49 protein-coding genes (2 of these 49 only partly in view) are annotated in these 57,153 nt (G+C 70.3%); 28 read left to right on the top strand and 21 right to left on the bottom strand.

Annotation, left to right across the window (positions count from 1 at the left end):
* The 6 genes from CK240_RS04495 to CK240_RS04470 all read right to left on the bottom strand — a co-directional run.
* Positions 1-174 carry the beginning of an ABC transporter permease gene (locus tag CK240_RS04495; protein WP_095639118.1) on the bottom strand. 690 nt of this gene lie to the left of the window's left edge, so the window shows 174 of its 864 coding nt (coding positions 1-174); the start codon lies at positions 172-174; its stop codon lies beyond the left edge, outside the window.
* 10 nt (positions 175-184) lie between these two features.
* A complete protein-coding gene (locus CK240_RS04490; protein ID WP_095639117.1) occupies positions 185-1,111 on the bottom strand; it encodes an ABC transporter permease in 927 nt (308 codons plus the stop codon).
* Positions 1,112-1,118: 7 nt separating this feature from the next.
* Positions 1,119-2,096 (bottom strand): ABC transporter ATP-binding protein, encoded by a 978-nt coding sequence (locus CK240_RS04485; RefSeq protein ID WP_095639116.1) that lies wholly within the window; start codon positions 2,094-2,096, stop codon positions 1,119-1,121.
* On the bottom strand, positions 2,093-3,079 hold the full coding sequence (locus CK240_RS04480) for an ABC transporter ATP-binding protein (RefSeq protein ID WP_205957751.1): 987 nt from the start codon (positions 3,077-3,079) through the stop codon (positions 2,093-2,095). The genes CK240_RS04485 and CK240_RS04480 overlap by 4 nt, the downstream gene beginning before the upstream one ends.
* 68 nt (positions 3,080-3,147) lie before the next feature.
* Entirely contained in the window at positions 3,148-4,779 is a 1,632-nt protein-coding gene (locus CK240_RS04475) for an ABC transporter substrate-binding protein (RefSeq protein WP_095639114.1), read from the bottom strand.
* A 182-nt stretch (positions 4,780-4,961) separates the two neighbouring features.
* Positions 4,962-7,349 carry a family 16 glycosylhydrolase gene (locus tag CK240_RS04470; protein ID WP_135058792.1) on the bottom strand — a complete coding sequence of 796 codons (2,388 nt, stop codon included), beginning with the start codon at positions 7,347-7,349 and terminating at the stop codon, positions 4,962-4,964.
* 99 nt (positions 7,350-7,448) lie between these two features.
* On the opposite strand from CK240_RS04470, the gene CK240_RS04465 reads away from it, so the two are divergent.
* Positions 7,449-7,664, top strand: a complete 216-nt coding sequence (locus CK240_RS04465; protein ID WP_095639112.1) for a hypothetical protein — start codon at positions 7,449-7,451, stop codon at positions 7,662-7,664.
* Between the two features lie 158 nt (positions 7,665-7,822).
* Here the strand turns inward: CK240_RS04465 and CK240_RS04460 are convergent, their stop codons facing one another.
* From CK240_RS04460 to CK240_RS04440, 5 genes are read right to left on the bottom strand one after another with little or no spacing between them, the layout of a single operon-like run.
* Positions 7,823-9,433, bottom strand: coding sequence for an FGGY-family carbohydrate kinase (locus CK240_RS04460; RefSeq protein WP_095639111.1), 1,611 nt, complete (start codon positions 9,431-9,433; stop codon positions 7,823-7,825).
* A gap of 13 nt (positions 9,434-9,446) precedes the next feature.
* Positions 9,447-10,175 carry an SDR family oxidoreductase gene (locus tag CK240_RS04455; RefSeq protein ID WP_095639110.1) on the bottom strand — a complete coding sequence of 243 codons (729 nt, stop codon included), beginning with the start codon at positions 10,173-10,175 and terminating at the stop codon, positions 9,447-9,449.
* A 12-nt stretch (positions 10,176-10,187) separates the two neighbouring features.
* Positions 10,188-11,429 carry a sugar ABC transporter permease gene (locus tag CK240_RS04450; RefSeq protein WP_095639109.1) on the bottom strand — a complete coding sequence of 414 codons (1,242 nt, stop codon included), beginning with the start codon at positions 11,427-11,429 and terminating at the stop codon, positions 10,188-10,190.
* Position 11,430: 1 nt separating this feature from the next.
* Positions 11,431-12,222 carry an ATP-binding cassette domain-containing protein gene (locus CK240_RS04445; RefSeq protein WP_095639108.1) on the bottom strand — a complete coding sequence of 264 codons (792 nt, stop codon included), beginning with the start codon at positions 12,220-12,222 and terminating at the stop codon, positions 11,431-11,433.
* A gap of 57 nt (positions 12,223-12,279) precedes the next feature.
* Positions 12,280-13,329 (bottom strand): ABC transporter substrate-binding protein, encoded by a 1,050-nt coding sequence (locus tag CK240_RS04440; protein ID WP_095639107.1) that lies wholly within the window; start codon positions 13,327-13,329, stop codon positions 12,280-12,282.
* Positions 13,330-13,508: 179 nt separating this feature from the next.
* On the opposite strand from CK240_RS04440, the gene CK240_RS04435 reads away from it, so the two are divergent.
* Both CK240_RS04435 and CK240_RS04430 read left to right on the top strand, forming a co-directional pair.
* Entirely contained in the window at positions 13,509-14,519 is a 1,011-nt protein-coding gene (locus CK240_RS04435; protein ID WP_095639106.1) for a LacI family DNA-binding transcriptional regulator, read from the top strand.
* A gap of 81 nt (positions 14,520-14,600) precedes the next feature.
* Positions 14,601-14,876 (top strand): hypothetical protein, encoded by a 276-nt coding sequence (locus CK240_RS04430; RefSeq protein WP_095639105.1) that lies wholly within the window; start codon positions 14,601-14,603, stop codon positions 14,874-14,876.
* Between the two features lie 17 nt (positions 14,877-14,893).
* On the opposite strand, the gene CK240_RS04425 is transcribed toward CK240_RS04430, so the two are convergent.
* Entirely contained in the window at positions 14,894-15,373 is a 480-nt protein-coding gene (locus CK240_RS04425; protein WP_095639104.1) for an Lrp/AsnC family transcriptional regulator, read from the bottom strand.
* A gap of 125 nt (positions 15,374-15,498) precedes the next feature.
* Here CK240_RS04425 and CK240_RS04420 point away from each other — a divergent pair, with 125 nt between their 5' ends.
* The 5 genes from CK240_RS04420 to CK240_RS04400 all read left to right on the top strand — a co-directional run bounded on the left by CK240_RS04420 (position 15,499) and on the right by CK240_RS04400 (position 19,697).
* Positions 15,499-15,954, top strand: a complete 456-nt coding sequence (locus tag CK240_RS04420; protein ID WP_095639257.1) for an Rrf2 family transcriptional regulator — start codon at positions 15,499-15,501, stop codon at positions 15,952-15,954.
* Positions 15,955-16,216: 262 nt separating this feature from the next.
* Positions 16,217-17,239: a sulfate ABC transporter substrate-binding protein gene (locus tag CK240_RS04415; RefSeq protein ID WP_095639255.1), complete on the top strand. Its 1,023-nt coding sequence runs from the start codon at positions 16,217-16,219 to the stop codon at positions 17,237-17,239.
* The gene (gene cysT, locus CK240_RS04410) at positions 17,239-18,075 is read left to right on the top strand and encodes a sulfate ABC transporter permease subunit CysT (RefSeq protein WP_095639256.1); all 837 of its coding nucleotides are present in this window, start codon (positions 17,239-17,241) and stop codon (positions 18,073-18,075) included. Before CK240_RS04415 ends, cysT begins: the two co-directional genes overlap by 1 nt.
* A complete protein-coding gene (cysW, locus tag CK240_RS04405; protein WP_095639103.1) occupies positions 18,068-18,964 on the top strand; it encodes a sulfate ABC transporter permease subunit CysW in 897 nt (298 codons plus the stop codon). Before cysT ends, cysW begins: the two co-directional genes overlap by 8 nt.
* A gap of 13 nt (positions 18,965-18,977) precedes the next feature.
* Positions 18,978-19,697: a sulfate/molybdate ABC transporter ATP-binding protein gene (locus tag CK240_RS04400; protein ID WP_095639102.1), complete on the top strand. Its 720-nt coding sequence runs from the start codon at positions 18,978-18,980 to the stop codon at positions 19,695-19,697.
* A gap of 21 nt (positions 19,698-19,718) precedes the next feature.
* On the opposite strand, the gene CK240_RS04395 is transcribed toward CK240_RS04400, so the two are convergent.
* The 5 genes from CK240_RS04395 to CK240_RS04375 all read right to left on the bottom strand — a co-directional run bounded on the left by CK240_RS04395 (position 19,719) and on the right by CK240_RS04375 (position 25,658).
* Entirely contained in the window at positions 19,719-20,561 is an 843-nt protein-coding gene (locus tag CK240_RS04395; protein ID WP_095639101.1) for an SDR family oxidoreductase, read from the bottom strand.
* Positions 20,562-20,675: 114 nt separating this feature from the next.
* Positions 20,676-21,665: an iron exporter MbfA gene (gene mbfA, locus CK240_RS04390; protein WP_095639100.1), complete on the bottom strand. Its 990-nt coding sequence runs from the start codon at positions 21,663-21,665 to the stop codon at positions 20,676-20,678.
* A 106-nt stretch (positions 21,666-21,771) separates the two neighbouring features.
* Positions 21,772-23,448 (bottom strand): ABC transporter permease, encoded by a 1,677-nt coding sequence (locus CK240_RS04385; protein WP_095639099.1) that lies wholly within the window; start codon positions 23,446-23,448, stop codon positions 21,772-21,774.
* Between the two features lie 25 nt (positions 23,449-23,473).
* Entirely contained in the window at positions 23,474-24,496 is a 1,023-nt protein-coding gene (locus tag CK240_RS04380) for a Fe(3+) ABC transporter substrate-binding protein (RefSeq protein ID WP_240517276.1), read from the bottom strand.
* 58 nt (positions 24,497-24,554) lie between these two features.
* Positions 24,555-25,658, bottom strand: coding sequence for an ABC transporter ATP-binding protein (locus CK240_RS04375; protein ID WP_095639098.1), 1,104 nt, complete (start codon positions 25,656-25,658; stop codon positions 24,555-24,557).
* A 178-nt stretch (positions 25,659-25,836) separates the two neighbouring features.
* On the opposite strand from CK240_RS04375, the gene CK240_RS04370 reads away from it, so the two are divergent.
* On the top strand, positions 25,837-26,952 hold the full coding sequence (locus CK240_RS04370; protein WP_095639097.1) for a zinc-binding dehydrogenase: 1,116 nt from the start codon (positions 25,837-25,839) through the stop codon (positions 26,950-26,952).
* A gap of 18 nt (positions 26,953-26,970) precedes the next feature.
* On the opposite strand, the gene CK240_RS04365 is transcribed toward CK240_RS04370, so the two are convergent.
* Positions 26,971-27,717, bottom strand: a complete 747-nt coding sequence (locus CK240_RS04365) for a YoaK family protein (RefSeq protein ID WP_167649957.1) — start codon at positions 27,715-27,717, stop codon at positions 26,971-26,973.
* 166 nt (positions 27,718-27,883) lie between these two features.
* On the opposite strand from CK240_RS04365, the gene CK240_RS04360 reads away from it, so the two are divergent.
* The 3 genes from CK240_RS04360 to CK240_RS04350 are packed head-to-tail and all read left to right on the top strand — an operon-like array spanning position 27,884 to position 29,492.
* On the top strand, positions 27,884-28,558 hold the full coding sequence (locus CK240_RS04360) for an SDR family oxidoreductase (RefSeq protein ID WP_095639096.1): 675 nt from the start codon (positions 27,884-27,886) through the stop codon (positions 28,556-28,558).
* 8 nt (positions 28,559-28,566) lie between these two features.
* Positions 28,567-29,001, top strand: a complete 435-nt coding sequence (locus CK240_RS04355; protein WP_095639095.1) for a DUF1810 domain-containing protein — start codon at positions 28,567-28,569, stop codon at positions 28,999-29,001.
* A gap of 41 nt (positions 29,002-29,042) precedes the next feature.
* Positions 29,043-29,492 (top strand): YaiI/YqxD family protein, encoded by a 450-nt coding sequence (locus CK240_RS04350; RefSeq protein ID WP_095639094.1) that lies wholly within the window; start codon positions 29,043-29,045, stop codon positions 29,490-29,492.
* Between the two features lie 73 nt (positions 29,493-29,565).
* On the opposite strand, the gene CK240_RS04345 is transcribed toward CK240_RS04350, so the two are convergent.
* Positions 29,566-30,021 (bottom strand): DUF1236 domain-containing protein, encoded by a 456-nt coding sequence (locus CK240_RS04345; RefSeq protein WP_095639093.1) that lies wholly within the window; start codon positions 30,019-30,021, stop codon positions 29,566-29,568.
* 397 nt (positions 30,022-30,418) lie between these two features.
* Here CK240_RS04345 and CK240_RS04340 point away from each other — a divergent pair, with 397 nt between their 5' ends.
* The 12 genes from CK240_RS04340 (at position 30,419) to CK240_RS04285 (ending at position 45,264) form a co-directional block, all read left to right on the top strand.
* Positions 30,419-30,976: a DNA-3-methyladenine glycosylase gene (locus tag CK240_RS04340; protein ID WP_095639092.1), complete on the top strand. Its 558-nt coding sequence runs from the start codon at positions 30,419-30,421 to the stop codon at positions 30,974-30,976.
* A gap of 273 nt (positions 30,977-31,249) precedes the next feature.
* Positions 31,250-32,413, top strand: a complete 1,164-nt coding sequence (locus CK240_RS04335; RefSeq protein ID WP_205957750.1) for a PP2C family protein-serine/threonine phosphatase — start codon at positions 31,250-31,252, stop codon at positions 32,411-32,413.
* Complete coding sequence (locus CK240_RS04330; protein ID WP_095639090.1) at positions 32,410-32,748, top strand: STAS domain-containing protein; 339 nt, start codon at positions 32,410-32,412, stop codon at positions 32,746-32,748. The genes CK240_RS04335 and CK240_RS04330 overlap by 4 nt, the downstream gene beginning before the upstream one ends.
* Before the next feature lie 2 nt (positions 32,749-32,750).
* Complete coding sequence (locus CK240_RS04325) at positions 32,751-33,170, top strand: ATP-binding protein (RefSeq protein WP_095639089.1); 420 nt, start codon at positions 32,751-32,753, stop codon at positions 33,168-33,170.
* On the top strand, positions 33,167-34,906 hold the full coding sequence (locus tag CK240_RS04320) for a sensor histidine kinase (protein WP_095639088.1): 1,740 nt from the start codon (positions 33,167-33,169) through the stop codon (positions 34,904-34,906). The genes CK240_RS04325 and CK240_RS04320 overlap by 4 nt, the downstream gene beginning before the upstream one ends.
* A 42-nt stretch (positions 34,907-34,948) precedes the next feature.
* A complete protein-coding gene (locus CK240_RS04315) occupies positions 34,949-36,199 on the top strand; it encodes an ATP-binding protein (RefSeq protein ID WP_095639087.1) in 1,251 nt (416 codons plus the stop codon).
* Entirely contained in the window at positions 36,196-38,019 is a 1,824-nt protein-coding gene (locus CK240_RS04310) for a DUF3131 domain-containing protein (protein ID WP_205957749.1), read from the top strand. Before CK240_RS04315 ends, CK240_RS04310 begins: the two co-directional genes overlap by 4 nt.
* Positions 38,016-39,167: an acyltransferase gene (locus tag CK240_RS04305; RefSeq protein ID WP_095639085.1), complete on the top strand. Its 1,152-nt coding sequence runs from the start codon at positions 38,016-38,018 to the stop codon at positions 39,165-39,167. Before CK240_RS04310 ends, CK240_RS04305 begins: the two co-directional genes overlap by 4 nt.
* Entirely contained in the window at positions 39,167-41,008 is a 1,842-nt protein-coding gene (locus CK240_RS04300; RefSeq protein ID WP_095639252.1) for a glycosyltransferase, read from the top strand. Before CK240_RS04305 ends, CK240_RS04300 begins: the two co-directional genes overlap by 1 nt.
* The gene (locus CK240_RS04295; protein WP_095639084.1) at positions 41,005-42,321 is read left to right on the top strand and encodes a DUF3131 domain-containing protein; all 1,317 of its coding nucleotides are present in this window, start codon (positions 41,005-41,007) and stop codon (positions 42,319-42,321) included. Before CK240_RS04300 ends, CK240_RS04295 begins: the two co-directional genes overlap by 4 nt.
* Positions 42,318-44,303, top strand: coding sequence for a hypothetical protein (locus CK240_RS18180; protein WP_135058791.1), 1,986 nt, complete (start codon positions 42,318-42,320; stop codon positions 44,301-44,303). The genes CK240_RS04295 and CK240_RS18180 overlap by 4 nt, the downstream gene beginning before the upstream one ends.
* 22 nt (positions 44,304-44,325) lie before the next feature.
* A complete protein-coding gene (locus CK240_RS04285) occupies positions 44,326-45,264 on the top strand; it encodes an alpha/beta hydrolase (protein ID WP_095639082.1) in 939 nt (312 codons plus the stop codon).
* 55 nt (positions 45,265-45,319) lie between these two features.
* Here the strand turns inward: CK240_RS04285 and CK240_RS04280 are convergent, their stop codons facing one another.
* Both CK240_RS04280 and CK240_RS04275 read right to left on the bottom strand, forming a co-directional pair.
* Positions 45,320-45,889 (bottom strand): cysteine hydrolase family protein, encoded by a 570-nt coding sequence (locus CK240_RS04280; protein ID WP_095639081.1) that lies wholly within the window; start codon positions 45,887-45,889, stop codon positions 45,320-45,322.
* Positions 45,890-46,057: 168 nt separating this feature from the next.
* Positions 46,058-47,998 (bottom strand): DEAD/DEAH box helicase, encoded by a 1,941-nt coding sequence (locus tag CK240_RS04275; protein WP_095639080.1) that lies wholly within the window; start codon positions 47,996-47,998, stop codon positions 46,058-46,060.
* 204 nt (positions 47,999-48,202) lie between these two features.
* Here CK240_RS04275 and CK240_RS04270 point away from each other — a divergent pair, with 204 nt between their 5' ends.
* The 4 genes from CK240_RS04270 to CK240_RS04255 all read left to right on the top strand — a co-directional run.
* Positions 48,203-48,694 carry a GIY-YIG nuclease family protein gene (locus tag CK240_RS04270; RefSeq protein WP_095639079.1) on the top strand — a complete coding sequence of 164 codons (492 nt, stop codon included), beginning with the start codon at positions 48,203-48,205 and terminating at the stop codon, positions 48,692-48,694.
* A gap of 122 nt (positions 48,695-48,816) precedes the next feature.
* The gene (locus CK240_RS04265; protein WP_095639078.1) at positions 48,817-54,318 is read left to right on the top strand and encodes an alpha-2-macroglobulin family protein; all 5,502 of its coding nucleotides are present in this window, start codon (positions 48,817-48,819) and stop codon (positions 54,316-54,318) included.
* Positions 54,293-56,407, top strand: a complete 2,115-nt coding sequence (pbpC, locus tag CK240_RS04260) for a penicillin-binding protein 1C (protein ID WP_420818602.1) — start codon at positions 54,293-54,295, stop codon at positions 56,405-56,407. Before CK240_RS04265 ends, pbpC begins: the two co-directional genes overlap by 26 nt.
* Before the next feature lie 152 nt (positions 56,408-56,559).
* A protein-coding gene (locus tag CK240_RS04255; RefSeq protein ID WP_095639077.1) for a PhoX family protein crosses the window boundary here: on the top strand, positions 56,560-57,153 show its 5' end (the start). It continues 1,392 nt past the right edge of the window; the window shows 594 of its 1,986 coding nt (coding positions 1-594); it begins with the start codon at positions 56,560-56,562; its stop codon lies beyond the right edge, outside the window.

Here is a 57,153-nt window from a genome sequence, read left to right as displayed (position 1 = left end):
CCGCGCCGACAGGTCCATCTTCGTGATCTCGTAGGGCCTCAGCCAATCGGCGAAGATGGCGGTCAGCACCATCAGGACGATCCAGGTCAGGGCCAGGACGACCAGCCAGGGCATTCTCAGCCGGGTGCGGGTCAGCAGGCCCGCTGCGGGGGCGGCGATCGCGGTATCGGCCATCGGTTTTCCCTTACTGGGTGCGCTTCTGGCGCAGGCGGGGGTCGAGCAGGCCATAGGCGAAATCGACGCACAGGTTGGCGACGACCATCGAGGCCGCGATGACCAGCAGCAGGCATTGCACCACCGCCAGGTCGCGGTTCGACACCGACACCACGATCAGCCGCCCGACGCCGGGCCAGGAAAAGATGCTTTCCACCACCACCGCCCCCGCGATCAGCGCGCCCACCATGAAGCCGATCAGCGTCACGATGGGGATGGCGGCGTTCGGCAGCGCGTGCTTCCAGACCACCTCGCGCCAGGGCAGCCCCTTAGCCATGGCGGTGCGGATATAGGGCTGGCCCAGCACCTCGATCATCGCGGACCGCGAGAAGCGCGCAAGGATGCCGATGCCCCCGATGGACAGCGTGGCGATGGGCAGGATCGCGTGCCGCCATGTGTCCTGCCCGCCCGAGGGCAGCCAGTCCAGCGTGACCGCGAAGACCAGCACCAGCACCAGCGCCAGCACGAAGGAGGGGATCGTGAAGCCGAAGATCGACATCATGATCACGCCCCGGTCCGCGATGGAGCTCCGGTGCAGCGCCGCATAGACGCCCGCCGGGATGCCGATGCAGACTTTCAGGATCAGCGCCGGCACGGTGATCGCCAGCGTCGCAGGGATGCGGTCCAGCACCAGGTCGATGGCGGGCGACTGGTCGCGCATCGAGACGCCGAAGTCGAAGCTGAGGATCTGCGCCAGATAGGCCAGATACTGCTGCCACAGCGGGTCGTTCAGGCCCCAGCGGGCGCGGAAGGCGTCCACGGCGTCCTGCGGCGCGTCCGGGCCCAGCAGCACCTGCGCGGGATCGCCCGACAGGCGCAGGACGACGAAGGCGAAGCTCATGACCAGCAGGATGGTCAGGCCTGCGCGGGCGGTCTTGGCGAGGATGAAGCGAAGCATGGGGTCCTCACGCCGCCTGCCGTGCGGGGCAGGGCAGCTTCAGGCAGGCGGCAAGCCGACCGCCGTGGTTTTCAAGCCGGGGCACCTGCGCGGCGCAGCCCGCGTCGGCAAACCGGCAGCGGGGGTGGAAGGCGCAGCCTTGGGGGCGCGCGGCGGGGTTCGGAGGCTCGCCGTGCAGGATGATGCGGCCATCGAGCCCCTGCCCCGCCCTCGGGATCGAGGACACCAGCGCCTGCGTGTAGGGATGGCGCGGGTCCGCGAAGATGCGGTCCGAGGGCGCTTCCTCGACCACGCGGCCCAGATACATGACCGCCACCCGGTCGCAGATGTTGCGGACCACCTTCAGGTCGTGGCTGATGAAGACCATCGTCAGCCCGTCCTGTTCCTGCAGGTCGCGCAACAGATTCACCACCTGCGCCTGAATCGAGACATCCAGCGCGGACACCGGCTCGTCGCAGACCAGAAAGCGCGGGCTGGTGGCGAGCGCGCGGGCGATCACGACGCGCTGGCGCTGACCGCCGGACAGTTCATGCGGATAGCGGTCGGCCTGATCGCGGCGCAGACCGACGCGACCCATCAGGCCCTCGACGCGCTCGGCCAGTTCGGCGCCGCGGGCGAGGCCGTGGATCTCCAGCGGCTCGGCAATCTGGGCGGCGACGGTCATGCGGCGGTCCAGCGCGGCCAGCGGGTCCTGGAAGATCAGCTGCATCTGCGCGCGAAGCCGGCGCCAATGTTCCGTCCGCGGCGCGGGCATGGGCTGGCCGTGATACAGGACCTTGCCCGCGAAGGGGGTTTCCAGCCCCAGGAGCATCCGGCCCAGCGTGGACTTGCCCGACCCGGATTCTCCCACGACGCCGAGGATCTCGCCCTCGGCCACGGAAAGGTCGATGCCGTCCACGGCGCGCACGGCGCCCGGCCTGCCGAACAGCGACTTGCCGGTGGTGTATTGCTGGACGAGGCCGCGTGCTTCCAGAAGGACGCTCATGCAGGCACCGCCTGCGGTTTGCGGGCGCGCGCCGCCGCCGGGTCGGGGTGGAAGCAGGCCACCTGCCCGCCCTCTGGCTGCGGCTTCAGGTCCGGCGCATAGGCCGTGCAGAACGCGGTGGCCCGAACGCAACGGGGTGCGAAGGCGCAGCCCTGCGGCAGGTTCCTCGGGTCCGGCACGGTGCCCTCGATGGGGACCAGCCGGGTGCGGCCCGAGTCCAGTTCGGGAATCGCGTCGAAAAGGCCGCGCGTATAAGGGTGCCTCGGCGCCGCGAACAGCCGCGCGACGTCGTTCGTTTCCACGATCCGTCCCGCATACATCACCGCCGCGCGGTCGCAGACGGCCGAGACGGCGCCGAGGTCGTGGCTGATGAAGACCATCGCCATCCCCGTCTCGCGCCGGATCGCAGAGAGAAGGTCGAGGATCTGCGCCTGGATCGTGGCGTCCAGCGCCGTGGTCGGTTCGTCCGCGATCAGCAGGTCGGGCTGACCCGCCAGCGCCATGGCGATCATCACCCGCTGGCACTGCCCGCCGGAAAACTCATGCGGGTAAAGGTCGATGCGGGTCGCGGCCGCAGGGATGCCCACCATGTCGAGCAGCCGGATCGCCTCGGCCCGCGCTTGCGCCCCGCGCAGGCCCCGGTGCAGCCGCAGGCTTTCGGCGATCTGCCGTCCCACGCGATGCACGGGGTTCAGGGACGAGGACGGGTCCTGGAAGATCATCGCGATGCGGGCGCCCCGGACGGCTTCCATCTCGGAGGCCCGCGCCCCGATCAGTTCGCGCCCCTCGATGCGGACGGACCCCGTGACCCGGGCCTTGCCGGGCAGCAGGCCCAGCGCGGCCAGCCATGTCACCGACTTGCCGCAGCCGCTTTCACCGACAAGGCCCACCGCCTCGCCCCTGCCGACGTCCAGGTCGATGCCGTGCAGCACCCGGACGCCGTCGAACGCGACCCGCAGGTCGCGGATGGAGACAAACGGCATCCGCCGCCCTCCTGTCCTGAAGGAAATCGCGGGGCGCGGCCGCATGGGACCGCGCGTCCCGTCAAAGATCAGACGCTCCAGTTGTTCGCGCGGAAATCCATCGCGAAGGCGGGCGCGGCCTTCCAGTTCAGTTCCGACTTCATGCCCGTGAAGACGGCGTTCTGGTGCAGGACCGTATAGGCCGGGTCCTCGCGCTCGCAGATTTCCAGCAGCCGGGCATGGGCCTTCTGCCGCGCGCTCTTGTCCATCGAGGTTTCCATGACGACGGACAGCTGATTCACCTCGTCGTTCCAGTAGTCGCGCTTCTGCTGCGCCTCGCCGTTCGGGCCGAACTGGACGACCAGGGGCGTGATCGGGTCGTTGATGTTGTTCGAGGCCGACCAGTCACGCACGCCCTTGACCCCTTCGGGATCGTGGATCTGCGCCCAGTTTTCCTTCATCTCGATCTCGACGTTCAGCCCGACCTGCTTCCACATCTCGACCAGCACCTGCGCGGTGGGCGTCTGGTTGGTGTAGTAGTTGTTCAGCAGCCGGTAGGGGATCGGATCGCCCTTGTAGCCTGCCTGCTTCAGCAGATCGCGGGCGAGGTCGGGGTTGTATTCCGGCGCGGTCCAGCCTTCGACGAACATCCCCGAGGTCCTGAAGCTGTCGAACTGCAAGCCCGCCGGAACGACGGTCTGCCCGCCCCACAGCGCCTCGACGATGGCCTGCCGGTCGACCGCATGGGTGAAGGCGCGGCGCACCAGCGGGTCGGCAAGGAACTCGTTCTGCTTGTTGAAGACGGTGATGCGGTGGTTCCAGATGGTCGAGGACTGCACTTCCAGTCCCGGCGCGGCGGCGACCGTCGCGATCTGGTCGGGCGGCAGGTCGCAGGCGAAGTCGTATTCGCCCGACAGCAGCCCGTTCACGCGGCTGGCGACCTCGGGGACCTCGACAAAGCGGATGCGTTCCAGCGGCGGACGGCCGCCCCAGTAGTCGTCAAAGGCCACCAGCGTCAGCGAGACGTCGGGGCGGAACTCCTCGACCCTGTAGGGGCCGGTGGTGACGGGCCTGTTGGCCCATTCCGCGTAGCTTGCCGCCTCGTCCCAGGCGCGCTTGCTGGCGATCTGCGACCCGAAGGCGTAAAGGCGCCCTTCCAGCGTCACGTCCGGCGTCGCGTTGTGGAAGCGGACGGTATACTTGTCCACCGCCTCGACCCCGCGCAGCGCGGGCCACAGGCGGCGGGCGATGCCGGGAATGCCGGCCGGCAGCTCCTTGGCGTTCTGCGGCTTGAAGTTCTCGGCATACAGCGTCCTGCCGCCGGCAGGCTCGGTGCCCGCGAACAGGCGCTCGTCCGAGAAGGAGAAGACCACGTCCTCGGCGGTCAGCTCGTCGCCATTGTGGAAGCGGACGCCCTGGCGCAACTTCAGCTCGATGGTCTTGTCGTCCAGGCGCTTCCATTCGGTCGCCAGGCCGGGGACCGGGCCCTGGTTGCCCATCCAGTCGCGCAGGATCAGCCCTTCCCAAAGGTTGGGGAAGAACACCCGCTCGCCCACGTTCGACTGCTCGTTCCAGATGTCCAGCGTGTTGTTGTTGGTGATCTTCTGCACCGCGACGGTGATGGAACGGCGCGGCGCCTGCGCCATGACGTGGCGCGGCAGGATCAGCGAGCCGGCGGCGGCGCCGAACAGGGCCAAGGTGTGACGGCGGTTGATAAGCATGGGTCTCTCTCATGTGCCGGCGCGCGGCGGTCCGCGCCCCTTCGCGACGCCTTCTGGCGGTGCGATGTGGCAGTCCGGTGACGCGAGAGTGACGCTTCTGTTAAATTCCTTGGCCCGCAGCGGGATGGGCGAGGTTCTTCAAGGAACCTCGCGCCCCGTTCTTTCAAGGCGGCCCGTGCCCGTCAGGCGACGAGCAGGTCCCGGTCCACGTCCGTGAAGCAGAAGTTCTGCGCGCTCAGGTCCTCCAGCGCATAGTCGGCAAGGCACAGGGCCTGGTCCTCGCCCAGGCGGATGATGACATCGTCGCCGTCCTGGACGGACCAGGCGCGGACATCCTCGACATGGCTGAAATGGAAGCCGTCGAGCTGCACCTTGTCGTCCCCCGACAGGTCCAGGATGGTGTCGTTGCCCATCCCCTTGCTGATGACGAAGACATCGACCCCGCCCCTGCCGAGCAGCACGTCGTCCCCGCCCCGCCCGTCCAGTTCGTTGTATTGCGCGTTGCTGCCGCCCAGGTAGTTGTCGGCGTCGTTGCCTGTCAGCCAGCGCGCCCAATCGCCGCCCAGCTTCGCCTTCACCTCGCCTGCCGCCATCGTGTTGGTATAGCCCCACTTGGCCGTGGCGCCCGAGCCATCGATGCGCGCGAAGTCGAAGCTGTCCGATTCCCAGCCCCGGGGCAGGGCCACGACCGCGTGGTCCACGGGACGCTCGTGCACGCGGATATAGTCGATCCGCATGTCGGTATGCTCGGCGTCCGAGAAGCTGTCGCGGTCGATTCCGCCGTACCAGCCGCCGACCGCCACGTTGGCCAGCATGTACATCGGCCGGTGCGCGTCGTCGGGCGTGGCCGCGCGGAAGATCTCGACCCCGTCGAAGTACCAGACCATCTCGTCCGGGCCCCAGTCGAAGCCATAAACGTGCATGCCGTCGGACATGTCGCCGACCAGCGCACTCTGGCCCTCGGCGGTGTGCTGGCCGCTGGCGTTGCTGTGGGCGGTGGTGTGCAGGACGGTGGGGTCGCTGGTCAGCACCTCGAAGATGTCCAGTTCCGGCGGCCAGCTCCCGTCGATGGGCAGCAGCCACCAGGCCGGCCAGAAGCCCCCGCCTTCGGGCATCTCGGCGCGCATCTCGAAATAACCATACTGGACCGAGAAGCTCTGCTCCGAGGTGATGGCGCCGGAAAGGTAGGGCAGGTTCTCCACCTCGGGCAGAAGGTGGTCAGGGGTCTCGCTGACGGTGATGGAGAGCACGCCGTTCCTGATCTCGAAGGGATCGAGGCCGAGGTCGCGATAAGCCGGGTCGACGTAGAACTGCCGCTCGTTGTTGGATTCCAGCGTGCGGTTGCCCCAGTAGTATTCCGGGCGCCACCTGCCGTCAGGATTGTCGGGCGAGCGGAGGTCCAGCCGGTTGAACTCTTCGGCGAACAGCTTTTCCCTGCCCTGGGTGCTTGGCGCGAAGGAGGCCAGGTTTTCGGCCGTCAGGTCCGATAGGCGCGTGTCCTCCAGCGTGACGTCCTGGCCGTTGCCGAGGTCGATCACCACGCTGGTTCCGGATTGGCGGGCGGCATCCATGACATCGGCGAAGCTGCGGAAGCTGAAGCCGTTCAGCCGCAGCATGTCCCCGCCCGCGCCGGCAACGAAGTCGGTGATGGTGTCGTCTCCGTCCCGGGCATCGATGTTGAAGATGTCCCGGCCCGCCCCGCCGGTCAGGGTGTCGTCGCCAGCCTCTCCGTTCAGGCTCTGGCTGCCCGTGCTGCCGCCGGTCAGGTGGTTGTCGCCCGCGTTGCCCCGCGCATAAAGCATCTGCGTGCCTGCGTTGTTGGACACCGTCAGGTTCTCGACGTTCTTCTCGAGCGTCCAGCTGACCCAGGTCATCACGCTGTCCGTGCCCTGACCCGGCAGTTCGACGATGCGCGCGGCGCGGTTATGGGGATAGTAGGTGTCGTCCCCGGCGCCCCCCACCAGCTGCTGCACGGCTTTCGAGGCCTGCGAGATCCAGTCCCGGTCCGATGTGCCATGGACTTGGGCAGGGGCGCCGCCCAGGATGATGTTCGACGCCTTCAGGCTGTCCAGATCGACGCCGCGAAGGGTCAGCTTCTCGCTTCCATGCAGCCAGACCACCGTGTCGCGGCCATCCTGGACCGCGTTGTCCAGAACCTCGTCCGCCGAAAGGAAGCCATAGCTTTCCAGCTTCAGGACATCGCCCGCCGCCGCATTGAAATCGAGGATCGTGTCGGAACCGTTGCCACGGGTGATGACGAACGTGTCGGCTCCCCGGCCCCCGGACAGGGTGTCGTCCCCGGCCAGGCTGGCGAAGGTGTCGTTCCCGCTGCTCCCGGTCAGGCTGTCGTCGCCCGAGGTGCCCTTGACGGAGCGCCCGGCAGGCGCGGCCTGCTGGGACGAGAGCGCCATGGCTGTCAGGCCCACCGACGCATCGGCCTGCGCGAGCCCGGCGTCCCGGTGCGCTTCCGCGCGCCTTTGCAGCGCCGCGGCATCGACAAGGGCGCCCTGCAGGGTTCTGGGGTAGCCATCGGAAAGGGCACGGATCGCTGAAAGAAAAGAGGCTGCCATTGTCTCTTCGCTCCTGGGTTCCTGGAAATCGGCCTTTCGCACCGCTGCGGGTGAGTAATCAAGCGCCGAATACATGCTTAGGTTGCATTCCGCCGATTGATGATTGTTGTTTTCCCCTCGGGCGGGGATCAGGACCGGATCGGCCGGGGCCGCCGTGCGCTGACCATCGCGGCGATCATGTCAGCGATGGTCCTGCCCCGCGTGCCGGACGCAGGGGGCGGGACGATCATCCAGAAGTTGCAACGGCAGGATGACCCGCCCCGGAAGGCAGGTCATCCAGTCGCCATGGTTCACGATGCGACCGGCCGGAGGTGATCACAGCCGGGAGGAATGCCCCCCGCCGGACCAGCGTCCTGCGCGCCAGTCACCGGCGAAGCCGCCTCACCCCACGGCCCCGGCGGGATGCTGCCGGGAGCTTTCGTCCCCCGGCTCATGCCCGCCCGGCGACATGCACCGGGCAAGGCGCGCTTGCGTCAGGCGGCGCGGCTGCCGCGCAGGGCGGATTGCAGGGCGCAGAAGGTGCGATAACGCGCGTCGTGCAGGGCCGCCGCATCGGCATCGGGCTGATACTTGCCCCCTGCCCGCGACATCGCGGCCATGCCTTCCGGCATCGAGGCGAAGCGTCCCGCCGCAACCGCGCCGAGGATCGCCGATCCCAGCAGCACCGGTTCGGGCGCCGTGCTGGACAGCACCGGCTTGCCCGAGCCATCCGCCAGCAGTTGCCGCACGAGGTCGAGCTGCCCCGCCCCGCCCGAGATCACCACCCGGTCCACCGGCGCGCCGGCCTTGTCCTGCGTCTCGATGATCTGGCGCAGGCCATAGGCGATGCCGCAAAGCCCCGCGACGTAAAGCGCGACAAGGCTGTCGATGTCCCGCTCCATCCCCAGGCCGGCGATGATCGCGCGGGCATGGGGGTCGGCGAAGGGCGCGCGGTTGCCCAGGAACTCGGGCACCACATGCAACCCGTCGGCCAGCGTGACGGCAGCGGAAAGGTCGCCTGCCTTGCGCGCGGCCTGCTCGGCCAGCCAGACCGGCAGAGGCTGGCCTGCGGCATTGGCCTCGGCCGCGGCCGCGGAGGCGGCGGGGTGGAAGGACAGAAGCTGCTCGATCGCGGCGCCGGCGGCGGACTGGCCGCCCTCGTTCAGCCACATCCCCGGCACCATCGCCTGATAGTAAGGCCCCCAGACACCCGAGACGAAGACCGGATCGCGCGTCGTCGTCATGGTGCAGGACGATGTGCCGAAGACATAGGCGAGGTTGCTTTCGGGCGAGCCCTGCATCCCCACGGTCCCGATCCCGCCCGCATGGGCGTCGATCAGCCCCGCGCCGACGGGCGTGCCGGGACGCAGGCCCAGGTCGGCCGCCGCCGCCTCGGTCAGCCCCGAACCAAGCGGGGTGCCCGGCGCGACGATCCGCTGCCCGATGCGGGCAAAGCCGTCGGCGGCCAGATCCTCCAGCCCAATGCTGCGGAAGTAGTCCGGGTCCCAGCGGTCCTCGTGGGCGAGATAGGTCCACTTGCAGGTAACGGTGCAACTGGACCGCGCCAGGTCGCCCGTCGCGCGCCAGCCGAGGTAATCGGCCAGGTCGAAGAACTGCCATGCATTGTCGTAGGTCGAGCGCAGGTTCTCGCGCAGCCACAGCAGCTTGGGCGTCTCCATCTCGGGCGAGATGACGTCGCCCACATAGCGCAGGACGGGGTGGCCGAGGGCATTGATCCGCTCGGCCTGTCCCACGGCGCGGTGGTCCATCCAGACGATGATGTTGCGCGCCGGATCGCCCGAGGCGCTGACGGTCAGCGGTTGGCCGCCCTGCCCCAGCACCACCAGCGAGCAGGTCGCGTCGAAGCCGATCCCCGCCACCTCGGCCGGGTCGGTCCCGGCCACAGCCTCGCGGGTCGCGGCGCAGACGGCGGCCCAGATGTCCTCGCTCGACTGCTCGGCGATGTCTGCGCCCTCGCGCCACATGGCGATGTCGCGCTTGGCGGCGGCGACCATGGTGCCGGCCGCGTCGAACAGCCCCGCGCGGGCGCTGCCGGTGCCGACATCGACGCCCAGGAAGAACGGCCCCTGATGGTCGCTGGTCATCGCCCGTCCTCCGTCACAGATCGACGCTGTTGGGCAGGATCACGAGGTCGCGGATCACCACGCCCCGCGGCCGCGTCAGCATGAACAGGACCGCGTCCGCGACCTCCTTCGGCTGCATCAGGCTGCCGTTGGCCAGCGCTTCCTCCATCTTGGCCTTGGGCCAGTCGTCCAGCAGGGCGGTCACGACCGGGCCGGGCAGCACCGCGCCCATGCGGATGCCGTGCTGCGACACCTGACGGCGCGTGGCGTGCAGGAAGGCCTGCACCGCGAACTTCGAGGCGGTGTAGATGGGTTCCCACACGACCGGCACGACGCCCGCGACCGACGAGGTGAAGATCACGTCGCCGGTCTTGCGCTGGATCATCCCCGGCAGGACCGCGCGCACGCTGCGGAAGGCCGCGTTGATGTTGAGGTTCAGCATCCGGTCCCAGGCGTCCGGGTCGCCCTCGGCCGCCGGGCCGCCGATATAGGCGCCGGCATTGGCATGGAAGATGTCCACGGGACCGACCAGTTCCTCGATCCGCGTGGCAATGGCGTCTACCTGCGGGCCGTCCAGCAGGTCCACGACCAGCGGATGCGCCTTGGGACCCAGTTCCCTGCACAAGGCGTCCAGCCGGTCGGCGGCGCAGTCGATCAGCACGACCTCGGCGCCTTCCGCCAGCATCGTGCGGGCGCATTCCAGCCCGATCCCGGACGCGGCGCCGGTGATCGCCGCGACCTTGCCTGACAGTTGCTCAGCCATGATATGTCCTTTTCAAGCGCGGCCGTGGCTCGCGCGCGACTGCCGCGCCAGCGAGTCGACGATCACCGCAATGGCCAGAACCGCGCCGGTGATCATGTAGCGCAGCGACGAGCTGAGGTTCAGCAGCGTCAGCCCGTTCGAGATCGACTGGATCACGATGATCCCCAGCAGGGCCGACCAAGCCGAGCCGCGCCCGCCGAACAGCGACGTCCCCCCGATCACCGCCGCCGCGATGGCGTTGAGGTTCACGTCGCCCGTTCCCGCCTGCTGGCTGGACGAAGCCAGCCGCGAGGCCGCCAGTGTCCCGCCCAGCGCGGCCAGCGTCGAGCACAGCATGAAGGCCGAGATGCGGATGCGGTTCACGTTGATGCCCGACCGGCGCGCGGCCTCGCGGTTGCCGCCCACGGCAAACATGGCGCGGCCCCATTTCGTGCGGGTCAGGGCATAGTTCATGATGACGACCAGCAGCACGAACAGCCCGAACATCCACGGAATGCCGCGCCCCTGGTTGAGGTAGTAGACGGCCCCCAGCAGGATGGCGGTCAGCACCCCCGCCTGCGCGAGCAGGACGGACAAGCCGCCGGGGTTGGACAGGTTGACCGCCCGACGGCGGCGCATCCGGTCGAGGCCCAGCCACAGGATCACCGCGCCCGGCAGCACCGCCAGCAGGTAGCTGAACCAGGCGGGCATGACATAGATCTGGCCGAACTTCACCAGCGGCGAGGCATAGGGCAGGTTGATCGAGCCGGTCGAGCCCAGCAGGTAAAGCTGCAAGCCCAGCATCGCCAGCAGCCCCGACAGGGTGGACACGAAGCTGGGCATCCCGAAGCGGTTGAGCAGCGTCGCATAGACGAAGCCCATGAAGGCGCCCGCGGCGAGCGCCACCAGGATCGCCAGCGCGACCGGCAGCCCCATTTTGACCCAGAACACGCCCAGGATCGCCGAGGCGAGCCCGCTCATGGACCCGACGGACAGGTCGATCTCGCCCAGCATCAGGACGCAGACGATCCCCAGCGAGATGCAGCCCACCGCCGCCGCGTCGAACAGCAGGTTGGCAAGGTTGTTCGGCGCAAGGAAGACCGGGTTCAGCGACCAGAAGACGGTGGCGATCAGGATCAGGCCGACGATGACCGGCAGCATTCCCAAGTCGCCCGAACGGACGCGGTCGATGAAGCCCCGGATGGCGCCGCCGATGCCCTCGTCATGGCGGACCCGGCTGTCCGATCGGTCCAGCGCGCTTTGCGGCTCGGTCATGTCAGGCCCCCGTTTCTTCGAGCTTGCGCGCCTGACGGCGCGAGACGGCGTTCTCGGTCGCGCCGGTGATGGCCGAGACCAGCTCGGCATTCGAGGAATCGGCCGTGAAGACGCCGTTGTTGCGCCCAAGGCGCAGGACGACGATGCGGTCGGCGACGGCGCGCACGTCCTCCATGTTGTGGGAAATCAGGATGACGCCCAGGCCCCGGTCGCGCACGCGCTCGATCAAGTTCAGCACCTCGGCGGTCTGTGCGACGCCCAGGGCGGCGGTGGGCTCGTCCAGCATGATGATCTTGGGGTCCAGCAGCAGCGAGCGCGCGATGGCGACGGTCTGGCGCTGGCCGCCCGACAGCGAGGCCACGGGCTCGCGCACGGACGGGATGCGGGCGGCAAGCTCGCGCAGCAGGGTCCAGGCGCGGACCTCCATCTGCACCTCGTCCAGCCGCCAGGGGGACAGCTCGTGCCCCAGGAACAGGTTGGACACGACGTCCAGGTTCTCGCACAGCGACAGGTCCTGGAAGACGGTGGCAATGCCCATTTCCAGCGCGCGGCCGGGGCTGTCCAGCGTCACGGCCTTGCCCATGAACTCGACGGTTCCGGCCGTCGGCTGGTGGACGCCCGCGAGGACCTTGACCAGCGTGGACTTGCCCGCGCCGTTGTCGCCCACGAGCGCGACGACCTCGCCCGCGTGGATGTCCAGTTCGATGTCCGCCAGCGCCTGCACGGCGCCGAACTGCTTGGACACGCCGCGCAGCTTCAGGATCGGCTCGGCGGATCTTCCGCTTTCGGCCATCGGCTGTTCCTTTTCGTAAAAGGCGCGCGCCGGCGTGACGCGCGCCGCAGTGACATGTTACTTCAGAATGCCGAGTTCACGGCAGGCATCCGCATAGTCGGCGGTGCAGACTTCCTCAACCGTCTGGATGCCCTTGTCGAAGATCTCGGCCTTGATGTTCTCGCGCGTCACGACCGCCGGGACGAACAGTTCGGACGGCGTGTTGTACAGCGTGGTCTTCGCCTCGGGGGTTTCGCCCTTGAGGAAGGCGACCGCGATGTTGGCGGCGGCCTCGGCCACGATCTCGGACGGCTTCGAGATGGTGTTGTACTGGTCGCCCGCGATAATCAGCTGCAGGGCCGCGATGGTCGCGTCATTGCCGGTGACGGGGGGCAGTGGATCGACGCCCGCGGCCTTCAGCGCGGCGATCGCACCGCCCGCAGTGCCGTCGTTGGCCGCCACGATGCCCTTGATCTCGGCCCCGAAGCGGTTGATCTGGCCCGCCGTGAACTCCTGCGCCTTGGGCGGCGCCCATTCGGGCGTGTCGTATTCGGCCAGCGTCTTGTAGGCCGAGGCGTCCAGCGCCGCGTCGATCCCGTCGCGGATCAGCCCGGCCGCCGCGTCCGTGGGCGAGCCGTTGATCTGCAGCACGCCCGCGCCGTCCGGCACGCCCTGCGCCTTCATGTGGTCGACCAGCGACTGCGCGATGGCCTGGCCGATGCCCTTGTTGTCGAAGGACACGTAATAGTCGGCGGGCATGTCCGGGATCGGGCGGTCATAGGCGATGACCTTGACGCCCTGCGACTGCGCGATCTGCACCAGCCCCGCGGCGGCGGCCGAGTCGACCGGGTCCAGCACGACGACCTTGGCGCCCTGCGTGATGACCGAGTTGAACTGCTGCTGCTGCAGCGACACGTCGGCGTTGGCGTTCTGGTAGATCACCGTGCAGTCGGCGCACAGTTCCTTCATCGCCGCCTGGAAGCCGGGGAAGTCCTTTTCCTCGTAGCGGGTGGATGCCTGGTCGGGCATCAGGAAGGCGACGGTCGCGGCTTCCTGCGCGGCGGCCGCGCCGCCCAGCAGGGCCGCCGCGATGGCCGAAGCGGCCGCGAGCGATAGTTTCGACGTCATGGTCTGTCTCCTCCACATGTCACGTAGCGCGGCCTGTCCCGGGGGCAGGTCGGTCATGTTGCGCCATCGATAAAGCTTGGATGCTCAATCGGTGGAGCGTAGATTGCTTCGGCAGAAGTATGCTGTCAAGGTTCCACCCAGGGCAGGATCACTGCGTCATTTTTCCCGGCGGGTGGGACATGGCCGACGACGACGAGATCACCGCGAAGCGACCGACGATCTACGACCTGGCCCAGATCGCCGGCACCAGCGCCAGCGCCGTCAGCTCGGTGCTGAACGGGACTTGGAAAAAGCGCCGCATCAGCGCGCGACTGGCGGAACGGATCAGCCGCATCGCCGAGGAACAGGGCTATGCCGTCAACCTGCCCGCGCGGATGCTGCGGCGGGAACGCTCGCGCGTCATCGGCATGATCATCCCGAAATACGACAATCGCTATTTCGGCGCGATCGCCGAGCGCTTCGAGACGATGGCGCGGGAACGCGGGCTGTTTCCCGTCATCACCTGCACCCAGCGCGAGCCCGCCCTGGAGGTCGAGGCCGCGCGCGAGATGATGTCCTACCAGGTCGAATGCCTGATCGTGACCGGCGCCACCGACCCCGACAGGATCGCCGAGCTGTGCAGCGCCGCGCGGGTGCGGGCGATCAACCTGGACCTGCCGGGCGGCCGCGCGCCGTCCGTCGTGTCGGACAACTTCGCGGGCGCGCTGGAACTGACGCGGGTGATCCTGTCGCGGGTGCGGGCGGATTTCGGGACGCCTGCGCCGCTGTATTTCATCGGTGGCCGCGCGCAGGACAACAACACGCGCGAGCGCCTGCGCGGGTTCACCGCCGCCCACCACGAAGCGGGACTGGCCGTCCCCGAGGGCAACTGCCTGATGCGCGGCTATTCCGCCGCCAAGACCCTTTCCGCCATGGCGGAGCTGGGGATCGCCGACGGCAGTGGCGTTTTTGTCAACTCGACCATCGCGCTGGAAGGGGTGGTCCGCTGGCTGCACGACCAGCCCATCCCCCCGGAACTGCGCTTCGGCTGCTTCGACTGGGACCCCTTCGCGGTCTTCCTGCCGCAGAACGTGGGCATGATGCAGCAGGACGTCGCCGCGATGCTGTCCACGGCCTTCCAGCTGATCGAGTCCCCGCCCGAGGGCGTGCCGACCATCCGGATCCCCTGCCGCTTCCGCCCGCGCCCCTGAGCCAAGGGGGCATCGTCCGCGACCGGCTGTGCGCGCCCGGCCATCAATGCTAGGCTGACGAAAACCTGCGGAGATCCGGACATGCGCCCTGTCCTGTTGCTGCTGCCGCTCGTGCAGCTTGCCGCCTGCGCGGCCGAGCCCACGCCCGCTGCCTCTGACCTGCGGGCGCGGCAGGAAGCCGCCTGCACCGCCACGATCGCCGCCCATATCCGCCGCCCCCCGGCCGAGGTCACCTCGCGCTGGCTGTCGGACGCGGCGGGGGTCGCCACGGTCGAGGCGCGAGACGGCAACCGCCTGCATCTTTGCCAGGTGGACGGCTCGGGCCGGGTGCTGGGCTACACGCACCCCGGGGCCTGACGCCGCAGGCCGCGAACTCAGCGCGTCGTGGTGTCCACCGGATAGCCGGGCGTCGCCTTCAGCCGTTCCAGCACGAACAGGGACGAGCAGGACTTGACCTTCACCAGCGTGGTCAGCCGCTTGTAGAACTCGTCAAAGGCGCCGACGTCGCGCGCCACGATCTGCAGCAGGTAGTCGTAGACGCCCGCCATGCGGTACACCTCGCGCACCTCGGGCATGGCGGCCAGCGCCCGCTCGAAACCCGCGCGCCATTCGGGCGAATGGTCCGGCGCCTCGACCCCGGCGAAGACTGTCAGGCCCAGCCCCAGCTTGGCAGGATCGGCGATGGCCACGCGGCCTGTCAGCACGCCCGCGGCCTCGAGCTTCTGGATGCGCTTCCAGCAGGGCGTCTGGGACAGGCCCACCTGATCGGCGATTCGCCCGATGGGTTGGGTGGCATCGTGCATCAGCGCCGAAACGATCTTGCGGTCAATGAGATCCAGCGTGGTCGCGGTCATGGCGTCCTCTTGTCGCTGCCATATGACTGGCATCCTGAACGAAGAATATCTACAAGCCAAGTCGTCTTTAGAACCTTTCTCTCGCGGCGCTTGCGAAGCGGCAGGCGTCTGCCTACGGCTTGCTGATGATCACGCAGAAGATGAAATACGCGCTCAAGGCGCTGCTGGTGCTGGCCGACGAGGCTGCCTCGGAGTTTCCGCAGGCCCTGTCGATCGAACAGGTCGCCAAGCGGGCCGGCACGCCCAAGCGGTTCCTGGAACACATCCTGCTGGAAATCCGCGACGCGGGCGTGATCTCGTCCAAGCGGGGGCGAGCGGGCGGCTATGTGCTGGTCAAGCGGCCGGGCGAGGTGAAGCTGTCGGAACTGCTGCGGCTGATCGACGGCCCGCTGGCGCCCCTGCCCTGCCTGTCGCGCAGCGCCTATCAGCGCTGCCCCGACTGCACGGACGAGGAAACCTGCCGCATCCGCAAGACCTTCGCGGATGTGTTCTGGACCTACCTGCTGATCATCGACTCGCTGACGCTGGCCGACCTGATGCGCTCGGGCGAGCTGGCAAGCCGGGTCATCGCGGAACCCTGACTTCCGTCCCTTTCGCCTGCCGCCGCCTCACCTTGTTCATGCAGGGCGGAGACGCCGACGCATCGTGCCTTCCGCCTGCGCGCCCGGAGAATGAACTTCTACAATCACGACAAAATTCACCGATATTTTTTCCTTGATATAGACGATCTACTTACTCGATATTTCTGGCATGGCGCACGGCTTCCGGGCCGCCGCGCAGATCAGGAGGATCGACCAGATGACCCGCGAAACCCTTGGCTCCATCGCCCCCCGCCCCGCGCCCATGACGGCGGCCGAGATCGTGGCGCCCCTGCGGCGGGTGAAGCCGCTGCTGACCTGGGGCGCGATCCTGGCCGTCTTCGCGCTGACCATCGGCGAAACCCGTGCCGAGGCGCTGCTGAACGTCAGCTACGACCCGACGCGCGAGCTTTACCGCGAGGTGAACGAGGCCTTCACCGAATACTGGACCGCCCAAGGCAACCCCGCCCCCCAGATCGAGGCCAGCCACGGCGGCTCGGGCGCGCAGGCGCGCTCGGTGGTCGAGGGGCTGAACGCGCAGGTGGTGACGCTGGCCCTGGCCTCGGACATCGACCGGATCGCCGAGGCGGGCAAGCTGCCGAAGGACTGGCAGGGCAGGCTGCCGCACAACTCCTCGCCCTACACTTCGACCATCGTCTTCCTTGTGCGCGAGGGGAACCCCAAGGGCATCAAGGACTGGGGCGACCTCGTGGCCGAGGGCGTGCAGGTGATCACGCCGAACCCCAAGACCTCGGGCGGGGCGCGCTGGAACTATCTCGCCGCCTGGGCCTGGGCGGAACGGAACGGGCAGGACCCCAAGGACTTCGTGGGCAAGCTGTTCAAGAACGTCCCGGTCCTGGACTCGGGCGCACGCGGGGCGACCACGACCTTCTCGCAGCGCGGGATCGGCGACGTGCTGCTGGCCTGGGAGAACGAGGCCTACCTGGCGCTCAAGGAACTGGGCGAGGACCAGTTCGACATCGTCGTGCCCTCGGTCTCGGTGCTGGCCGAGCCGCCGGTCGCCATCGTCGAGGCCAACATCGCCAATGACGAACAGCGCAAGCTGGCCGAGGGCTACCTGAACTTCCTTTACTCGCCGCAGGGCCAGGCGCTGGCCTTCAAGAACTATTATCGCGCCTGGGACAGCTCGGCCGCGGCGCCCGAGGACGTGGCCCGCTTTCCCAAGGTCGAGCTGGTGGACATCTCGCATTTCGGCGGTTGGTCCAGGGTGCAGCCGGAACACTTCGGCGACGGCGGCATCTTCGACCAGATCTACGTGCCGAAATGATGCGCCGCCCCTTTGTGCAGCAATCCCCGATGCCGGGCTTCGGCCTGGCGATGGGGATCACCATGACGATGCTGTCGGTGGTCGTGCTGCTGCCGATCGGCGCCCTGCTTCTCAAGGGCGCCGACTTCGGCCTTGCCAACATCTGGGCGACGGTGAACCGTGAACGGGTCTGGAAGGCGCTGTGGCTGTCCTTCCGGCTGTCCTTCATGGCGGCTCTGTTCAACCTGGTCTTCGGGGTGCTGCTGGCCTGGGTGCTGGCGCGCTATCGCTTTCCGGGGCGCCGGCTGCTGGACGCCGCCGTTGACCTGCCCTTCGCGCTTCCCACCGCCGTCGCGGGCATCGCGCTGACGGCGCTTTACGCGCCGAACGGCGTCTTCGGCTCGGTCCTGGCGGATGCGGGCGTCAAGGTCGCCTATACCCGGTGGGGCATCCTGGTCGCCCTGGTCTTCGTGGGCCTGCCCTTTGTCACCCGCACGGTCCAGCCCGTGATCGAGGAAATCGACCGCGAGGTCGAGGAAGCCTCGGCCACGCTGGGCGCCTCGCGCCTTCACACGCTGCGCCACGTGATCCTGCCCATGCTGACGCCCGCCGCGCTGACGGGCTTCGCGCTGGCGCTGGCGCGGGCGGTGGGCGAATACGGGTCGGTCATCTTCATTGCCGGGAACATCCCGCTGGTGACCGAGATCGCGCCCCTGCTGATCGTGATCCAGCTTGAGGAATACAACTACGACGCCGCCGCCGCGATCGGCATCGCCATGCTGCTGATCTCCTTCGCGATGCTGCTGGCGATCAACCTCATCCAGATCTGGAGCCGCCGGAGGATCGGTTATGTCTGACATCCCCCTGCCCCCTGCAAGCCTGCGTCCCGCCGCAGCCGCCCGCCGCTTCCGCGCCCCCACGGACGAGGCCCCCGCCACGCGGCTGGTCCTGATCCTGCTGGCGGTCCTCGGCCTGGGCGTGCTGGTGCTGGCGCCCCTGGCCACCGTCTTCGCCGAAGCCCTGGCCCAGGGGATCGGCGCCGCCGTCGAAAGCCTGTCGGACCCGCAGGCTTGGTCCGCGATCTGGCTGACGCTGCTGGTCGCGGCCATCGCGGTGCCGCTGAACGCGGTGTTCGGGATCGCCGCCGCATGGGCGATCACCAAGTTCGACTTTCGCGGCAAGGCCTTCCTGATCACGCTGATCGACCTGCCGTTTTCCGTCAGCCCCGTTGTCGCAGGCCTCTGCATCGTGCTGACCTTCGGGGCGAACTCGCTGATCGGCGGCTGGCTGGTGGCGCATGGCTTCCCCATCGTCTTCGCCCTGCCCGGCATCGTGCTGGCCACGATGTTCGTGACCTTCCCCTTTGTCGCGCGCGAGCTGATCCCCGTGATGATCGAGCAGGGCCGCGCCGAGGAGGAGGCCGCCCTGACGCTGGGCGCCTCGGGCTGGCGCGTCTTCCGCACCGTGACCCTGCCCAACATCCGCTGGGCGCTGCTGTATGGCGTGCTGCTGTGCAACGCCCGCGCCATGGGCGAATTCGGCGCCGTGGCCGTGGTGTCGGGCAAGATCCGGGGCCAGACGGCCACCATGCCGATCACCATCGAGATGCTTTACAACGAATACATGAGCGTCGCCGCCTTCTCGATGGCCGCGCTGCTGGCGTTCCTGGGACTGGTGACGCTGATGATCAAGACCACGCTGGAAATCCGCCACGCCGACCAACTGGCCGCACAGCGCCGGCACTGAAAGGACCCCGATCATGGTCATCCAGATCGACGAAATCTCGAAGCTGTTCGGAACGACCGCGGCGCTGCAACCGGTGTCGCTGTCGATCCCCGGCGGCGCGCTGGTCGCGCTGCTGGGGCCGTCGGGCTCGGGCAAGACGACGCTGCTGCGCATCCTGGGCGGGCTGGAATACCCGACCTCGGGCCGGGTGCTGTTCGACGGCCATGACGCGACCGGCATGACCGTGCAGGAACGCCGCGCGGGCTTCGTCTTCCAGTCCTATGCCCTGTTCCGGCACATGACGGTGTTCGACAACATCGCCTACGGCCTGAACGCCCGCCCGCGCGCGAGCCGCCCGTCCCGGGCCGAAATCGCGCGGCGGGTCACCAAGCTCCTGGACCTGATCCAGTTGCCCCAGATCGCCGACCGCTACCCCAGCCAGCTTTCGGGCGGCCAGCGCCAGCGCGTCGCCCTGGCCCGCGCGCTGGCGATCGAGCCGCGCATGCTGCTGCTGGACGAGCCCTTCGGGGCCTTGGACGCCAAGGTCCGCAAGGAACTGCGGCAGGGCCTGCGCGAGATCCATGACGAGACGGGCCTGACCACCGTCTTCGTCACCCATGACCAGGACGAGGCGATGGAACTGGCCGACCTGGTGGTGGTCATGTCCATGGGCCGGATCGAGCAGATCGGCCGCCCCCAGGACATCCGCACCCGTCCCGCCACTCCGTTCGTCCGCGACTTCATCGCGGGCTGAGCGGCGGGGCGCCGGGGCCGGTTACGCCCTGGCGGGGGGCAGGCCGAAGGTCCCGATCACCCTGGCCTCGAAGTCCTTGTCGGACAGGCTGCGGCGCAGGGGGACGAACTGCTCGGCTTCGGCCCCGACCATGACGGCGATGTCGCTGTCGGGGTTCTCGATGATCTCGCGGACGGCGCGGGCGATCGGCTCGGGCGAGGGTCCCTCGTTGATGGCCTGCGCCACGATCGGGACGAAATGCGCGACAAGCTCGCGGTAGGCCGAGTCCTCGGCCGTGGTCGCGGCGTTGGCGACCAGCCCCTTACGCACGAAGTTCGTCCCGAACAGCCCGGCAAGGATCGAATGCACACGGATGCCGAAAGGCCCGACCTCGAGGCGCAGGGAATCGGTCAGCCCTTCGACCGCGTATTTGCTGGCGTTGTAATGCGCCAGCAGCGGCAGGCCCATGCGTCCGAGGAAGGACGAGATGTTGATGATGACGCCCCCGCCCGCCCGGCGCATGTGCGGCAGCACCTCGCGCGTCATGCGGATCAGGCCCAGCACGTTCACGTCGAACTGCTTGAAGATCTCCTCGTCGGTGCCGTCCTCGACCGTGGCGAGAAGGCCGAAGCCCGCGTTGTTGACCAGCACGTCGATGCCGCCCGCCTGATCGACCACCTGCGCCACGGCCGCGTGGATCGAGGCGGTGTCCTGCACGTCCAGCATGACGGGCGTGATGTCCAGCCCGCGCGCCCTGGCGGCGTCAAGCTCGGCGCTGTCGCCCCGCACGCCCGCAAAGACGCGACAGCCGTTTTCGGCCAGCAGCAGGGCGGTCGCCAGGCCCATGCCGGACCGGGCGCCGGTGATGAGAACGCTCTTGGTCATGTCATCCTCCTGTCGGGCGGTGTTTCGCCGGGCGTTTCGCCCGTCTGCCGACCTGCGCAGGAGGTGCCACGTTCCGCGGCCCGGCGCTTTGCGCCGGCGCAATGACGCGCGGTGTCAGGCCCCCCCGATCAGGATGCCCGCCGCCAGCACCAGCGCGCCGCCCAGCACGACCTGGAAGGTGGCGCGCAGGAAGGGCGTCTCCATGAACCTGTTCTGGATCCAGACAATGGCCCAAAGCTCGACGAAGACCACCAGCAGGGCCACGGCCGTGGCGGTCCAGAAGCTGGGGATCAGGTAGGGCAGCGCGTGGCCCAAGCCGCCCAGCGCCGTCATCACCCCCGAGGCCAGCCCCCGCTTCCACGGCGCCCCCCGCCCCGACAGCCTGCCGTCATCATGGGCGGCCTCGGTGAAGCCCATCGAGATGCCCGCCCCGACCGAGGCCGACAGCCCGACGAGGAAGGTGGTCCAGGGGTCCTGCGTGGCGAAGGCCGTGGCGAAGATCGGCGCCAGCGTGGACACCGAGCCGTCCATCAGCCCCGCCAGCCCCGGCTGCACCCAGGTCAGCAGGAACTGCCGCCGCGCGGCCTCGTCCTCGACATCGCCCCTGCCCTCGCCCAGGTGCCGTTCGGCCAACGCCTCGGCGCTCGCCTCGTGCCGTCCCTCGGCGGCGGCGAGGTCGCCCAGCAGCCTGCGCGTCTCGGCATCCGCCGTGTGCGAGGCCGCGCGCGCATAGAAGGCCTGCGCCTCGCGTTCCATCGAGGCGGCTTCCTCGCGGATGCGGTCCAGCGGCAGGTTGCGGACCAGCCAGACCGGGCGGCGGGCGTAGAAGTCGCGCACATGCTCGCGCCGCAGCGGCAGGATCGTCTCGCCGAAGCGCCGGCGGTAAAGCTCGATCAGGCGGCGGCGGTGCTCGTCCTCCTCGTCGGCCATGCCCTGGAAGATGGCGGCGGTGGCGGGATAGGCTTCGCGCAGGTTGGCGGCATAGGTGGCGTAGATGCGGCCGTCCTCCTCCTCGGACGAGATCGCGAGGGCGAGGATTTCCTGCTCGTCAAGGTCCGCGAAGGCGCGGCGGCCGTTGAAACCCGGAATGGAAAGTCGCGGCATCCGTCACCTCGGCGGTTGGGGCGCGGGACGGGCCAGACCCGACCGGGCGCGGTTGCCCCCGGTTTAGCGGGGCCCGCGCGTTCCTTCCAGCCGTCCCGGAGTCGCATCACCCCCGCGAGGCGCCGGGCCCCACCCGTGCCAGCAGGATGACCGGCAGGATGCCGACAAGGACGATGGCCCAGGCGGCGATGGCGGCTTCCTCGTAGGTGCCGCGCGCGGCCTCTCCGTAAAGGTGGGTCGCCAGCGTCTCGAAGTTCAGGGGCCGCAGCAGCAGGGTCGCGGGCAGTTCCTTCATGCAATCGACGAAGACCAGCAGCCCGGCGGCGGCCAGCGCGGGCCTGGACAGCGGCAGGTGGACGTGGCGCAGCATCCCCGTCACGCCCTGCCCCAGCGTCCGCGCGGACTGGTCGTAGCTGCGCGGGATGCGCGTCAGCCCCGCCTCGACCGATCCGATCGAGATCGCAAGGAACCGCGCCAGATAGGCATAGCCCAGCGCCAGCCCCGAGCCGATCAGGACCAGCCCCGGATCGACGCCGAAGAGCGCGCCGGCCGCCTGCCCGATCCAGCGGTCCAGGCCCGCCGAGGCGATCAGGATGCCCAAGGCCAGGATGGTGCCCGGCATGGCATAGCCGATCGAGGCCGCGCGGTGGACAAGCTGCATCCCCCGCTGCGGAAAGACGCGGGCGGCATAGGCGACGACCAGCCCGCAGGCCAGCACCGCGACCGTCGCCAGCGCCGACAGCACGAAGCTGTTGCGCGCCTCGGCCAGCAGGCGGTCCGACAGGCCCGCGAACTGGAAGCGCTGCCATGCCTCGACCGCCAGATACAGCGCGGGCAGCAGGAAGCCGAAGAACACCGGCAGGAAGCCCAAGGCCAGCGCGGCAAGGCCCGCCCCCCGGCCCAGCGGCTCGCGCGCGAAGCTGCGGGCGCGCTGGCCGCTGACCGAATAGCGCTGCCGGCGGCGCGCCCAGCGTTCCAGCGAGACCAGCGCCACGACCAGCAGCAGCATGGCCAGCGAGATCTGCGCCGCGCCCGGCAGGTCGGACCGCGTGACCCAGGTCGTATAGACCGAGATCGTCAGCGACCGCACGCCCAGGAACTCGGACGCGCCGATGTCGTTCAGCGTCTCCATCAGGGCGAGGCTGACGCCCACCGCGATGGCGGGGCGGGCCAGCGGCAGGGCCACGCGGCCGAAGACCTGCCGCCGGCTGGTGCCCAGGGTGCGGGCGACCTCGACCAGGTTCGCGGCCTGCGTCATGAACATCGCCCGCGTGGGCAGGTAGACGTAAGGGTAAAGGACAAGGCTCAGCAGCAGGATCGCCCCCGTCATCGAGCGGATGTCGGGCAGGCGGAACGCGCGCGGGCTGTCATGGCCGAGGGCCGCGCGGACCAGCGTCTGGAACGGCCCCAGCGGGTGCAGCAGGTCCAGATAGGCATAGGCCACGATATAGGTGGGCACCGCCAAGGGCAGCAGCAGCGCCCATTCCAGCACGCGCCGCCCCGGGAAGTCATGGGCCGTCACCAGCCAGGCGGCAGAAGTCCCGATCGCCGCCGTCAGCACCCCGACGCCGCCCATCAGGATCGCCGTCTGCCCCAGCGCATGGGGCAGGACATACCGCGCGAGATGCGACCACAGGCCCTCGGACCCCTGCGCGGCCTGCCACAGCAGGGCCAGCACCGGGACCAGGACCAGCGCCGCGACCAGCAGGCTGGCCGCGATCCAGGCCCATGCCCCGAAGCCGAGCGACCGGGCGGGCCGAATGCGGTCCGTCACCCAGGCCATGCTGACGCCGGACCCCGGCCCGCGGTCAGTTGTCGAAGCCGACGCGGTCGACCAGCTCGCTGACCTGCTTGCGATTCTTCACGATCTCGGTCAGCGGCAGGGGATCGACCTTCAGCTCGCCGAACGAGGCGATGATGGGGTCGATGGCGGCCCCGGCCTTCACCGGATATTCGTAGTTCGCCTCGCCATAGATCTTCTGCGCCTCGTCCGAGACGAGGAACTCCAGCAGCTTGACCGCCTCGTCCCGGTTGGGGGCGTTCTTCGCCACGGCCGCGCCGCTGATGTTCACATGGGTGCCGCCGTCCTCGAAGGTCGGCAGGATCACCTTGATCGCCTCGCCCCAGGCCTTCTGCTCGTCCCCGCCCTTGCCCGAGCGCATCAGCCCCACATAGTAGGAGTTCGCGATGGCGATGTCGCAGATGCCGCCCAGGATGTCCTTGGCGCCGTCGCGGTCGCCGCCGCCCGCCTTGCGGGCAAGGTTCGCCTTGAGGCCGGTCAGCCATTCCTCGGTCGCCGCCGCGTCGTGATGCGTCATGAAGGCCGAGAACAGCGCCGTGTTGTAGGGATGCTGGCCCGAGCGGATGCAGATCCGCCCCTTCCATTCGGGGTCCGCCAGATCCTCGTAGGTGATCGAGTCAAGCTCAAGGTCCTTGGCCGCATAGACGACGCGCGCGCGCATCGACAGGGGGAACCACTGGTTGCCCGGGTCGCGCAGGTTTTCCGGGATGGCGGCGGTCAGGATCTCGGACTCGACCGGCTGGGTCAGGCCCCGTTCCACCAGATCGACGAGGTTGCCGGCGTCCACCGCCATCAGCACGTCGGCGGGCGAGCTTTCGCCTTCCGAGGCGAGACGCTCGACCAGGCCGTCCTTCAGGAAGACCGTATTGACCTTGATGCCGGTGTCCCCGGTGAAGGCCTGCAGAAGCGGCTCGACCAGTCCCGGTTCGCGCGAGGTGTAAAGGTTCAGTTCCTGGGCGGAAGCACCCGCGCCCGCGAGGATGGCGGCGCCTGCCAGCATGGCGCGCATGATGGTCGTGTCGGCTTTCATGATGACCTGAACCCTTGTGGAGAAACCTCGGGCAGGCTCATACCGCAACGCCGGGCCGTTAGTCTATATTTTCCCTCGGGTTTGCTCCGCGGCCATTCGCCCCCAGCCCGTCATCGGCGAAGACATGGATCTCGGCCCCGTTCAGCTGCAGGCTGACCTTCTCGCCCACGGCCATGGGGATGCGGACATGGGAATGCATCCGCAGGGTTTCCGCCAGCGGGTGCACCATGATGTCGATCTGCTCGCTTTCGCCCATGAAGGTCTTGGCCGTGACGCGGGCCGAGATGCCGTGCCCGTCCGGCCCGATCGACAGCGCCTGGGGCCGGATGCAGGCCAGCGCCAGCGAGCCGTCCGGCAGGTCGAGGTCGGCGGGAAAGGTGCCGATGGGCGTTTCGATGCGGCCCTTGCTCCAGATGCCCGTCAGGCGGTTGCAGGGCCCCATGAACTCGGCGGCATAAGGAGAGCGGGGGCGGTCGTAGATCTCGAAGGGGGTGCCGACCTGCTCGACCCGCCCTCCGCGCATCAGGACGATCAGGTCGCCCACGGCCAGGGCCTCCTGCGGGTCGTGCGTGACGATGATGGCCGTGGTGCCGATCCGGCGCAGGGTGGCCAGCGTTTCCCGGCGCACCCTTTCGCGCAGCCCCTGGTCGAGGTTCGAGAAGGGCTCGTCCATCAGCAGGATGGCGGGCTGCGGGGCCAGCGCGCGGGCTAGGGCCACGCGCTGCTGCTCGCCGCCCGAAAGCGAATGGGGATAGCGGTCGATCAGGTGGGCAAGGCCGATCCGCCCGACCACCTCGGCCACGCGGTCGCGCTGCGCCGCCTTGGGCAGGTGGCGCAGGCCGAAGGCGAGGTTCTCGGCGACGCTGAGGTGGGGGAACAGCGCGTAATCCTGGAACATGAAGCCGATGCGGCGGCTTTCCGGCTGGACGAAGCGGCCGGGACCCACGATCTCGGTCCCGCTCATCCGGATGCGGCCGCCGTCGGGGCGGTCCACGCCCGCGATGATCCTGAGCAGCGTCGATTTTCCGCAGCCGGATTCCCCCAGAAGGCAGGTGATCCGCCCCGGCGGGATGGCCAGCGTCACGTCCGACAGCACGACCCGGTCGCCGAAGCGGCGCGACACCCCCTCGAGGTCCAGGGACGCGGTCTGGTTCGCGGACATGGCACGGCATTCCCTGCTGGCGCCCCCGCCGGGGCCATCGGTGGCCGCTATCTATGCTGCGCGGCGGGCATTCTCCAGTGTCGCCCGTTTCACCGGGGATCGGGGCGGGCTGGACATTCGGCCGCGGGCCCGGTCCCATGCGGGCCTGACGACCACGGGTTCGGAATGCGAGGACATCATGCCGCACAGCAGCCTTGAACTGCGATCGACCGTCACGGCGGACGGGACGCTGAGGATCAACCTGGAACGCGTCACGGTCCCCGACCCCGGCCCCGGCGAGTTGCTGGTCCGGGTCGAGGCCGCGCCGATCAACCCCTCGGACCTGGGCCTGCTGTTCGGGCCGGCCGACATGGCGACGCTGCGCGCCGAAGGGACCGAGGACGCCCCCGTCCTGACCGCGCAGGTTCCGCAGCAACTGCTGCCGGCCGTCCGTGCCCGGCTGGACCAGTCCATGCCGGTCGGCAACGAGGGCGCGGGCACCGTGATCGGCGCCGGTCCCGACCTGCAGGACCTGGTGGGCCGGCGCGTCGCCATGATCGGCGGCGCCATGTACGCCGAGCTGCGGCTGATCCGCCCCGAGGCCTGCATCGTCCTGCCCGAAGGCGCGGGCGCCGCCGAGGGCGCGGCGCTGTTCGTCAACCCGCTGACCGCGCTCGGCTTTGTCGAAACGATGCGCGCCGAGGGGCACAAGGCGATCGTCCATGTGCCCGCCGCCTCGAACCTCGGCCAGATGCTGGTCAGGATCTGCAAGGCCGACGGGATCGGGCTGGTCAACATCGTCCGCAGCCCCGCGCAGGCCCAGCTTCTGCGCGACCTGGGCGCGACGCATGTCCTCGACAGCAGCGAGCCCGACTTCCGCGGCAGGCTCGAGGAGGCCATCGCCGAGACCGGCGCGACGCTGGCCTTCGACGCCATCGGGGGCGGCGAGATGACCAGCATCATCCTGAACGCGATGGAGGCCGTCGCCGCGCGCAGCCTGGACAGCTACAACCGCTACGGCTCCTCGACGATGAAGCAGGTCTATATCTACGGCGCGCTGGACACCGGCCCCACGATCCTCAAGCGCGGCTTCGGCTTCACCTGGGGCGTCGGCGGCTGGCTTCTGTTCAACGCGCTGGGGCGGCTGGACCCGGCCGTCGTGCAGCGGATGCGCGAGCGGGTGGCGGCCGAGATGACCACCACCTTCGCCAGCCACTACACCGCGACGATCAGCCTGGCCGAGGCGCTGAAGCCGGAAATCGCGGCGGCCTACCAGAAGAAGGCCACGGGCGAGAAATACCTGCTCGTCCCCTGATCGCGTGAAGCGTTGAACCTAGCGCCTGCCCTGCGGTCCCAGCAGGGCAGGCAGCGACAGGGCCAGCAGGACGGCGGACAGGGGAAGCGCGAAGGCGAACCCCAGCCGGGAAAAGCCCAGCGCGCCGACCAGCCCCCCGCCGAGGAAGGCCCCGACCAGCCGCAGGTGGATGCCGAGCTTTCTGCGGTCGGCGGCAACCGGCCGGCCGGGAAAGGCGCGGCCGGAAACCTCGCGTCCCAGTTCGATGCCGATGTCGGTGATCATGCCGGTCGCATGGGTCGTGCGGATGCGCGCGCCCGAGATCTTGGTGATCGTCGCGTTCTGCATCCCCATGATGAAGCACAGGCAGGCCAGCGAGAAGACGCGCCCCGGCTCGGACGAAAAGACGCCGCCGCTCGCGAAGCAGGCGAGGAACGCGCCCTGCACGGCAATGGGCAGGGCATACTGCCGGCGCGCGCGGCGCAGCCGGGCCCAGTTGATCAGGACGGTGCTGAAAGCCGCGCCCGCGACAAAGGCGCCGATGGCCAGCATCGCGACCACCGCGATCCGGAACTGCCCCGCCACGAGGTTGTCCGCCAGCTGCGACAGGTATCCCGTCATGTGCGAGGTATAGGCGCCCAGCGCGAAGAAGCCGCCCGCGTTCGACGCGCCCGCGATCGCGGCCAGCACCGTCGCCAGCGCAAGGTCCGTCCCGCGCGACCGGCGGTGCCCCGTCAGCAGGCGGGCCGAGGCGAGCGGTCGCAGGATGCGTCTTCGGGCGCTCACGGCGGCAGGCACGTCCCCCTGGAAAACAGGCCGCAGACTAGGGCCATGCCGGTCCGGGCGGCAAGCGGCGTTGCCTGCCGGGACGGACCTGCATAGGATCGGCCCATGGCAGCGCGCCGCGGAACGGCCGCGCGCCGAACCCTGCCCCGGCCCGAAGGACGCCCCCATGATCGGCAAGACCCTGTTCATCACCGGCGCTTCCAGCGGCATCGGTGCGGCCACCGCCCGCATGGCTGTCGCGCGCGGCTGGCGCGTGGGCCTGTTCGCCCGGCGCGAGGACCGGCTGCGCGCGCTGGTCGGGGAACTGGGGGCCGACCACGCGCTTTCCCTGCCCGGCGATGTCACGCAGCTTGCCGACCAGCAGGCGGCGCTGAAGCGGATGACGGATGCCTTCGGACCCCTTCACGCGGCATTCGCGAACGCGGGGCGCGGCCTTGACGCGGCAGGGACCGAGGGCGGCGACGTCGACGAATGGCAGGACATGATCCGCATCAACATCCTGGGCCTGCTGTTCACCGCCAAGGCCGCCCTGCCCTTTCTGAAGGAAACCCAGGGGCACCTGCTGATGACCGGCTCGGCGGCGGGGCGCATCCACCTCAAGGGCTCGGTCTATGGCGCGTCCAAGTGGTTCGTCCACGGCTATGGCGGCAACCTGGCCGAGGAGATGCGCGAATGGGGCGGGCGCTGCACCGTCATCGCGCCCGGCATGGTGGACACCGAGTTCTTCGACGAGGCCAAGCCCAAGGCCATCCGCCCCGACGAGGTCGCCCATGCCGCGCTTTACGCGCTGGAAGCGGGGGACCACGCGGCGGTGCGCGAAGTCTTCCTGATGCCGCGCTGAGGACGCTCATGGCCCGCCTTCCCGACGCTGCCCTGACGCTGGACCGCTTCGTCGCGGCGCAGGAGGAGACATACCCCGTCGCGCTGTCCGAACTGCGGCAGGGACGCAAGCAGAGCCACTGGATGTGGTTCATCTTCCCCCAACTGCGCGGGCTGGGACGGTCCGAGATGTCCCATTTCTACGGGATCGAGGATCTCGACGAAGCCCGGCGCTATCTGGCGCACCTGGTGCTGGGGCCGCGGCTGGTGGACTGCGCGCAGGCGGTCCTGGCACACCGGGGGACGCCTGCCGAGGCGATCATGGGTGCGGTGGACGCGGGCAAGCTGCGATCCTCGGCCACGCTGTTCTCGACCGTGGAAGGCGCGCCCGACGTGTTCCGGAACCTTCTGGCCGCGTTCTTCGATGCCCGCCCCTGCCGCCGCACGGCGGAGCGGCTGGGCTGAGCCTACGGCCCCGCACCACGCGCGCGAAAGGAGCCTGTTCCATGACGATCTACGTGGATGCCGATGCCTGCCCCGTGAAGGCCGAGGTCGAGCGCGTCGCCACGCGGCACCGGCTGCGCGTCCTTGTCGTGTCGAACGGCGGGATCAGGCCATCGGCCAATCCGCTGGTCGAAACGGTGATCGTGCCGGAAGGGCCGGACGAGGCCGACAAGTGGATCGCCGATCGCGCGGGGCCGGGGGACGTGGTGATCACCGGGGACATTCCGCTGGCCGCGAAATGCGTGGCCGCCGGAGCGCAGGTGCTCAAGCACAATGGCGAGGCGCTGACGGCCGAGAATATCGGCAATGTTCTTGCGATCCGCGACCTGATGGCGGACCTGCGTTCCGCCGATCCGTTCCGGCAGGGCGGAGGGCGGGGATTCACCAAGGCGGACCGGACGCGTTTCCTGGATGCACTTGAAAAGGCCGCACGGCGCATTTCCGCCCGATAGCCGCCCGCTGTCCTGACAAATCGGAAACAGGCCGGCACGATGGCCGGCCTGTCCGAATTTCCAGAGAAACGGATTACTCGTAGATATGGATGATCTGGCGGTTCTGCGGGTCCACCAGAACCGGGCGGTCCTGGACATAGACATAGCCGTACTGGCCATCCGGGATGGTCTGGATCTGCACCGTTTCCGGGATCGCCGTTCCGACCGCGACATTGCCGTCGAGAACCACGGACTCGGTCTTGTGCTCCAGCACGTAGGTCTGCGTCTCGGGCGTCAGCGCATCCTCGCTGACATCGCCGATGACGGCACCCGCGACCGCGCCAACCGCCGCGCCGACCGGCCCGCCCACGGCCGCGCCCGCAATCGCGCCCGAAGCCGCGCCGCCCGTGGCGCCGCCGCCGGTCGTGGGGGCGTCAGTCTGCACCTGGGTCACCGTGGGGGTGGTTTCGGTGACAACGGCCGTCTGGGCGAAAGCCGTGCCCGCAATCAGCGTGGCGCCAATGGATGCGGCGGTCAGGATCGATTTCATTTCGGATCTCCGTATTGATCATCTGCCAGACAATTCCGAGCCGCATCCTTCGGTTCCGCCCACCCTTTCCCCTCGGCAGTTTCCCGCAAAGCCGAATGGAGCGGTGCGCAACACCCTGCCCATGGCAATCCGTTTCGCGCGTGGGTCGATTTCAGCGACACGCACAACACGCGCGCAATGCAGTCGCAGGCCGTTTGTGCGAACAGGCTTTGCCGCTGCGGCAAAGGCCCTTCTGTTTCAACTTAAGCCCCGGTCCGACCCTGAGCGGATAGCCCCGGAGATGCGGGCACCGCATCCCGGCACGGCCATGTCGTTACCGGGCCGGCGCGGGCATCCGGCCGGTTGCGCCCGCAGCGCCATGGTGCTGTGTGGTCGCGCGAACTTCAGGAAGCCGTCCATGCCCGACCTCCCCTTTTCCGAACGGATCGCCGGACTCGATGCGGTCGCACTGGCGCGCCGCCTGATCGGCGCGACGCTGCTTGTCCGGGGCGCGGGCGGGACCATCATCGAGACGGAAGCCTATGGGCGGGACGACCCGGCCTCGCACAGCTTCCGCGGACCGACCCGCCGCAACGCCTCGATGTTCGGCCCGGCGGGACATGCCTATGTCTACCGCTCCTACGGCATCCACCTCTGCCTCAACGTGGTCGCCGGGCCGGGCGAGGCGGTGCTGATCCGGGCCCTGGCCCCGCAGACCGGCATCGAGCTGATGCAGAGCCGGCGGCGGGGAAGCCCGCTGCTTTGCAGCGGCCCCGGGCGGCTGGCCGAGGCGCTTGGCATCCGCATCGAAGATGACGGCGCGCCCTTCGACGGGACCGACTTCTCGATCGCGCTGCCCGGCACCCCGCCCGACCTGCTGGTCGGTCCCCGCATCGGCATCAGCAAGGCGCAGGATCTGCCGTGGCGCTTCGGCCTTGCCGGGGTCACGGGCCTCAGCCGGCCGTTTCCGGGCTAGACGCCGCGTCCTGTCCCCGGCCCCTGCCGGTGCCCCGTCCGTGGCGGCCCCTCGGCACCGCGAAAGGCTGGAAAAAGTCCAGCATCGCCCCTGATTGCCGCAGGAAGCGGCATCTGGAAGGAACCAATCCGTCGTGGCAGAAATACAACTTTAAGTAAACCGGTGGCCATGCGATCAACTTCCAAGTGAGGTCGGCCGGTCCGATGCGGCCTCTGGACGATGTTGACCAGCATGTATAGCGCGCCACGGGATTTCAGCACGGAACTGTTGGTGGTGATCGCCGACGATGACGCCACGCAGCGCACGCTGGCGGCAGCGGTGGTGCGCCGGCTGGGTTGCAGGCCGCTGGTCGCCGGCGACGGGCTGAGCGCCCTGCAGCTGATCCGCGAAAGCGGCGCCTCGATCCTGGTCTGCGACCTCGACATGCCCGGCCTGGACGGACACCAGCTGACCAGCGAAGTCCGGCGGATGGATCTCGGCCGTTATATCCACATCATCATGCTGACCGGCCACGACCAGGTCGAGGAACGCCACCGCGCACTGGAAGCGGGCGTGGACGACTTCATGACCAAGCCGCTGGACACGGCGCTGATGACGGTCCGCCTGCGCGCGGCCGCCCGCCTGATCCGGCACGAGCAGGTCCTGTCCGAACGCAACCGCGCGCTGGAGGAAGCCAAGTCGCGCATCGAATCCGACCTGCACGCGGCGGCCACGGCGCAGCGCCGCCTGCTGCCGGGCGGGGACGGGAACCTGTGCGGCTTCCGCTTCGCCTCGGCTTTCCAGCCCTCGGCCTATGTGTCGGGGGACATGTTCGGCTGGTTCGCCCTGAACGATTGCCAACTTGGCTTCTACGCCGTGGACGTGGCCGGTCACGGCGTCCATGCGGCACTGATGTCGGTGGCCATCGGCCATATGGTGACGCCCGAGTATTTCTCGGGACTGGCCCTGTCCTCGGGCGACCGGCCCGACCCCGCCCTGCTGGTGCAGGACCTCAACCGCCATTTCTTCCGCGAGGACAGCAGCGACTATTTCGCCATGATCTGCGGCATCGTGGATGCCCGCCGCGGAAGCGTGCGCTTCTGCCAGGCCGGCTATCCCCATCCCGTGCTGGCCGACGGCGAGGGCCGGCCGGGGCTGATCGGCGACGGCGGGCTGCCGGTCGGGCTGCTGGCCGGCGCCAGCTTCGAGAACCAGGAGGTCAGCGTCCGGCCCGGCGACCGGCTGGTCATCTGCTCGGACGGCGTGACCGAGGCCGAAAGCTCTGCAGGCGTGCATTTCGGGTCCGAGCGGCTCTGCGCCCTGATCCGCGACCGCAGTCCCCGGGAAGCGGCGGATCTTCCCGGCGCGATTGTCGCCTCGCTGGACGACTGGCGCGGGGGACTGCCGCTGGAGGACGACCTGACGGTTCTTGTTCTGGAAAGGAGTGATCGCCCATGATCCGAACCGATTTCCACGAAAGCGGCGTGTGCGTGATCGCCCCGGAAAGCGCGCGCCTGACGGCGGCGGTGGCCGGGACCTTCCGCGACGAGGCGACGCGGATCATCGAAAGCGGCCACAGCCGGCTGGTCATCGACCTGTCGGATGTCAGCTTTGTCGATTCCTCGGGTCTGGGCGCGCTGGTGGCGCTGCTCAAGCGCGTGGGCAACCGCGGAGAGATCGTGGTCTGCGGCGTGGGCGAGGCGGTGGGGCAGATGTTCCGCATCACCCGGATGGAACGCGTGTTCCAGTCGTTCCCCGGTCCGCGAGAGGCGGTGCTGCACCTCGCGCAATAGCCATGAGCCGGTCCGAGTTCATCATCCACGCCACGCTGGAGGAGGTCGACGGGCTGACGCGCAGCCTGGCCGACCTTGCCCGCACCTGCCTGCCTGCCGAAAAGCTGGTCGGGCTCGAGATCGCCGTGGCCGAGGCGCTGAACAACGTCGTGCTGCACGGCTATGACGGACGCGAGGGCACCATCTCGGCCGCACTGACCGTCCGGGACGGCGCGGTGACGGTCGAGATCCGCGACGGGGGCCGGCCGGTTCCCGCGGGCGCCTTCGAGGCGGCGGGAAGCCTGGATGACATGGACCCGCTGGTGGAAAGCGGGCGCGGGCTGGGACTGATGGTCGGGCTGTCCGACCGGCTCGACTATGCTTCTGCCCCTGACGGCAACTGCCTGACCTTGGAATTCGACCGGCAGGACCCGGCGGGATGAGCTCTCCGACCATCCCGCGCTGGCAGACCCGGATGCTGCAGATCAGCCTCACGGCGATCGTCCTTGCGGTGCTCGCGGCGCTGGTGATCGCGCCCTCCGTACTGCGGCGGAACATGGAAACGGTGGACACCTCGGCCCTGCGCAGCGAGCTGTTCGACCTGCATCTGGGGATCGACGCCTTCAGCGTGGCCGTGGACGAATGGCAGGATGCCCTCCGGCAGGGCAACTCGGAAGACCACGCGGCGCTGCAGCTTGAGGAACGGAGCCAGCTTCTGCTGCACCGGCTGGGCGTCCTTCTGGCCCACCCCGCCCTGGAAACGCTGATCCCCGAAAGCGCCAAGACGATCCGCCGCACGCGCGAGCGCATGGGGGCCGCCATGGCGCGCCTGCCGGGGCCGGATCACGAGGCCGCGGCCGCCCTGACGCAGCTGGCGCAGATGCGGACCACCGACATCCTGGACCTCGACCGCGACGTGATCGACGGCTTCACCCGCCTCGGGCGCATCCTGTCCAACGAACGCTGGCGGGTGACGCAGGCCGGGATGATCGGCCAGCGCCTGTCGGCCTTTCTCATCGTGATCAGCATGCTAACGCTGCTGACGCTGTGGATGCAGCGGCGGGTGCTGCGGCAGGCGTCATCCTCGCTGCAGACGGCGATGGAGGACCTGGCCGAGGCGCAGCGCATCGCCCATATCGGCAACCTGCGCCGGAACCATGCCCGCGACGAGATCACCTGGTCGGACGAATTCGCGCGCATCTTCGGCCTCGCCCCGGGCGGACGCATGACGGGTGCGCAGTTCGGGGCGCTGATCCATCCCGCCGACCGGGACAAGGTGGCCGCCGCCGAAACCGCGGCGGCAGCCCGTTCGGCCGAAAGCGGGCGGCCCGAGCCGATGGACATGACCTTCAGCGCCTATCGAAGCGACGGCGCGGTGATCGAGCTGGAAGCGCATTCCGAGATCGTGGCCGATGCCGAGGGAAAGCCCGTCTCGGCCGTGGCCACGCTGAGAGACATCACCGAGGAGGCGCGCGCCCGTCGGGCGCTGCGCGACAGCCAGCGCAACCTCGCGGCCGCGCAGCGGATCGCCCGGCTGGGAAGCTTCCGGCGCAACTACAAGACCGAGCGGGTCGTCTGGTCGCATGAGCTTTATTTCCTGCTGGGGCGCGAACCCGCGAGTGGCCCGGTGTCGCTGAAGCGCATCGTCCACCCCGAGGACCACACGCGTGTCGAGGAGCTGTTCGCGGACCTGCTGGACAACGGCGTCAAGGCCGGGCAGCGCCAGCTGAACTATGAATGCCGCGTGCTGCGCAAGGATGGCACCCAGCGCTGGGTCCGGGGCACGGCCGAGATGTCCTATGACGACCAAGGCCAGCCTGAGGTGCTGACAGGCTCGCTGCAGGACGTCACAAAGGAGATCGCACATCAGCGCGCCCTGCGCGACGCGCTGGACCGGGCCGAGCGCGCCAACAGCGCCAAGTCCGAGTTCCTGGCGATCATGAGCCACGAGCTGCGTACGCCCATGAACGGCATCCTCGGGATGCTGGCGGCGATCGAGGCGCAGCTCGAGGACGGCACCCGGCGCGAACAGATCCGCATCGCCCAGTCCAGCGCCAAGGCGCTGCTCGTCATCCTCAACGACGTGCTCGACATGTCGAAGATCGAGGCAGGGCGGCTGGAACTCGAGCCCGCCCCCTTCGACCTGGACGCGCTGGTCAAGGGCACCATCGACCTTTAGGCGGAAACGGCCCGCAGCAAGGGCATCACCCTTGCAGCCCGCATGGACGAGGGCCTGCCGGGCTGGCTTCACGGCGACGCCGTCCGGATCCGCCAGATCCTTGCCAACATCGTCAGCAACGCGGTGAAGTTCACGCAGGAGGGCCGGGTCGAGCTTTCGGTCACCCGGCGCGAGGGCGAGGCCGCGCCCGAAGGCATGGCCGCCCTGCGCTTCTGCGTGACCGACGAGGGGATCGGCATCCCCCTGGACAAGCAGAACCAGCTTTTCGGCCGCTTCAACCAGCTCGACGCAAGCTACAGCCGCAGGTTCGGCGGCACGGGGCTCGGCCTTGCGATCTCGCGCAGCCTGGCCGAACTGATGGGAGGTCGCGTGGCCTTCAGCAGCCAGCCGGGGATCGGGTCGTCCTTCTGGCTGGATGTGGTGCTGCCCGTGGCCGAGCCCGTCGCGGGTGCCGACCGGATCGGCCCCGAGGCGCCCCTGCCCTCGATGCGCATCCTCGTGGCCGAGGACAACGCAACCAACCGGGTCGTGGCCCGCGTCCTTCTGGAACAGCTCGGCCAGCGCCTCGCCTTTGCCGCCAACGGGGCCGAGGCGGTCCGCGCGGCCCAGGCAGAGCCGTTCGACCTGATCCTGATGGACATCTCGATGCCCGTCATGGACGGGCTGGAAGCCACGCGGCAGATCCGGGCGCTGCCGGGCGCGGCAGGCCGCCTGCCGATCCTCGCCCTGACGGCGCATGCGGGCCGGGCCGAACAGGACGCCTGCCTGGCGGCCGGCTGCGACGACGTGCTGACAAAGCCCCTGGACCCCGCCGCCCTGCGGGCCGCGCTTGGCCGCTGGTCGGCGCACCTGCCGCCCGATCCGCCTGCCCTGCCGGCCGCCGCGCCGCGCGGCACCGATGCGCCTGCGGCAAAGGACGCGGATGGCGGCATCGACATGCGCCTGGCCGAGCTTGCCAGCCAGATCGGAGAGGAGGCGCTGCCCGATCTGATCGCGGCGAGCCTCGAGGATCTCACGCGGCACCGGGGCGTGCTGGACGCCCTCGCGCGTGGCGAGGCCGTGCCGCCAGAGGTCGCCCGGCGCACCTTCCATTCGCTGGCGGGCATCGCCGCGACCTTCGGCGCGACGGGGCTGACCGGCCTCGCGCGCACCCTCGAGCGCGAGGCGCGGGCCGATCCCTGCGCGGACCCGTTCCGGGGGCTGCACGACGCCACCCGGTCCTTCGAGCAGGCGCTGCGCCAGCGGTCCGCGATCTCGTCCGCCACCACGTCCCCTGTGCAGGAGGCTTCATGACGCGCCGTCTCACGTCCGCAGCCATTCTGGCGCTTGCCGGCTCGGCCTCGCTCGCGGTGGTCCTGACGATCACCGGGGCCGTCCCGGCCGTCTCGCAACCCGCATTGCCGCAGCCGGCGGCCCCTGCGGCCCCTGCGGCGCAACCGGCAGCCGCAGCACCCGCCCCGTCCACGGCAACCCTGGCGCCGGCCGCGACCGCTCCGGCGCCTCCGGCCGTGGCGGCGCCGGCCGCCGCACCGGTCCCTGCCGCACCCGCCGGGGCCACGGCACCCACCCCGGCGCAGCCTCAGCCCGCGGCCGCACCCGGCGACCTGAACGCGGCCATGGCCCGGCCCTTCGGTCGGCACGGTCCCCTGACCGAACGGGAACGCGCCATGGCCGAAACGGCCTGGCAGTATTTCGTGAAAAGCTACCAGCCCGACACGGGACTGGTGAACGCGGTCGGCAGCTATCCCTCGACCACGCTGTGGGACACGGGGTCCTATATCAGCGCGCTGGTCGCCGCGCGCGAGTTGCGCCTCATCGACAAGCGCGAGTTCGACCTGCGGGCGAACCTGCTGATCAAGACGCTGCGCAACCTCGACCTGTTCCGGGGCGAGATGCCGAACAAGGTGTACAACACCAAGACCGGGCAGAAGGTGGACTATGCCAACAAGCCCGGCGAGGTCGGCCATTCCGTGCTGGACATCGGCCGGATGCTGGTCTGGCTGAAGATCCTGAAGGAACGCTATCCCTACCTGGCGCCGGGGATCGACGCGACGGTGCTGCGCTGGAACTTCTGCAACACGGTCAAGCCCGACGGCAGCCTGTTCGGCTCGGTTCTCAGCAAGGGCGAGACGCGCTACGTCCAGGAAGGCCGGCTGGGGTATGAACAATACGCCGCCAAGGGCTTCGAGCTGTGGGGCTTCGGCTCTGCCGCCGCGCTGTCGCCCGACCCGCTGGAATACACCGAGATCTTCGGCGTGCGGGTGCCGATCGACGGCCGCGACCCGCGCATCTTCGGAAACATGAACTACGTCCTGACGGAAAGCTACCTGCTGGACGGGCTGGAACTGGGCTGGAAGCTGCCGGGCGACATGTCGAACGACACCCCCGGACTGGCGACGCAGGGCTGGCGGGCCGAATTCGCCAACCGCATCTACCTGGTCCAGCAGCGCCGCTTCGAGGAAACCGGCATCATGACCGCCCGGTCCGAGCACCAGGTCGATGGCGCGCCGTTCTTCGTCTACGACTCGATCTGGGCCAATGGCTTCGCCTGGAGCACGCTGGACCCCAGCGACGTCTATCGCCCCGAGCGCGCGGCCATCGCCGCCAAGGCCGCGATCGGCATGTGGGCGCTGTGGGAAACCCCCTACACCGACCTGCTGATGGAGGCCGTGGGCGACCTGTCCACCGAGGACGGCGGTTTCTACGAGGGGCTGTACGAGAACGGCAACGGCTACATCCCCCTGCAGACCGCCAACAACAACGGCATCATCCTGGCCGCGCTGCTCTACAAGGAGCAGGGGCCCATCCTGCAGCACCTGAACACCAACACGCAGGTCTGGGACACGGCCTTCACCCACCAGGACACCCGCGCCAATCGCTGCCTGCCGCAGCCGAAGCCCGTGCAGGCGTGCTGCAACTGCCAGGCCGCGGCACCCGAGCCCGGCGTGCCGGCGGCCGACTTCCTGTACTGCCGCCCCGTCGTGCAGGCGGACGGCAGCATCGCCGCGACCGCCTGCGGGCTGGAACCGCACGGCCTTCCCGCGCCCGTGACCGTCGCCGCCGCCGCCACCACCGCCCAGATGTGCCCCCTGCCACCGCGAGTGCAGCCATGACCCCCAAGAAGAACCGTCTCGTCTGGTTCGACGCCAACCGCGTCTGCGCGGCCCTGGTCGTCGTCCTGATCCATTCCACTACCGACTTCTCGGGCGGCGTCTTTCCCAAGGCCACGCCCGAGGAACGGATCGTGCCCGTGCTGCTGCGCTCGGTGGCCGAGTTCTCGGGCTCCGAGATGTTCTTCTTCTTCTCGCTGTTCCTGATGGCGATGCGGGTGGACCGGCGCGACCCCTCCTACGGGGCGGCGATCTCGGAACAGGCGCGCCGCCTTCTGGTGCCCTTCGCGGTCTGGACGCTGTTCTACGCCTTCTTCCGGCTGATGAAGGCCGACGCGCTGAACTATGCCCCCCAGATCTGGGAGCAGCTGCGCGACCCCGGCGTGTGGCTGGGCTATTTCATCCTCGGCAAGTCGCAGTATCACATGCACTTCCTGCCGACGCTGTTCCTGATCTTCATGTTCTACCCAGTCATGAAGCTGGCGATGCGCTATCCGGTGCTGGGCATCGCGCTGTTCGCCACGCTGGGCGCGATGCAGCACATCCAGGGCTATATCTGGGGCCTCGGGCTCGACCCTTCCCTGCGCGACTATCTGGTCCGCGCCACCAAGGTGCTGGGCTACGTGGGCTACGGCCTTGCCGCCTTCGCGCTTTACGGGCTGTGGAAGGACGGCATCCCGCGCGGGGAATCGCGGCTGATCCGGCGCGGAGGGCTTTACTTCGCGGCCGTGGCCTACATGGCGACGATCCCCTTCTTCGGGCAGGCGCTGATGACCGGCAGCTGGGGCGTGCGCGAGGGCTGGGCCTTCTACGGCCACTTCCTGATGCCGCTTCTGATGTTCGCGCTGTTCCTGGGCGGGCAGCATCTCGACTGGTCGCCCCGGTGGAGCTGGCTCGCCCAGTTCACCTTCGGCGTCTACCTGATCCACCCGATGATCATCGACATCTATGACGTGGCCGTCCTGTCGGCGGGCCTGGGCCAGGTCATGCAGCCCTGGATGATCGTGGTGTCGCGCTTCGCGGTGGTCCTGCCGCTGGCCTTCCTGACGGCCTACGGGCTGTCGCGGTTCCGGCCGCTGGCCTGGACCATCGGCCTCGGACCCGCGCCCTGGGAATGGGGGCGGCCGCAGCGGGCGGCGCAGGGGTCGTGATGGACGACTACTTCCGCCGGTTCGAGGACCGGAAGCCTTATCCGCCCCTGCCCTATTCGCCCTGGCGGGAAAGCCTGTGGCAGTTCCTGGCCACCCTGACGGTGATGATCGGCGGCTGGTACCTGTGGTGGCGCTGGACCCATTCGCTGAACCCCGACGCCATGTGGTTCGCGGTGCCGATGGTGCTGGCGGAAACGCTGGCCTTCTTCGGGCTGCTGCTGTTCATCTACAACCTGTGGAAGGACCAGCCCGTCCGCATCCCCGACCCGCCCGCGACGGTGGGTGAGACCGCGGGCCAGGGCGCCGTGATCGAGGACCCGGGCCGCCCCATCGCGGTGGACCTGTTCTTCGCCACCTACAACGAGGACCCGGAACTGGTCCGCCTCGGCATCCGGGACGCCAGGGCCATCCGCTATCCCCACCCGATCGACATCCGCATCCATGTCTGCGACGACGGCCGCCGCCCGGCCATGCGCGAGGTCTGCGAGCAGGAGGGCGTCGGCTACATCACCCGCGCCACGAACGAGGGCTTCAAGGCCGGCAACCTGCGCCACGCGATGGAGCGGACCTCGGGCGACTTCCTTGTCATCCTCGACGCCGACACCCGGCCCTTTCCGACGATCCTGGAACGCACCCTGGAGCATTTCCGCGACCCGCGCATGGCCTGGGTCCAGACCCCGCAATGGTTCTACGACCTGCCGGAAGGCGAACGGCTGGGGGACTGGCTGGGCCGCCGCCTCGGACCCGTCGCGCGGCGGCTGGGCCGCGGCCTCGAGCGGCTGGTCGGAGAGATCCGGCTGGGCGAGGACCCCTTCGTCAACGATCCGCAGATGTTCTACGACGTGATCCTGCGGCGCCGGAACCGCGCCAACGCCGCTTTCTGCTGCGGCGCCGCCTCGATCCACCGGCGCGAGGCCGTGATGGAGGCCGCGCTGCGGTCCTTCGGGGACAGCGTGGAACGCCGCGTGATCGCCGCCGAGGAGCGCATCACCCTGACGACGCGCGAACGCAGCGTGGACCCCGCCCTGATGTCCGCGATCCGCACCGAGGCCGTGGTGCAGGAGGTGCTGACCCCCTACCGCTTCCACGTGTCCGAGGACATCTACACCTCGATCGTGCTGCATTCCGACCGCGAGCGCGGCTGGAAGTCCGTCCAGCATCCGACCATCGAATCCCGGATGCTGTCGCCGCAGGACCTGCTGTCCTGGACCATCCAGCGCTTCAAGTACGCGGGCGGCAGCCTCGACATCCTGTTCAACGACAACCCGCTGTTCCGGCGCGGGCTGACGCTGCCGCAGCGGCTGATGTACGGCGCGACCTTCTGGTCCTACCTCGCGCCCCTGTGGAACGTCGTCTTCCTGTCGGCGCCCATCGTGTACCTTGCCACCGGCATCGCGCCGGTCTCGGCCTATACGCTGCCCTTCTTCGCCCATTCGATCCCGTTCCTGATCCTGCTGGAACTGGCGATGATGGTCGGGACCTGGGGCATCGCGGGCTATGCCAGCAAGACGAACTACCTCGCCTTCTTCCCGGTCGGGCTGCGGGCGCTGGCGACGGTGCTCAGGGGACGCAAGATCTCCTTTCCCGTCACCCCCAAGAACCGCCAGGCGGGCCGCCACCTGCGGCTTGTCCTGCCGCAGATCGCTGTGGTCGCGCTGACCCTGGGCTCGGCCCTCTGGGCGCTTGGGGCCCTTGGTCTCGGCGGGACCGGGCACACGCTGCCCGGCGTCATCACCAACGCCCTCTGGGGGCTGAACAACTGCCTCGCCATGGCGGGGATGATCGGGGCCGCGCTCTGGCAGCCCCCGGACAATCTCGATGAAGGAGCCAGCACGGCATGAGTTTCCGCACCAATCTTGTCCGCGCCCGCAGCCATATCGTCTTTGTTCTGGCGCTGGTCTGCGGCGCCGCCCTGATCCTGTACCTGGAGGGAGTGGGTTCGATGGCCGGCGAGCGGCGTGATCCCCTGAGGCCGTTCGAAACCGTGGTGCCCCTGCCCGTGGCCGCCGGCATCCGCCCCGACAACCCCGACGACGAGGCCGCGCGCATCGCCTGGACCTATTTCCGCAACAACACCGACCCGACGACCGGGCTGGCGGGATCGGTGGACGGGTATCCCTCGACCACGATGTGGGAAACGGCCTCGTACCTGGTCGCCATCATCTCGGCCGAGCGGCTGGGGATCATCGACCGCGCCGAGGCGACCGAGCGAAGCGGCAAGGTCGTCGATGCCCTGTCCCGGCTGGTGCTGTTCGAGGACAGCCTGCCCCACAAGGCCTATGACATCCGCACGCTGCAGATGGTGGACTATGCCAACCGCCCGACCACCGTGGGTCTGGGCTGGTCGGCGCTGGACATCGCGCGGCTGCTGTCGGCGCTGAAGATCGTGCAGCGGCACCATCCCGAACTGGCCCAGCCGGTCGAGCGGCTGGTGGCCGGCTGGGACCTCGACCGGGTGGTGCGCGACGGCTGGCTGAACGGCGCCAACGTCGTGGACGGCGCCGTGCGCCAGAACCAGGAAGGCCGCGTCGGCTATGAACGCTATGGCGCCAAGGGCATGATGCTCTGGGGTTTCGACGCGACCGCCGCGATGGACGTGCGCCCCAACCTGCAGGTGGTCGAGGTCGAGGGCGTGCCGATCCCCGTGGACACCCGCCTGAACCGCAACAAGACACCCGCCCTGACCACCAGCGAGCCCTATGTCTTCGACGGTCTGGAATACGGCTTCGACAGCCTGACCCACCTGTTCGCCACCGCCGTCTACCGCGCGCAGGAAATGCGCTATCGCCGCAGCGGCGTCCTGACTGGCGTCAGCGAGGGGCACCTGAGCGTCGAGCCCTATTTCGCCTATGCCTCGGTCTGGGGCGGCGGTCAGGACTGGGCGGTGCTGACATTCTCGGGCGACCGCATCGACAGCCGCCGGACGCTTTCCACCAAGGCCGCCTTCGGCTGGGACGCGCTGTTCGCGACCGAATACACCAGCGAGCTGATGAAGGCGATCCGGCCCATCGCCGATCCGGCGCGCGGCTGGCCCGAGGGCATCTATGAACAGGACGGCGCGGTGAACGGCTCGATGACCGCCAACACCAACGCGACGGTGCTGTCGGCCGAGGCGTTCCGGCGCTTCGGGCCATTGTTGCAGGCCCCGCGGTGAAAAAGGCCGGTGCTGCAGTTCTTGCGATCTGCGGCACCCTCGGCGGCCCGGCGGCCGCCGCTTCCTGCGTGGGCGCGGACGGGGAAACCCCGCTGCCCGGCGCCACCGGGGTCGAGATCCGCCACGCCGACGTTCCCTCGGCCCTGTTCGGGGGAACCTGGCAGCAGGGCGTGCTGGACGGCCTCGCCTACCAGATCCACGCGAACGGCAGCGCCATCATCGGCGACGCGCCCGCCATGGCGGGGTGGCGCCTGGACCTGACCTGCGACCCGCAGGCACGGCGCTGCAACCGCGTGGCGTCGGGCGATGCGCCGGCCGCCTCGGCCGGGGTCGCCGCCCGCATCGAGGCTTGCCTGCTGGGCCCCGCCCCCGCCGCACCGGCTGCCGCCGCCAAGGCCGCCCCCAAGCAGGCCGCTCCCGAGGCGTCACGATCACCCTCTGAAGCGCCCCGGGCCGCAGCGGACGATGGGGCACCACCCGCCCCCCCGCCGCGCGCCGCAGCGGAGCCGGCGACCGGGGCAGGCGATGCTTCTGCACCGAAGGCGGCAACCGATGCACCCAAGGCCGGGGCATCCGCCGCAGCCGAGCGGCAGAAACCTGCACCCCCTGTCGAGGCGCAGCCGCGGGCGGCAGGGCAGACCGGGAAGGTGCAACCCCCTGCTTCAGGGCAGGACGCAGCCGGGCAGGCATCGCCCCGTCAGCCACAGGAACAGGCGGGCGCCGGGCGGCAAGGGGCGCAGGAAACCCCGGCACCGGCGGCCGCCCCGGACACAGGTCCCAACCCTTCGGCCCGGCCCGCGCGCGAGGGACAGCAGGAACCGCAGGCAGGGCGGGCCGATGCCGACCCGAAGGCCCCTCCTGCGCCTGCTTCGGCCCGGCAGCCCGCCTCGGAAGACAGGTCGCCGCCTTCCGAGGCACGGCCCGGAAGCGACCCGGCCACGATTGCCCGGCCGATGCAGCTTCTGGAAAGCGGCGAGGCCGGAGCTTCCGACACAAGCGCTGATGTTCCCGTGACCGCGACGAACCGGGCTGTTCCGCGTCCGCGTCCCCGGCCTGCCCGGACCGATGCTGCCCCGGCCCCTCCGGGACATGAAGGCCCGGCCATCCTGCCCCTGCCCGCGGAACGATCCTCGGGGGATCGGCCCTCGCCCGATCCGCCGGTCGCCCAGACCGCCCGGTCCCGGCGCGACCCGGTCCAGCGTTCGCCCGGTCCGGCCCGGTCGGAACCGCGCATCGCTCGGACAGCACAACCGCAGCCCGCAACCGCCGAGGCCGCGCCCCGGCCGCGCCAACCTGCGGCCGCAGAGCCTGCGCCGTCGCCTGCCCCGCCCCGGGCTGCCCCGCCGTCGCCTGCCCGCCTGAGGACAAGCTGCACGCTCGGCGCGTCGGTTGCGCTGGACACGGGCAAGCTGTCGTCCACGATGGGCTGCACGCTGAACTATCGCAACCGGCTGACGTTCAGCGCCTCGATGATCGGCTATCCTCTGGACGGGCAGAAAAGCCATGGCGATGCGGAATACACCTATGCGCTGACCTGGCGCATGACCAAGAACCTGACGCTGACCTACGCGAACTACACCGCCGCCTTCACGGGGGGGCGCGGCCTCGCGGGGCTGAACGAGGGACGGCTGCAACTGTCGCGGCGGCTTCCGCCGGTCAGCCTGCCGGGCACGACGCGGAAGCTCGGCTGTTCGGCCTTCGCCAGCGCCGCGCGGCGCGGCACCGAGAACGCGGGGCTCAGCTGCGGCCTGCCCCTGGGCGACAAGCTGTCCCTGCGGATGACCGGCTATCTTTACCTGCCGGGCGCCCAGCGCGACAGCGATCCCGACTACAGCTATTCGCTCAGCTGGACCGTGGCACCGCAGGTGACGCTGACATGGTCGAACTATGCCAACAACCGCTGGTTCTGGAACCCGTCGGACGAGGCCGACCGGTTCCTGCGCGGCGGCTCGCTGGGCCTGACCTACGGCTTGCGCTTCTGATGAGGGCGGACAGGGAACACCGATGACGCTGACACGACGCCACCTGTTCGGGCTGACCGCCGCCGCAGCCCTTGCCGCCCCCCTGCGCGCCGGGGCCGCCGACCGCGCGGGCACCGTGCGCGAAGGCAACGTGCTGGCCAGCAAGCTGCTGGGGCATCCGGTGGACTACGCCCTCTACCTTCCGCCGGGCTACGAGGTCGACAGCCGCCGCTATCCCGTCGTCTACCTGCTGCATGGCGCGGGTGACGGCCAGCCCGCAGACTGGTTCCGCATGGCCGGGATCGAGGTGGTGCTGGACCGGCTGATCCTTGCGGGCGAGATGCCCCCGGTCATCGCGGTCGCCCCCGACGGGCGCCGCGCCTCGGGCGATCCGCGCGCGACCTATTTCCTGGATGACGCCGACGGTCGCTACCGCTGGGCCGAGATGTTCCTTGAAGAGTTCATCCCCCAGGTCGAGAGCCGCTATCGCAGCACGGGCGACCCGAGGATGCGCGGGCTGATGGGCATCTCGATGGGGGGCTTCGCCGCGGTGCTGCACCAGCTTCGCCATCCCGGCCTGTTCGGCGGCGTCTCGGCGCTGAGCGCGGCCTTCCGCACGCCCGAGCAGTTCGCCGCGATGAAGCAGGAGGACTACGACCTGCGCTTCGGCGGTGCCTTCGGGTCGGGCCTTGCCGGGCAGGCGCGGCTGAACGAGGCCTGGGCGCGCGCGGATGTCCTTTCGCTGCTCGGGCAGGTCGAGGCCGGGCCCTTTGCGCGCTGGCCGCGCCTTTACCTGACGCTGGCTGCCGACGATCCCTTCTTCGCGGGCAACGCCGCCGTCCACCTTGCCCTGGGCGAGGCCGGCATCCGCCACCGCTTCACCGTGACCGAGGGCAGGCACGACTGGATCTTCTGGCGGCAGGCGCTGCCCGAGGCCCTGCGCCATCTGGGCGCGGTGTTGATGCGGCAATACGGGGAATGACCCGCGCGGTCCGGGGGAAGCCGCGCGGTCCCGGCGAGGGCGCGGGACGGCGCCCTTATCCGGCGGCCCCGGGCGCGGCCTGCCGGACGTAGCTGTCGGTGTCCGTGACCGTCGCATAGGCGAAGCCGAGGGCCGACATCATCGCCGCATGGACCGAGGCGGCGGGCACGGTCGTGCCGCCATATTCAAGGTCGCGCGTCGCGCAGGCGTCCTGCACCACCGTCGTCTTGTAGCCGTAGTCGCTGGCGGCACGGGCGGTCGCGTCGATGCACATGTGGCTCATGGCGCCGACGACCACGACCTCCTCGATCCCGCCGTCGTCGAGGATCTTCTTGAGGTCGGTCTTCAGAAACGGGTTGGGCGCGTTCTTCACGACAACGGGTTCGCCTGCCCTGGGGGCCACGACCGGGTTGATCTCGCTGCCCTCGGAGTCCGGCGTGAAGAAGGGCGCGTCCTGGCTGGGGAAGATGTGCCGGACGTGGATGACGCGGTCGCCCTGCCCGCGCGCGGTCTCGATCACGCGGGCGGCGTTGGCGGCGGCCTGTTCGATGCCGACAAGCTCGTATTTCCCGTCCGGAAAATAGTCGTTCTGGATGTCGATGACCACGACGGCGCGCTTGCTCATGGCGTTTCCTCCCCTGTGCTGTTGATGGTGCCTGGGCAAGGACGATAGCCGCGCGGACAGGTCCCGCCTATCGGCAATATGGGGCGCCGAATGTGAAAGGGCGGCAAGGCCGGTGCCTTGCCGCCCCTTAAGGCGTCTGGAAGTCCCGGGGCCGGACCGGCCCGCGCGTCAGCGCTTGCCCGGTTTCGCGGGCTTGTGCGATCCGGCCGCGCCCTTGGGCTTGAACTTGGCGCGGGGCGCGCCCGCCGGGGCCTTGCCCGGTGCATTCCCGGTCCGGGGGGCGCGGGGCTCGCGCGGGGCGCCGTCCCACGGGGCCGAGGCGGTTTTCCCCGCAGGCTTGGGCTTCCTGCCGCCAGCCTCGGCCGTGCGCGCGCCGGACGTGCCGCGATCGGCGAAGCCGTCCTGTTCATCCATCCCGGCGCTGCGACGCGCCCGCGCCGGCTTTCCGGCGGCGGGACGCCCTGCGGGCTTGGGCCCGCCGCGGAAGGGTCGGCCACGCTCGGCGCCCTGTTCGGGACGTTCCAGGTTCGGCTCGCCGGGCAGGCGGCGCATGGACAGGCCCGGCTCAAGCTCGACCTCGGGGCCGAAGCGGCCCGCCGAGGCGGTCGCGATCTGGACGAAGGTCTCGTCCTGGCGCACCCGGATCGCGCCGATGGCGTCGCGGGTGATCCCGCCCGCCTCGCAGATCTTGGGCAGAAGCCAGCGCGCCTCGGCCCGCCCCGTATGGCCCACGGACAGCGCGAACCAGACGGCATCGCTGAAATCGCCCCGCTCTCGCGGCGCTTGCCGGGCTTCGGGCGCGGCGGGTGTGTCGGCCAGTTCCTCGGGGACGGGACGCCCCTCGCGCCACAGCCGCACGAAAGCCGCGGCGACCCCTTCGGCCCCGAAGCGTTCCAGCAGCAGCGCGGCGGTGGCCGCCTCGTCGCCGGTCTCGGCGGTCAGCACCGGATGTTCCAGCACCCGCGCGTCGTCGCGGGCGCGCACGTCGTCGGCGGAAGGCGCGGGGCCCCATTCGGCCTCGACCTTGGCGCCCTGCAACAGCCGCTGCGCCTTCTTGTAGTCGGCCGAGGTCACGACCAGCGCCGACACGCCCTTGGCCCCCGCCCGCCCCGTCCGGCCCGAACGGTGCAGCAGCGTTTCCGAGTTCGTCGGCAGGTCGGCGTGGATCACCAGTTCCAGCCCCGGCAGGTCGATGCCGCGCGCGGCGACGTCGGTCGCGATGCAGACGCGCGCGCGCCCGTCCCGCAGCGCCTGCAGCGCATGGGTGCGCTCGGCCTGGCTCAGCTCGCCCGACAGTGCCACGGCCTTGAAGCCGCGGTTGCCCATGCGGGCGAGCAGGTGGTTCACGTTGGCCCGCGTCTTGCAGAAGACGATGGCCGTCTGCGCCTCGTAGAAGCGCAGCAGGTTGAAGATCGCGTTCTCGCGGTCCCGACCCGTCACGCTGACCGCGCGATAGGCGATGTCGCCGTGCTGGCGCGCCTCGCCCTGAGCCACGATCCGCAGGGCGTCCTTCTGGAACTCGGTCGCCAGCTTGGCGATGGCGGGCGGCACGGTGGCCGAGAACATCAGCGTGCGGCGCTCGGCGGGCGCGGATTGCAGGATGAACTCGAGATCATCGCGGAAGCCGAGGTCCAGCATCTCGTCGGCCTCGTCCAGCACGCAGGCGCGCAGCGACGACAGGTCCAGGCTGCCGCGTTCCAGATGGTCGCGCAGGCGCCCCGGCGTGCCCACCACGATCTGCGCGCCCCGCGCCAGCGCCCGGCGTTCCGTGCGATAGTCCATGCCGCCCACGCAGGTCGCGATCTGCGCGCCCGCGCCGGCGTAAAGCCAGCCCAGCTCGCGCGCGACCTGCAGCGCCAGTTCGCGCGTGGGGGCGATGGCCAGGGCCTGCGGCAGCGGGATCTCGGGCAGGCGGTCGCCGTCCAGGATGTCGCCGGACATCGCCAGCCCGAAGGCCACGGTCTTGCCCGAGCCGGTCTGCGCCGACACCAGGATGTCGCGCCCCGCGGCCTCGGGGGCCAGCACGGCCTGCTGGACGGAGGTGAGGCTGTCATAGCCCTTGGCGGCCAGAGCCGCGGCCAAAGGCGCGGCGAGATCGAGATCTGTCATTGATACTTACCAGAAGGGGATGCGGCGCACCCGGTGAGTGGCGCCATGTCCTTCGCGGACGGGCTGCCACGGCCCGCCGCCCAAGGTTCTTCGGGCCAAGGGTGCGCCCATAGGCCATCGCGGCCCCGCTGGCAAGCGCCATCCGGCCGATGGGACGCCACGGCCCTTGCGTCCGCCTCGCCGCAGGCGTAGCCAGCGTTAACAATGAAGAAACAAAGCAAGAACGGGGCCAGCCGTTCGACAAGGATCGGCTGGTTCGATTTCCGGGCACCCACAGGCACCGTCTATCTGATGCAGCCGGACAACGATCCGCGGCTGTTCAAGCTGGGCTTCACCAGCCGTCCCACGCTGGAACGCCGGCGCGAGCTGCAGCGCCCGGGCGACGGCAAGCTGAGGATCGTCTGCTCGGTCACCATGCCCCATGCCTATGCGCTTGAACAGCGGCTTCTGGCCCGGATGCGGGGCGGCTGGCGCCTGTTCCGCCGCCGCCCCTCGCCGCGCGGCACCGAATGGTTCTATCTCCGGCGCGGCGAGGAGATCGACGACATCCAGTTCCTGGTGGAACGCGAGGCGCGGCGCGTGCGGCGGGCCGCCGTGCTGCGCCTGTCCTGGCCGCCCCTGGGCCGGATCACCCTGTTCGAGGCAAGGCACAGCCGCATCGACGGCTTCTTCGGCTCGGTCTTCCGGCGCGGCTGACCCGGGCCGCGACGCGGCAGGCGCCCGGCATAGGGAAAGGTTTGCGCGACAGCGCGACTGTCCGCCCGCCCCAAACTGTGGCAGCGTGGACCGGCGGAAACGGCGGCACACGGAGGGCGATCATGGCGCGAGTGAAGGACCGGGGCTGGTTTCGGACTGCGGCGGCGCTGGGGCTTGCGATGATGGCCTGGCCCGCCGGGGCGCAGGTTCCGCCGCAGGATGTGGTGCCCCCTGCCCGCGTCGTGCTGCGACCCGACACCGACCTGCCGGGCAACGACCTGTCCATGATCCGCCAGATCGGGCAGGACGCCTGCGTGCAGGCCTGCCTTGCCAATGACAGCTGCGCGGCGCTGACCTGGAACGCCCGTTCCCGCGCCTGTTTCCTCAAGTCGCAGCCGGGCGACGCCCAGCCCTTCGCGGGCGCGCAGTCGGGCGTGGTGGTGCCGGGCGACCCTGCCGTGCTGGACCGGGCGACCGAGCGGCTGGCCCAAGCCGACTGGATCGGCCCCGAGGACCGGCGGCAGCTTGCGGACCAGGCGGCGCGGCTTTCGGCGCTTTATCCCGGTGACGGCAGCGACGCGGCGGGGCTGCGGGCGCAGGCGGCTTCGGCCCCCGATCCCGAGACCCGCATCCGCTGGCTGGGGGCGGCCGCCGCCCTGACGGACGCGGCCGGGGACTGGGCCGCGCTCGCCGCCGCCATGGACGAGGCGGCAGGCCCGCAGGGCGGCCAGCGCGACGACGAATTGCGCCGATCCGCCGCGCTGGCCGCGCTGAACGCCTGGCTGCGCGATCCGGGCGCGGGCACGGGGATGCTGCGGCTCTGGGCGCGGCTGGCCGAGGAGGAAGGGCGCGGCCGCGAGGCCCTGCGCGCGATCCGCACCGCCGCCGGGGCCGAGCCCGGAAACCCGGATCTCGCCGCCGAGCGCGAGGGCTATGAGGAGCGCCACGGCTTCCGCGTGACCGGCAGCCGCGCCGACACGGACGGGCCGGAACCGCGCGTCTGCGCCAGCTTCTCGGAGCCCTTGGCACGCGAGATCGACCTGCGTCCCTTTGTCCAGCTTCCCGACCCCGCGCTGGCGGTCGAGGCCGAGGGCTATGACCTTTGCATCACCGGCGCCCCGCGCGGCGAGGTGCTGCGCTTTGCCCTGCGCGCGGGCCTGCCCTCGGACGAGGGCGAGACGCTGCGCCGCACGGTCGAGCAGTCGCAATATGTCCGCGACCGCGCGCCGCTCGCCCGCTTTGCCGGGCGGGCCTATGTGCTGCCCGCGACGGGCGACCAGGGGCTGACGCTGACCACGGTGAACACGGACAGCGTGGACCTGACGCTTTACCGCATGTCCGACCGCAACATCGTGCAGGCGCTGCGCGAGAACCTGTTCGCCACGCCGCTGGACGACTGGAAGGCGGGCCGCTTCGAGGATGGCCTGGGCACCGAGGTCTGGCAGGGCCAGATGGACGTGGCCGCGCCCGTGGGCGGCGGCGCCCGGCCGGTGAACGAGGAGGTCGCATCCCGCATCGACCTGCGGCAGGCGGGGCTGGTGCTCGATCCCGGCGTCTACGTGCTGAACGCCACCGTGCCGGGGCAGTCCACCGACCGCAGCCCCCGCGCCTCGCAGTGGTTCATGATCTCGGACCTCGGGCTCACGACATGGCAGGGCAGCGACGGGCTGGCCGTGGCCGTGCGCGGCCTGGGGGACGCCGCCGCGCGCGCGGGGGTCGAGGTGCAGCTCGTTTCGCGCGGGAACGCGGTGCTGGGAACGGCGGTCACCGATGCCGAGGGCATCGCCCGCTTCGACGCGGGGCTGGTGCGCGGCAGCGGCGCGGCCGCGCCCGGCATCGTCACCGCCACCCGGCGCGAGGGCGAGCGGATCGCCGACCTCGCCTTCCTGTCGCTGATCGACCCCGAGTTCGACCTGTCTGACCGGGGCGTCGAGGGCGCGCCGCCCGCGCCGCCGATCGACCTCTTCGTGGCGCTGGACCGCGGCGCCTACCGCGCCGGGGAAACCGCCCATGCGACGATCCTTGCCCGCGACGGCCGCGCGCAGGCCCTTGACGGGCTGCCGGTGCAGGCCCGCGTGATCCGCCCCGACGGCGTGGAACACGCCCGGCTGACGCCGCAACCTGCGGGTGCGGGCGGCCACGTGCTGGACTTCCCCATCCCCGCCAGCGCCCCGCGCGGCGCCTGGCGCATCGACCTGCGCGTCGAGGAAGACGGCCCGGCACTTGCCTCGGCCCGCCTGCTGGTCGAGGACTTCCGCCCCGAGCGCATCGACTTCGACCTGACCCTGCCCGAGGGCGCCCTGCCCGCCGGCCAGCCGGTTCAGGCTGCCTTCGACGCCCGCTGGCTGTTCGGCGCGCCTGCGGCCGACCTGCCGGTCGAGGGCGAGTTGCGCCTCTCCCCCGCCCGCAGCCTGCCGGGCTGGGAGGGTTATGTCTTCGGCCGTCATGACGACACCAGCGAGCCCGATGTGGTGGCGATGCCCGCCGGACGCACCGACGCGGCGGGCCATTTCGCCGCCCGCATCGACCTGCCGCCGGGAATCGAGGCGGCGGCGCGCCCGTGGGACGCGACGCTCTCGCTGTCGGTGCGCGAAGGCGCGGGCCGCCCGGTGGAACGGCGCGTGACGCGCGTGCTCGCCCCCGGCCGCACGGCGCTGGGCATCCGTCCCGACTTCGAGGGCGGCAGCGTGGCCGAGGGCAGCGCGGCGGGCTTCCGCGTCGTGGCGCTCGGGTCCGACCTCTCGCCGGTCGCCGCCGATCTGGAATGGACGCTGAACCGCGTCCAGACCGACTACCAGTGGTTCGCCATCGGCGGCGACTGGAGCTGGGAGCCGGTGACCCGCCGCAGCCGCGTGGGCTCGGGCACCCTCTCCACCACCGCTGAAGGGCCTGCGGCGCTGTCGGTGCCGGTGGACTGGGGCAGCTATGAACTGGTGCTGCGGACGCCCGACGGCGCGGAAAGCTCGATCCCCTTCGACGCGGGCTGGGGGGCGGCGGGCGCGGGCAGCGACACGCCCGACCGGCTGCGGGTGACACTGGACAAGCCCGCCTATCGCCCCGGCGAGACTGCGCGTCTGTCCATCGAGGCCGCGGCCGACGGCGTGGCGCTGGTCTCGGTCATGTCGAACCGGCTGATCTCGCTGCAACCGGTCCCGGTCACGGCGGGCCGGAACGAGGTCGCGCTGCCCGTCACCGACGACTGGGACGCGGGCGTCTATGTCGCCGCCAGCGCCATCCGGCCCTTGTCGCAGGACGCGGGCCATGCGCCGATCCGGGCGCTGGGCATCGCCCCCGCCGCCGTCGATCCGGGGCAGCGGGTGCTGGCCGCGACCCTGACCGCCCCGGCGGAGGCCGACCCGCGCGGGGCGGCGCAGGTGACGCTGGCGGTGACCGGCGCGCAGCCGGGCCAGACCGTCCACGCGACGATCTGGGCGGTGGACCAGGGCATCCTGAACCTGACCGGCTACAAGCCGCCCTCGGCGACCGGCCACTACTTCGGCCAGCGCCGGCTGGGCGTCGGGCTGCGCGACCTTTACGGGCGGCTGATCCTGCCCTCGGGCGCCGCCGAAGGGGCGCTGCGCAGCGGGGGGGACGCGGGGTCCATGCAGACGCAGGCGCCGCCGCCGACCGAGAAGCTGATGGCCTGGTTCTCGGGGCCGCTGGAACTGGACGCCGGGGGCCGCGCCACGGTCGAGGTCCCGCTGCCCGACTTCAACGGCGAGGTGCGGGTGATGGCCGTCGCTTGGACCGAGGGCGCGGTGGGCCAGACCGACACGGCGATGCTGGTGCGCGACCCGGTGGTGGTGACGGCGACCGTGCCCGCCTTCCTTGCCCCCGGCGACCGGGCCGAGGCGCAGGTGCGGCTGACCCATGCCGCCGGCCCTGCGGGTCCGGTCGGGCTGGCGGTGCAGAACACCGCCGAGGTCGCCCTGACGGCCGAGCTTGCGCTCGAAGCCGTGCTGGCCGAGGGGCAGAGCGCCGACCTGCCGCTGGTGCTGAGCGCGCCCGATACGCAGGGGCTGTCGCAACTGCGGCTGTCGGCCACGCTGCCGGATGGCCGGACGGTGACCAAGGACCTGTCCCTTCCGGTCGAGCGGCTGGACCCGCCCGTGACGCGCGCCCTGCGCCTGACGCTTGCGCCGGGCCAGCAGATGCCGCTGGACCTGTCCCCGCTGGGCGCCTTCCGTCCCGGCACCGGGAGGGTGATGCTGTCTACCGGCGCCTTCGCCGCGCTGGACGTGCCCGCCGCCATCGCCCAGTTGGGTGCATGGCCCTATGGCTGCAGCGAACAGCTCGCCTCGGCGGCGATGCCGCTGCTTTACGCGGCAAGCCTTGCGCCCGAAGGGGCGCCGTCCCGGCCGGACGACGCGAAGGCGGTCGACGAGGCCATTGCCCAGATCCTGACCCGACAGGCGCCCGAAGGCGGCTTCGGGCTGTGGACGGCGGAAGCGGGCGACCGCTGGCTGGATGCCTATGTCACCGACTTCCTGTCGCGTGCCCGCGCGGCGGGCCATGCCGTGCCGGACACCGCCTTCCGCAACGCACTGTCGGCGCTGCAGAACGGGCTGAACGCGGCCAGCGACCCGCAATTTGCGGATGCGACCGAGAACGCGGCCACGGCCTATGCCGCCTATGTGCTGGCGCGTGAACGCGCGGCGGTGGTCAGCGACCTGCGCTATTACGCCGACACGGGCGCCGGGCATTTCGCGACGCCCCTTGCCGCCGCCCAACTGGGCGCGGCGCTGGCGGCGCTTGGCGACCAGACGCGCGCCGACGCCATGTTCCGCCGCGCGCAGGCGCTGTCGGACGAAGGGCGCGAGCCGACGCAGGGCTTCCGCCCGGACTATGGCACGCTGCTGCGCGACCGCGCCGGAATGCTGGCGCTGGCCGCCGAGGCCGGCAGCCAGGCCGTCGACCGCGAGGGCGCCGTGGCCGCCATCTCGGCGGGAATCGAGGCGGCCCAGGGTCGGCTTTCCACGCAGGAGGCCGCCTGGATCGTGCTGGCCGCGCAGGCGCTGAGCGGGACGGGCGAAGGGCTGGCGCTGAACGGCGCGCTCCTCGCCTCACCCTCGGCTGACCTGGGCGACGCGGGCGCGGTTCCGGCGACGACGCTGGCCAACACCGGCAACGCGCCGCTGGCGGTCACGGTCAGCGCCACGGCCGTCCCGGTCCAGGCCGAGCCTGCGGGCGGCACGGCCTTCTCGATCAGCCGCAGCTACTACACGCCCGAGGGCCAGCCGGCGGACCCGGCGCAGGTGGCGCGCGGCACAAGGCTTGTGGCGGTGGTCGAGGTCCGGCCCTTCGACGCCAGCGGGGGAAGGCTGATCGTCACCGACCCGCTGCCCGCAGGCTTCGAGATCGACAACCCGAACCTGCTGACGCAGGGCGACCTGGATGGTCTCGACTGGTTGGAGGTGACCGAGTGGGCCGACATGACCGAGTTCCGGCAGGACCGCTTCGCCGCCGCCCTGACCACCCAGGACGACGAGCCGATCCGGCTGGCCTATCGTCTGCGGGCGGTGACGGCGGGGGACTTCGCCCATCCGGCGGCGACCGTGGCCGACATGTACCGCCCGGAACGCCGGGGCTGGACCGACAGTGGCCGCACCCTCGTCACGCCCTGAGGCCGAGCGCCGCCTCGGCCGCCGCCTGATCGCGCTGGCCGTCGCGCTGGGACTGGCAGCCCACGGCGGGGACCGGGCGCGCACCGCCTGGGACCGCTGGATCGACGCGACCGAGTTGCCGCCGCTGTCCGTGCCGGTCGGGACCGAGGTTCTCGCCCGCGACGGCACGCTGCTGCGGGCCTTTCCGGTGGGCGACGGGCTGTGGCGGCTTTCGCCCCCGCAGGAAGGGGTGGACCCGCGCTTCCTGTCGATGCTCGTCGGGTGGGAGGACCGGCGCTTCCGCACCCATGACGGCGTGGACCGCCGCGCCATCCTGCGCGCCGCGTGGCAGGCGGTCACGCACGGCCGCATCGTGTCCGGCGCCTCGACCCTGTCGATGCAGACGGCGCGGCTGCTGGAGCGTGGGGCGACGGGGGACTGGCGCGCCAAGCTGCGGCAGGCGCGGGTCGCGCTGGCGCTGGAACGGCGCTTGGGAAAGGACCGCATCCTCGACCTGTATCTTCGGCTCGCGCCCTATGGCGGCAACACCGAGGGGGTGCGCGCGGCGAGCCTGATGTGGTTCGGCAAGGAACCGCGCCGCCTGACCCCCGCCGAATCCGCCCTGCTGGTGGCCCTGCCGCAGTCGCCCGAGACTCGCCGCCCCGATCTGCCACAGGCGCGGGCCGCGGCAAGGGCCGCGCGGGACCGCGTGATCGACCGGGCGCTGACCCTGGGGATCATCGACGCCGAGGCCGCCGGAACCGCCCGCGCCACGCTCCTGCCCGATCGCCGCCGCCCCTTCCCCGCCCATGCCGCGCTGCTGGCCGACCGGCTGCGCCGCGAAAACCCGGGCGCGCCGCGGATTGAGACGACCATCGACGCCCGTCTGCAGGCCGCCGCCGAGCGGCTGGCCGCCCGGGCGGTCGCGGGCCAGGCCGAGCAGGTGTCGGCCGCGATCCTGCTGGCCGATCACCGCAGCGGGGACATCCTGGCGCAGGTCGGCACGGCGCAATTTGCCGACAGCGCGTCGGGCGGCTTCGTGGACATGACGCGGGCGCTGCGCTCGCCGGGATCGACGCTGAAGCCCTTCGTCTATGCGCTGGGCTTCGACGAGGGGCTGATCCACCCCGAGACGCTGATCGAGGACCGCCCCGCCGCCTTCGGCCGCTGGCAGCCGCAGAACTTCGACAACCGGTTCCGGGGCACGGTGACGATCCGGCAGGCGCTGGTGGAATCGCTGAACCTGCCGGTGGTGCGGGTGGCCGAGGCGCTGGGGCCTGCGCGCCTCATGGCGGCCTTCCGCCGCGCGGGGATGGATCTGTCGCTGCAAGGCGATGCGCCGGGGCTGGCCGTGGTGCTGGGGGGCGCGGGCGTGAGCCTTGCCGATCTGGTCGAGGGCTATGCGACGCTTGCCCGCGGGGGCAGGCCTGTGCGGCTGCACGACCGGCCCTGCACGGCCGAGCCGCCGGGCGCGCCCGCCTTCGGCCCGGTCGCGGCCTGGCAGGTGGCCAACGTGCTTTCGGGCATCCTGCCGCCGCAGGGACGCGCGGCGGGGCGCGTGGCCTACAAGACCGGCACAAGCTACGGCCACCGCGACGCGCTGGCGGTCGGCTTCGACGGACGCTTCGTCGCGGGCGTCTGGATGGGCCGCCCGGACGGAACGCCCGTGCCGGGCGCCTTTGGCGGCGACTATGCCGCACCGGTCCTGTTCGACCTGTTCGACGCGCTGGGTCCCCGCACCGTCCCCCTGCCACCCCCGCCCGAGGCCGCGCTGACGGTCCCGAACGCCGTCCTGCCCCGCCCCCTGCGCCGCTTCGCCCCGGCAGGGGAACTGCCGCCCCCCGGTCCGGCCCCGCGCGCGCCCGAGCCGCTGACGATCCAGTTTCCCCCCGATGGCGCCGAGGTCGAACTGACCTCCCCCGCGCTGGTCGTGCGGGCGAAGGGCGGCACCCCGCCCTACAACTGGCTGCTGAACGGCGCGCCCGTGGCGATCCGGCAGGCCGAACCGGTGGCGGAACTGCCCGCGTCCCGCGGTTTTTCCGCGCTGACGGTTGTCGATGCAAAGGGCCGCTCGGCGCGCGTGGAGTTCAGGGCCGTGGGCGGCGGCTAGCCGGACCGGACGCCTCATCGCGCGAAAGGCGGAAACCTCGGACGCACCCGGTCTGTCACGTGACCTTCACGATCTCCTCCTAAGCCCACGGCAGGCGGAGAACCGCACAAGGCCACGGAGCGCGCCGACCGGCGCTCACGCAGGAGACAGCGATGACGGACCAGACCCAGACCCCCTTCCGCTCGACGCGGCTTGAGCAAGCCGACGGGCCGGGCACCAACCCGACCGCGAACCGCACGATGGGAGAGATCATCGCGGCCCGCTTTTCCCGGCGCGGCTTCCTGAAGGGCTCGATGGCGACGGCGGCCATTGCCGCAACCGTCAGCCCCCTGGCCATGATGGCCGCGTCCGAAGCCAGGGCGCAGGGCGGATCGGCCTTCAGCTTCCCCGAGGTCGAGGCGGGCGTGGACGCCGATCACCACGTGGCCGAGGGTTATGACGCCGACGTCCTGCTGCGCTGGGGCGACAGGCTGTTCGCGGATTCGCCCGAGTTCGACCCCACGGCCCAGACAGCCGAGGCCCAGCGCCGCCAGTTCGGCTACAACAACGACTTCGTGGGCTTCGTGCCGCTGGAGGGCGCGACCGACCGCGGCCTGCTGTGCGTCAACCACGAATACACCAACGAACACCTGATGTTCCCCGGCATCGTCACGGTCAAGGACGGCGAGGTCACCGTCAAGGACGCCGACGGCCCGCGCGTGGACATCGAGATGGCGGCCCATGGCGGCACCGTGGTCGAGATCCGC

Source organism: Paracoccus salipaludis, from assembly GCF_002287065.1.
GTDB classification, from domain to species: domain Bacteria; phylum Pseudomonadota; class Alphaproteobacteria; order Rhodobacterales; family Rhodobacteraceae; genus Paracoccus; species Paracoccus salipaludis.
The sequence above is the reverse complement of the archived record's forward strand: the minus strand, read 5'-3'. Positions and strand labels throughout refer to the sequence as shown.

Bases quoted from the DNA above. Each gene is read 5' to 3' on its own strand.
- CK240_RS04490 (WP_095639117.1), bottom strand. From the start codon at position 1,111: ATGCTTCGCTTCATCCTCGCCAAGACCGCCCGCGCAGGCCTGACCATC.
- CK240_RS04485 (WP_095639116.1), bottom strand. From the start codon at position 2,096: ATGAGCGTCCTTCTGGAAGCACGCGGCCTCGTCCAGCAATACACCACC.
- CK240_RS04480 (WP_205957751.1), bottom strand. From the start codon at position 3,079: ATGCCGTTTGTCTCCATCCGCGACCTGCGGGTCGCGTTCGACGGCGTC.
- CK240_RS04475 (WP_095639114.1), bottom strand. From the start codon at position 4,779: ATGCTTATCAACCGCCGTCACACCTTGGCCCTGTTCGGCGCCGCCGCC.
- CK240_RS04470 (WP_135058792.1), bottom strand. From the start codon at position 7,349: ATGGCAGCCTCTTTTCTTTCAGCGATCCGTGCCCTTTCCGATGGCTAC.
- CK240_RS04465 (WP_095639112.1), top strand. From the start codon at position 7,449: ATGATTGTTGTTTTCCCCTCGGGCGGGGATCAGGACCGGATCGGCCGG.
- CK240_RS04460 (WP_095639111.1), bottom strand. From the start codon at position 9,433: ATGACCAGCGACCATCAGGGGCCGTTCTTCCTGGGCGTCGATGTCGGC.
- CK240_RS04455 (WP_095639110.1), bottom strand. From the start codon at position 10,175: ATGGCTGAGCAACTGTCAGGCAAGGTCGCGGCGATCACCGGCGCCGCG.
- CK240_RS04450 (WP_095639109.1), bottom strand. From the start codon at position 11,429: ATGACCGAGCCGCAAAGCGCGCTGGACCGATCGGACAGCCGGGTCCGC.
- CK240_RS04445 (WP_095639108.1), bottom strand. From the start codon at position 12,222: ATGGCCGAAAGCGGAAGATCCGCCGAGCCGATCCTGAAGCTGCGCGGC.
- CK240_RS04440 (WP_095639107.1), bottom strand. From the start codon at position 13,329: ATGACGTCGAAACTATCGCTCGCGGCCGCTTCGGCCATCGCGGCGGCC.
- CK240_RS04435 (WP_095639106.1), top strand. From the start codon at position 13,509: ATGGCCGACGACGACGAGATCACCGCGAAGCGACCGACGATCTACGAC.
- CK240_RS04430 (WP_095639105.1), top strand. From the start codon at position 14,601: ATGCGCCCTGTCCTGTTGCTGCTGCCGCTCGTGCAGCTTGCCGCCTGC.
- CK240_RS04425 (WP_095639104.1), bottom strand. From the start codon at position 15,373: ATGACCGCGACCACGCTGGATCTCATTGACCGCAAGATCGTTTCGGCG.
- CK240_RS04420 (WP_095639257.1), top strand. From the start codon at position 15,499: ATGATCACGCAGAAGATGAAATACGCGCTCAAGGCGCTGCTGGTGCTG.
- CK240_RS04415 (WP_095639255.1), top strand. From the start codon at position 16,217: ATGACGGCGGCCGAGATCGTGGCGCCCCTGCGGCGGGTGAAGCCGCTG.
- cysT (WP_095639256.1), top strand. From the start codon at position 17,239: ATGCGCCGCCCCTTTGTGCAGCAATCCCCGATGCCGGGCTTCGGCCTG.
- cysW (WP_095639103.1), top strand. From the start codon at position 18,068: ATGTCTGACATCCCCCTGCCCCCTGCAAGCCTGCGTCCCGCCGCAGCC.
- CK240_RS04400 (WP_095639102.1), top strand. From the start codon at position 18,978: ATGGTCATCCAGATCGACGAAATCTCGAAGCTGTTCGGAACGACCGCG.
- CK240_RS04395 (WP_095639101.1), bottom strand. From the start codon at position 20,561: ATGACCAAGAGCGTTCTCATCACCGGCGCCCGGTCCGGCATGGGCCTG.
- mbfA (WP_095639100.1), bottom strand. From the start codon at position 21,665: ATGCCGCGACTTTCCATTCCGGGTTTCAACGGCCGCCGCGCCTTCGCG.
- CK240_RS04385 (WP_095639099.1), bottom strand. From the start codon at position 23,448: ATGGCCTGGGTGACGGACCGCATTCGGCCCGCCCGGTCGCTCGGCTTC.
- CK240_RS04380 (WP_240517276.1), bottom strand. From the start codon at position 24,496: ATGAAAGCCGACACGACCATCATGCGCGCCATGCTGGCAGGCGCCGCC.
- CK240_RS04375 (WP_095639098.1), bottom strand. From the start codon at position 25,658: ATGTCCGCGAACCAGACCGCGTCCCTGGACCTCGAGGGGGTGTCGCGC.
- CK240_RS04370 (WP_095639097.1), top strand. From the start codon at position 25,837: ATGCCGCACAGCAGCCTTGAACTGCGATCGACCGTCACGGCGGACGGG.
- CK240_RS04360 (WP_095639096.1), top strand. From the start codon at position 27,884: ATGATCGGCAAGACCCTGTTCATCACCGGCGCTTCCAGCGGCATCGGT.
- CK240_RS04355 (WP_095639095.1), top strand. From the start codon at position 28,567: ATGGCCCGCCTTCCCGACGCTGCCCTGACGCTGGACCGCTTCGTCGCG.
- CK240_RS04350 (WP_095639094.1), top strand. From the start codon at position 29,043: ATGACGATCTACGTGGATGCCGATGCCTGCCCCGTGAAGGCCGAGGTC.
- CK240_RS04345 (WP_095639093.1), bottom strand. From the start codon at position 30,021: ATGAAATCGATCCTGACCGCCGCATCCATTGGCGCCACGCTGATTGCG.
- CK240_RS04340 (WP_095639092.1), top strand. From the start codon at position 30,419: ATGCCCGACCTCCCCTTTTCCGAACGGATCGCCGGACTCGATGCGGTC.
- CK240_RS04330 (WP_095639090.1), top strand. From the start codon at position 32,410: ATGATCCGAACCGATTTCCACGAAAGCGGCGTGTGCGTGATCGCCCCG.
- CK240_RS04325 (WP_095639089.1), top strand. From the start codon at position 32,751: ATGAGCCGGTCCGAGTTCATCATCCACGCCACGCTGGAGGAGGTCGAC.
- CK240_RS04320 (WP_095639088.1), top strand. From the start codon at position 33,167: ATGAGCTCTCCGACCATCCCGCGCTGGCAGACCCGGATGCTGCAGATC.
- CK240_RS04315 (WP_095639087.1), top strand. From the start codon at position 34,949: ATGGACGAGGGCCTGCCGGGCTGGCTTCACGGCGACGCCGTCCGGATC.
- CK240_RS04310 (WP_205957749.1), top strand. From the start codon at position 36,196: ATGACGCGCCGTCTCACGTCCGCAGCCATTCTGGCGCTTGCCGGCTCG.
- CK240_RS04305 (WP_095639085.1), top strand. From the start codon at position 38,016: ATGACCCCCAAGAAGAACCGTCTCGTCTGGTTCGACGCCAACCGCGTC.
- CK240_RS04300 (WP_095639252.1), top strand. From the start codon at position 39,167: ATGGACGACTACTTCCGCCGGTTCGAGGACCGGAAGCCTTATCCGCCC.
- CK240_RS04295 (WP_095639084.1), top strand. From the start codon at position 41,005: ATGAGTTTCCGCACCAATCTTGTCCGCGCCCGCAGCCATATCGTCTTT.
- CK240_RS04285 (WP_095639082.1), top strand. From the start codon at position 44,326: ATGACGCTGACACGACGCCACCTGTTCGGGCTGACCGCCGCCGCAGCC.
- CK240_RS04280 (WP_095639081.1), bottom strand. From the start codon at position 45,889: ATGAGCAAGCGCGCCGTCGTGGTCATCGACATCCAGAACGACTATTTT.
- CK240_RS04275 (WP_095639080.1), bottom strand. From the start codon at position 47,998: ATGACAGATCTCGATCTCGCCGCGCCTTTGGCCGCGGCTCTGGCCGCC.
- CK240_RS04270 (WP_095639079.1), top strand. From the start codon at position 48,203: ATGAAGAAACAAAGCAAGAACGGGGCCAGCCGTTCGACAAGGATCGGC.
- CK240_RS04265 (WP_095639078.1), top strand. From the start codon at position 48,817: ATGGCGCGAGTGAAGGACCGGGGCTGGTTTCGGACTGCGGCGGCGCTG.